Raw genomic sequence first — 57671 nt, 5'->3', positions numbered from 1 at the left:
AGGGAGTTCTGATGGAAAGAATAGACCTTGGTTACGTCCTAATCCTTGACGTACAGCCTGACCAAATGAAACCTGCTCTTGATGTTCTTTTAGATTATACAATTTCATTGTTATAGCTCACTTCCTGTTACTTTTGCGCCCAAGTTGTCTAATCGACAAACATGAACAAATCCTTCATCATTCTGAACATAATGTTCTTCGAGCCAACGTGCAAGTCGTTTAGCGACCTCTAAATCGGTGCAAACACTAAACATGGTTGGTCCAGAGCCTGAAATACCACTCGCAATCGCCCCTGCATCTAACGCATGCTGACGTGCTTGCGCAAAGCCAGGTAACAGCTTTTCACGGTAAGGTTCAGCCACAACATCTTTGATCATCTTCGCAGCTAACAGTGGTTGGTTTGAGTGACAGGCATGAATAAAACCACCTAAATGACGACCATGAGTGATCACATCTTGGCGACGATATTGTGCTGGCAAAATCGCACGCGCTTCAGCGGTTGGTACTTTAATCCCCGGGTAAGCCATTACCCAATACCAATCATCAAAACAAGGGACTTTCTGGCTTATGATCCCTAATTCTTCCACCATGAATTGCAATCCACCAAGAAAGCACGGTGCAACGTTATCATAGTGAAGGCTCCCTGAGATCTCGCCTTCCATTTCCCCCATGAGCGCCAATAGCTCTGTTTCATTAAGCGGTTGATCATGGAAACGGTTAAGTGCATCTAATGCTGCAACAATCGAACAAGCACTCGAACCTAAGCCAGATCCAATAGGCATATTTTTTTCTAATGTCACATCAACAGGGAGTAACGCGCCCCCTTTTTTATCCAGCTCTCGTGCAAACACTTGCCAGCAACGGTAGACAATATTCTCTTCAGCCTGTTGCGGCAGTTTATCAACAAACGCCCCAACGCATTGCAAACTAAAAGATGCTTGACCCGCAGCCACTTTTACTCGATCGCCCAATAACGTGCCATCAATTGGCGATACTGCCGCGCCTAAAACATCAAAACCAACACTCACATTACCAATCGATGCCGGAGCATAAACAACAACACTCATTTTATACCCCTCGCTTCCAGCCTAATGTACGCATTAGATCGGCAAAAACACCCGCCGCTGTCACTTCCGTACCGGCACCGTAACCACGAAGAACCAGTGGGATCGGTTGGTAATAGCGGCTGTAGAAGGCTAAGGCATTCTCACCATCTTTAATTTTAAACATTGGATCATCAGGGTTCACCGCGACAATTTTCACCGAGCAATGGCCATTATCGATTTCACCAACATAACGCAGGACTTTGTCCTCTTTTGCCGCTTCTTGAGCTAATTGAGTAAAGTATGCATCCGCTTGTGATAAACGCGCCATGAAATCATCTACAGAGCCTAAAGCATCAAAGCCTGGTGGTAGTGCTTGCTCAACATCAACGTCTGAAAGTTCTAATTCAAGCCCTGATTCACGAGCCAAAATAAGTAGCTTACGTGCCACATCCATACCTGATAAATCATCACGAGGATCGGGCTCAGTAAAACCATTATTACGCGCAACGGTTGTCGCTTCGCTAAAGCTCATGCCTTCATCTAGTTTACCGAAGATGTATGACATTGAGCCCGATAAAATACCTGAAAAACGCTGTAACTCATCACCTGCAGCCATCAGGTTCTGCAAGTTTTCAATAACCGGTAAACCCGCGCCAACAGTGGTGTCATACATAAACTTACGACGGCTTAAACGTGCCGCTTGGCGTAATTGTTGGTAATAAGCCATGCTAGCCGTGTTCGCTTTCTTATTCGGTGTAATAACGTGGAAACCCGCAGCAAGGTAATCGGCATATTGCTCTGCGATTGTTTGATCTGACGTACAATCAATGATCACTGGGTTGATAATGTGATTACGCTGAACAAGCTGGATCATACGAGCAAGATTGAGAGGCTCATTCACCGCCCCCATTTGATCGCGCCAGTTATCTAAATCAAAGCCATCACTGCTCAGGAGTAATCCTTTACTGTTTGCCATACCACAGACGCGAATCACGATACCGTCATCGGCAAGTTTACTTTGTTGACGCTGGATCTGATCGATCAACTCACCACCGACACCACCGACACCAATCACAAAAACATCTAAGAAATGCTGACTATTAAATAAGTTCTCATGACACGCCTTGACAGCTTCTGGCACTTTATTTTGTGGAATAACTGCTGAAATAGCACGCTCAGATGAACCTTGCGCGATCGCAACAATATTGACATCCACTTCTGCCAAAGAAGTAAAGAAACGCGATGCAACGCCGTGAGAAGTGCGCATACCATCGCCAACTAAAGTAACGATCGATACGTTATCTGAAAACTCAACCGGCTCCAGCAGGCCCTCTTTTAATTCCAGTTCAAAACTTTCGTTTAACGCTTTTTCAGCTTGAACATGATCTGCCGTTTCAATACAGAAACTGATACTGTATTCAGATGATGATTGAGTGATCAAAACAATAGAAACCCCCGCAGATGACATAGCGCCAAATACGCGTGCAGCCATACCGACCATCCCTTTCATACCAGGGCCAGACACGTTCACCATCGTAAGATCTTTTAAGGTGGTAATACCTTTAATCGCCAATTGATCTTCACCAGTATCTTGACCAATTAATGTCCCTGGCGCTTGTGGGCTAAAGCTATTTTTAATCAAGCATGGAATTTGAAATTGGGCGATAGGAGCAATAGTTTTAGGGTGAAGAACAGAAGCACCGAAATAAGACAATTCCATCGCTTCTTGATAACTTAAAGATTTCAGTAGGCGTGCATCAGGGACTAAACGAGGATCACAGCTATAGACACCATCAACATCCGTCCAAATTTCACAACAATCTGCGCGTAGGCATGCGGCAAGTACTGCAGCAGAATAATCAGAACCATTACGGCCCAGTGTCACTAACTCACCTTTGCTGTTACCTGCTGTAAAGCCAGGCATAATACAAACATGCCCTGCAGGTAACGGATCACGGCGGAAATTTTGCGTTGAAATTTCGATATCAACATGTGCCTCAAGGTAATCACCTTCAGCATAGAGATATTTAATCGGGTCAATCAGGCTAGCAGGTTGTCCTTTTGCTTCAAGTAAAGCTTTCATTGCCGCAATAGAAAGACGCTCACCTTTACTGATGATCGTCGCATACACATTATCAGGACATAAACCTAATAGCTTAATACCATGAACATACTCTTTTAACTGCCCTAGAGAGCTTACCAGCTTTGCATCTAAAGCCACTTTATCAAACTTAGGCTCCAAGGTTTTTAAACCACTGAACAATTCAGTAAATACTTGTTCAAGATCAGCTAACTGTAATGATGATTCACCTGTTTTCACAGTGTTATCAATTACTGAAACTAATTTATTTGTTACTTTCCCCGGTGCTGATAGCACAACAGAAACATCACCTTGCTGAGCATTACTCGCAATAATATCTGCCGCTCTTAAAAATCGCTCTGCATCGGCTAATGATGAACCGCCAAACTTAAATACTCGCATTCCCTACTCCCGAGTGACTATCCTGAACTACCTAGTTATCGCATCTAGATATACTCAAATATGTGAATTTAAAGTCGTTAAAAAAAAACCCGCAGCTCATTATGAGTTGCGGGCTTATTGTTAATCTTTGCGTATATCAGCCCGCACTAACACCGAAGATGTTAATGGTAATAATAATGCGTGTGATGGCGTGAGAGCTGAATACATTCTTCATTGGTCTACAAATTCTTTTTTGCTAATAGCTTACGTTTACAGCAATCATACATTAGAGTCAATAATATCTTTACAATTACACAACACAATAGCCAGCAAAATTGAATCAATTATCAGTCATTTTCATTAACAAAAATGGCTATTATATTTGCAGTCATGCGGACTACGTTGCATAGTTAAGTGTGAATATATTGCATCGGGAGGAGTACCGAATGAGCGCAGCCATGGAATCATTAATTGCCCATACTATTTTGCAAGGCTTTGATGCCATGTACGGTCGCTTTCTCGATGTTACAGCTGAAGCACAAGAGCGTTTTGAAAAACAGCATTGGGGGCTTGTGCATAATGCATTAAAGAAGCGGATCAGCTTTTATGATCATCATGTTGAGTTAGTTACAAACCAAATTCAAATCATGTTAGGTGAACGTTACGCCAACCATGATTTTTTAATGGCTGTCAAAATGGCCTACCAAGATTTACTCTTGGACTACCCTCGTTACGATATTGCTGAGAGTTTTTTTAATTCTGTATATTGCCGTATATTCAAACACCGAAATATTAATCGCGATAAATTGTTTGTTCATACTTCACAAGAAGATCGAGTCCCCCCCTACCCAACATCACTAACGCGCCACTATCGTGTTAAAACGACACTAAGTGCAATGTTTGAAAGAATGCTTGATGACACGCCCTTTACGTTAACTTGGCAAAATAAATCGAGAGATATACAACTATTACTTAAACACTTACAACGGGATCTGGGTAATAAGTTCGATCAAGGTACAACGCTAGAGCTTATTCGTGAGCCTTTTTATCGTAATAAAGCCGCCTATTTAATAGGAAAACTCACATTCTCTAATGGGAGCTTCTGTCCCTTTGTCGTTCCGATTTTAAACGATAATAATAATGAAATTTATCTTGATGCATGTATTTGTGATGTAAACGATGTCAGTATTATTTTTGGCTTTGCGCGCTCATATTTTATGGTTTATGCGCCAGCACCAGCAGCATTAGTACGTTTCCTTTCACAGTTAATTCCCAATAAAACCTTAGCTGAACTTTATACTGCGATTGGCTGCCAAAAACATGGAAAAACAGAGCTTTACCGTGAGTTTCTAGCCCACTTAGCCTCGACTAACGATCAATTCGTTATTGCTCCTGGCATCAAAGGCATGGTGATGTCGGTCTTTACTCTCCCATCTTATGACTTTGTATTTAAAATCATTAAAGATAAATTCGCACCTCAAAAGGATATAAGCCACAATACTGTCAAAGAAAAGTATCAGCTAGTAAAAGAACATGATCGCGTTGGTCGTATGGCTGATACACAGGAGTATCGTAATTTCTGTTTTCCTCGAGAGCGTTTTAGCGAAGCATTAATCCAAGAGCTACAGTCCATCGCTCCCTCAATTATTACAATCACAGATGATACGATTATGATTGAGCATTTATATATGGAGCGACGCATGGTGCCGTTTAACCTCTATATCGAAAAAGCAGACGATGATGATCTACGCTATGCCATTAATGAATACGGTCAAGCGATTAAACAGTTAGCAGCAGCCAACATTTTTCCAGGTGATATGCTATTTAAAAACTTTGGCGTGACTCGACATAAACGTGTGGTGTTTTACGATTATGACGAAATCACCTACATGACAGAGATGAATTTCCGTAAAATCCCACCACCTAGATACCCAGAAGATGAGCTGGCGGCAGAGCCTTGGTATAGCGTAGGAATCAATGATGTGTTTCCCGAAGAGTTTCGTACTTTTTTATTAATAAATCCTAAAGTACGCACGTTATTTGACGAGCTACATAGTGACTTATTTGAAGCAAGCTATTGGCAAAAGTTACAACAAAATATTACTGAGGAAAATTATCCCGATGTGATCCCTTATCCGTCGGAGTATCGATTCCAGCAGCATTAATTATCGCCACAAAAACGCCATAACATTGTAATAATAAAAGCACTATTTACATAAATTAAGCGCATTGGATCATACAATGTGAAACCGGATGTCTATTTCTCAAATCTGAAATGCCATTTTATCTACCAATGCCCTAAAGTTAGTAGCATAAAATAATAATTAGAGATAATGGTATGGCAAAATTGTTATTAGGGATGATTTTATTATTAGGGATTCAGCCTGTATTTGCTTCTGAATTCGATGACTTAGAACTTACTTATAGTGACAATAAAGAACAATCTTCAGGATGGTTTCTATCATCACAATCTCGTCATCAACAGGCATTTGATGTTTGGCAAATTGACAGCGGCTACGCATATACCATAACCAAAAACACTCAACTTTATTTAAGTACTCAATTAACATCAGGTACAGCAGTCAAGCGAGGTTCGAGAGGAATTGCATCAGGTGTTAAATACAATCTCACGCCGAAAGTCAGCCTACAAAGTGAAATAAATACAGCCACAACTCAAGAGAAAACAAAATTAGGAATAGAGGTCAGTAGTCAATATGATGTATCAGACCAACTAAACCTTAGAGCGACTGTTGATTATGAAGAGCTCGAACAAGTCATAGAATTTGGATTAGGGTTTAGCTTCTAAACGCCTCTCCCTAACGAATCTAATACAGATAAATCTAATGCGTGTTTAGAGAGAATGATTCCGTTTAAATCGGCATAAATATAATCACCAGGATACACCAACTTTTCACTGATATTTAATGTCACATCAAGCTCTCCCATTTGACGCTTGACGGTCTTAATAGGGCACCCTCCTAATGCTTTAACACCTAAATTTAATGTCGCTAATGTTGCTATATCACGAACCGCACCATTAACAATTATCCCTTGCCAATTATTCTTAATCGCCAACAAGGCTAATTGATCACCAAGTAACGCACGTCGACAACTACCATGACCATCAATAAATAACACTTTACCTGTGCCGTCTTGAGATAATATGTCGCGTACTAAACTATTATCTTCAAAACATCGGAGCGTGACACACTGTCCGTAAAAGATATTTTTTCCACCATAATCCTGACAAGCCATTGCCAAAAAATGGATATCTTGTTCATAGTGATCGCATAAATCAGGCAATAAATCTTTCATTATCACTCTCCTTGATATCAGTTAACGTCATCAATATTTACTTTGTCTAACATTAAAAAGCTGATTAACAATGCTATCTACCCATTAATGGTTAGCTGCAGAAAAACAGTACCACTCGAAATAAAGACTTCGTTATAAACAAAATAGTTATGAAGACGAGGCTTTAACGACTTTTAGCGCCAATCTAATAAAAAATCGGGTTTAAATTCATCACACATAAAACATGCAACACAACGACGTCAATGTTACAATTAAAAACATAACGTAAATAACATGTTGTCGATACTGTAAGTTATAGCTTGAAAAACACACAATCGGTATATTTTTCATGAACATTTAACGTGAGATTAATCTACAGACTTGAGTTTTGTCTATATTGTTAAAAATAAGAGTGAATAATCTATCTTTCTCATTCTGTTTGATATAAATCAACAAACATATAAATAGCTATACTAAACAAACACACAACATTGTTAGAGAGCTGTTAAGTGAATACAATCGCTGCATCAATTAGGGAGAGTGTAGCCAACACCTCAGTTTATGAGGTATTTCGATAGTTTTAACTATCGGGAAAAGGACGGTGTACCAACATAGGCAGCGATTTCGTAACAAATAAGTATTATTGTTAATACTTTGCCTATATGTGAATTTTTTTTATAGAATTTAACTTACTCTGTTCATCGCAGATTTGGTTTTTGATATTAGGTACTGCCAATGCAAACCCCTCACATTCTTATCGTAGAAGACGAGCACGTAACACGTAACACCCTAAAAAGTATTTTTGAAGCGGAAGGTTACACAGTTTTTGAAGCGAATGATGGCGCAGAAATGCACCAAATGCTTTCAGAGAACCCTGTTCACCTTGTGATCATGGATATTAATCTACCAGGTAAAAACGGTCTTCTACTTGCTCGTGAGCTTCGTGAACAAGGCGATATGGCGCTAATGTTCTTAACAGGTCGTGACAACGAAGTAGATAAGATCCTTGGTCTTGAAATTGGTGCTGATGATTACATCACAAAACCTTTCAACCCTCGTGAATTAACTATTCGTGCACGTAACTTACTGACTCGTGCTATGAACCAAGGTCTTCCTACTGAAGATAAGAAATTGGTTGAGCGTTACGAGTTCAACGGCTGGTCTCTTGAAATCAACAGTCGTTCACTAGTAAGCCCAAGCGGTGATCAATTCAAGCTTCCACGTTCTGAATTCCGCGCATTACTTCACTTCTGTGAAAACCCAGGCAAGATCCAAACTCGTGCAGATCTTCTTAAGAAGATGACGGGGCGTGAGCTTAAGCCACATGATCGTACAGTTGATGTAACTATTCGTCGTATCCGTAAACACTTCGAATCTGTTGCTGATACGCCAGAGATCATTGCAACAATTCACGGTGAAGGTTACCGTTTCTGTGGTGATCTTGGCGAAGAGTAATTCGTTAAGTTCAGACCATAATAAAAAAGGCTCCTAAGGAGCCTTTTTTATATTTAATGTAATACCACCACTCTATTTCTCGTACTGCTTTAACCATGTTTTCAGCACATCAATATCGTTTTGATAACCATTTTTAATTTCATCAACCCAGTCATTGATATTCTCCCACCAAGCAGGAAGTTCAGGAGACTGTGCTTTTTGTGCAACTTGCTGAATGTGCTTTAAGCCGATAGAGCCAGCTGCTCCTTTAATCTTATGTGCTTCAAACTTAATCCCATCTTGATCTTTTGCCACCATATTTGAATCTAAAATAGCAATATAATCTGGCATCATTTTTTCAAACATTTCGATGCTTGCATAAACAGGTTTAGTGCCGACGATATCGACATACGATGTCAACATTTCTAAATCAAGCAATTTATCAACCATGGTATCACTCGGCTTAGAAACGTTTGTTTCAGTTTCAACCTGAGCTGCAACTTCATCTTCTTCATAGCTACAACTTAATACTAAATTTTCAATCACACTGGTGATAGCTTTCACGCTCAATGGTTTACTCAGTGCTTCATCCATACCTTTATCGATGTACTCGGTTTTATCACTAATCACATTTGCTGTTAGCGCCACTAGCGCTGGAAGATCTTGGTATTTTTCTCGTAGTTTCTGCGCAATATCAAAGCCTGTCATATCGGGTAACTGAATATCTAATAAGACCAAATCATAATCTTCTGGTTTAAACATCGCTAAGGCTTCATCACCTCGCATTGCCACCGTGACTTCATGACCTAAACTTTCAAGCAAAGATTTAGCAACCGTAATATTTAACTCAATATCTTCAACCATAAAGATACTGAGTCCGGTAAGCTCTGGTTTTACTTCTGTCACGATTTCTTCTTCAATCACACCCTCAACCAGCGGTACGCGGATCTTCACAGTAAAGGTACTACCTGCACCAACCTCAGAATCAACGGTAATATCTCCCCCCATAAGTTGAACAAGTTGACGAGAGACAGCAAGACCAATACCAGTGCCTACCGCATGAATATTGTCATCACCTTGCTTAACTTGATAATACATGGCAAAGATATTATCGATTTCAGACTTAGGAATACCAACACCGCTATCTTCAACTTCAAAGATAATATCAGCATCGTGCTCATGAATTTCGCTGCTAACTGATAAAATCACGCCACCTTGTTTAGTAAACTTGGTCGCGTTACCAATTAAATTCCACAGCACTTGTCGCAAACGCGTACTATCCACTTCAATATTATTTGGTAGATCGGATAAGCATTCCAAATCAAAGCGTAAGCCTTTTTGTTCAGCCATCAATTGTGAAATATTACTCATTTCATCGATAAATTCATGGAAATCTAATGGCTTAGGCATTAATTCTAAGCGTCGACGATCTGATTTATCTAAGTCAATAATATCGTTGAAAATGTTACCTAAAGTGATCGCACTAACATGTACAGTACGTAAATAACCACGTTGTTCATCCGTTAAATCGGTTTCAAGTAACATTCGACTTAAACCAACAATACCATTAAGTGGGGTGCGTAACTCATGACTAATAGTTGAGATAAATGAGGTTTTATCGCTACTGGCTTTTTCTAACGCATCTTCATATTTTTTTCGTTCAGTAATATCACGTCCAAATCCCATCAATCCCAAACGACGTCCGTTACGGTTATAAAATGGCACTTTACGTAGTTCAAATAATGCACGCTTTCCGTTTGGGTACACCAACCATTGCTCATCAGTCATCGCATTATTTTCATTAAACAGCTCTTCATCTGTTTTAATGATTCGTTTAGCAACGTCTTCAGGATAAACATCCCACGGAGTTAACCCCACCAGCTCTTTTTCTGTTTTACCCACTAACTCCGACATTGCACGATTGCAGCCTGAAAATTGATTTTTTTCATTACGGTAGTAAATCAAATCAGGAGAAGCATCTAAAAAAGACTTTAATAACGCACTTTGTTCAGCCACTGCCACTTGAGCATTTTCACGCTGATACACCTCATTTTCGAGATCTTGCATCGCTTCTTCACGGGCTTCTTCCGCTTTTTCTCTTTCTTCTATCTCCAAATTTAGTTGCGCAATATTGTCTTGAAGTTGTTTGTTTAACTCCATATCTCGCGAACGCATCTCTTCTAGTTTTGTCACTAACTTAGATAAGCGTTGACGTGAATCTTCTAACTGATCAACCACAACAGATAGAAAATAAACCGCCCAAGGCGTAATCAATAAACCAAATGTCACTGATCGCACAATATCAATATCATTCACGGTGCCATGTAACACTAAAGTTACGCCAACCTGAACAACAACGGCTAGTGCAACTAAGGCTAACGCAAGAAGTAGGCTAAAACGAACGATCCCTAACTTAACCATAAGATCGACATAAAATTGAGCTAATATTTTGACTTGTTTCATCACTGAATACCAAAAGAAGAAAGATGCCGTCAACGCGACAAGTAAGCCTGTTAATCATAAGCGCTGATATCAATTGCGCAAAAATAAAAGGCTGAAACTGTAACCTTTATATACAAAAAAGCCCACATCACGTAGGCTTTGTTTTCTATTCTATTTTAATTGTGGTTGTTGATACACAAAAGCATCATTAATTAGGGTTCCTTGCCCACCGTAACTATCTAAATTACGCCCAATTTCCGTCATTGCTAACCAGCGATTTTCACACCACATCGGTGCCAGTAACGTTGGCCTGCGTGCTGCTGCTGAAACGCGATGATAAATCACATTTGCAGGGGTTAATCGAATCATTTCACTCGCAATGTCGGTGTATGCTTCAAGACTAATAGGATCTAAACGTTCCGCTTTAAATGCTTGTCCCATTTTACTGCCTTCAACAATATGTAGAGGGTGAAGTTTAATACCATCAACTCCTACCGCGACGACTTTATTTAAGGTATCGATATTATCTACTTTGGTATCACCCGGTAAACCCACAATTAAATGAGCGCAAACCTTGATCCCTAATGCTCGCGCACGTTGAGTGATCGCTGTATAACAGGCAAAGTCATGGCCTCGGTTAATCCGTTTTAATGTCTTGTCATTCGCAGTCTGCAGCCCAAGCTCTAGCCAGATTTCATAGCCTTGTTGTACATAAGAAGATAATAACTCCAATACGGCATCAGGCACGCAGTCAGGGCGAGTCCCCACACATAAACCTACAATATCAGCAGCTCTTAATGCTTCTTCATACATTTTCTTCAACGTTTGCACTTCAGCATAAGTACTGGTGTAAGCCTGAAAATAGGCTAAATAACGTTTTGCACGATGAATTTCACCAGCGCGCTCTGCTAATTGCTGTTGAATAGGCAAAAACTGGCTATTTTCATCCGCAAAAGAGGCAACATTACAAAAAGTACAACCGCCCCGACCGATCGTTCCATCGCGATTAGGGCAACTAAAACCACCATGCAGAGTTAACTTATGGACTTTTTCTCCATAACGACGTTGTAAGTCTTGACCAAATGTATTGACGAGTTCGTGCAGTTGCATTGCGTTACCTGATTGCAAATAAATAGCCGTAAACACCGCGATGAATAGCGAGCAATATTAAAAAAGAGCCGCAAGATAACATCAATTACAAGTAATAAATTTGTGCTAAAACAAACAAAGTCCTTTCCTTTCATCAACAAAAAAGACACTTAATCGTAAATAAAATACAAAAATGCTTCTCTTACAACACGATATTGTCTTCTTATGAATATCCACTCAACAAAATGTTTTTTGCATTTAAACGCAACTGCGAATAATTATCATCGTTAACTAGGCTTTTTTATGTTTAACAATGCAACAAAATAGCAATATTATGATAGCTAAGTGTTAATTTTTATTGGTAATTAATGTATCAAAATTGTAGGATAGTTACACTTGTGTGCAATTTCTGAACAATAAAAGCGACGCCATCACCCTACTTTAAAGTGATTTGTGTCGCCCTTTCTCAAGAAATACAGTGTATTCGTTCATAGCAAAGCGAAAACAGCAAAATTAAGTTTGCCAATAAAGGACGATTTCATCCTTGTGCAAACACTCAATCATGCAGGGTAGAACAGGATAGTTCATTTCAATACCGCATGATTGTGACAATAAATTAGGGATAACCAAGCCTTAGGAATATGGCTTGATGCAACTGGAAGGATGTATCTATGACAGATCAAGAGCTGAACGATCAGGGACTTTATGTACCTGAAATGGAGCACGATGCCTGTGGTATCGGCTTTGTCGCCCACCTAAAAAACCGTAAGTCTCACCAGATTGTTACTCAGGCTCTCGATATGCTAGCGCGTATGGAGCACCGTGGCGGTCAAGGTTGTGATCCATGCAGTGGTGATGGTGCAGGCATTTTGCTGCAAAAGCCCCACGAATTCTTATTAGAAGAAGCACTGACACTCGGTATTAAATTACCCGCCTTCGATAAATATGGCGTCGGTGTGGTGCTATTTCCAAAAGATGAGCATAAACGTCAGCAATGTCGTGAGATCTTAGAACGTAACGCTAAACGCCTTGATCTTGAAGTGATCGGCTACCGTGTGCTTCCAGTTGATAACTCAATGATCGGTGAAGATCCATTAAGCACAGAACCACAATTTGAGCATGTCTTCATCACTGGCGGCGCAAACTTAGATCCAGCCGTATTAGAACGTAAACTTTATGTATTACGTAACTATACTGTACGTGTTTGTCTGGAAAGCGTCTCGAATATTGGCGATGACTTCTACATCAACTCTCTGTCATACAAAACTTTGGTTTACAAAGGCCAGTTAACCACAGAGCAAGTACCTCAGTACTTCCTTGATCTACAAAATCCAACGATGGTGACCGCACTTGCATTGGTTCACTCTCGTTTCTCAACCAATACATTCCCACGTTGGCGCTTAGCACAGCCTTTCCGTTACATTGCTCACAACGGTGAAATCAATACCGTTCGTGGTAACTTGAACTGGATGAAAGCCCGTGAAGCGATCCTTGAGTCTGATTTATTTAGTCAGCAAGAAATCGATATGCTACTACCGATTTGTCAGGAAGGTAGCTCAGATTCATCTAACTTCGATATGGCACTAGAGCTGCTAGTGCTTTCTGGTCGTAGTTTGCCACATGCATTAATGATGCTTATCCCTGAAGCGTGGCAAGAAAACAAAAACATGGATCCTAAGCGTCGTGCTTTCTATCAGTACCACGCCAATATCATGGAACCATGGGATGGCCCAGCCTCTGTTTGTTTCACCGATGGTGTTCAAGTAGGTGCAACGCTTGACCGTAACGGTCTACGTCCATCACGTTATACCGTGACTAAAGATGATTTCCTTGTCATGGCATCTGAATCAGGCGTGGTTGAAATTGAGCCTGAGAATGTCCAATTCCGTGGTCGTCTGCAACCGGGTCGTATCTTCGTTGCTGATCTAGAGCAAGGTCGTATTATTTCTGATGAAGAAGTAAAAGACAGCATTGCGACAGCACAACCGTATGAGCAATGGGTTAAAGACAATCTATTAAGCCTAAAAACGCTACCTGAAGCTGATAATATGCATCATCAGCCAACACCTGAGCGTTTATTACATCATCAACAAGCGTTTGGTGTGAGCTCAGAAGAAGTGAACGACATTATCGTTCCCTTAGCGAAAACAGCTTATGAGCCACTAAGTGCAATGGGTGCAGACTGGCCGCTAGCCGTGCTTTCTCATCAATCCCAGCACTTATCAAACTACTTTAAACAGCTATTTGCACAGGTGACTAACCCGCCAATCGATCCAATTCGTGAGCGTATGGTAATGTCATTGAATACTTACCTCGGTAAAGATCAAAACCTGCTGGCTGAGACACCTGCGCATTGCCAAAAAGTTGAACTTGAATCTCCTGTTCTTTCTAATGCTGAACTTGAGAAAATCCGTGCGATTGATAATGAACATCTACAGTCGAAAACATTGGATATCGTATTTAGTGCAAGTGGCGAACCAGGCAAGCTAGAGCGTGCACTGAAACGTATTTGTCAGTATTCAGAAGATGCAGTCATTGATGGTTATTCAATCATTATTCTAACTGACCGTGCGGTTAACTCTAACCATGCCGCTATTCCTGCAATGCTGGCTGTTGGTGCGGTTCACCACCACCTGATCCGCAAAGGTCTTCGTGCGAAGTGTGACATCGTAGTTGAAACCGGTGATGCACGTGAAACACACCATTTTGCAACCCTAGTTGGTTACGGTGCTAACGCAGTTAACCCATATCTAGTCACTGAAACACTGGTTGATTTACAACGCAAGCGTAAACTGGATCCTGAATTACCGACAGACACTTTATTTGATAACTACCGTAAAGGGGTTAACGGTGGTCTGCTGAAAATCTTCTCTAAGATGGGGATTTCAACGCTACAGTCATACCACGGCGCACAAATTTTTGAAGCTCTTGGTATCAGTAAATCTGTGGTTGATAAGTACTTCACCGGCACTGTAACGCGTATTCAAGGTCTAACGATTGATGATATCGCGCAAGAAGTCTTAGTCCGTCATCGTGTTGGTTACCCTACTCGTGAAATCCCAGTACAAGTTCTTGATGTAGGTGGTGTATATCAGTGGAAGCAACGTGGTGAGAAACACTTGTTTAACCCTGAAACCATTTCACTGCTGCAACAATCAACCCGTGAAAAAGATTACGCGCAATTTAAGCAATATGCGAAAGCTGTTGATGATCAAGGTGATAACGCTGCAACACTTCGTAGCCAACTTGATTTCATCAAAAATCCTGCAGGCTCTATTCCACTAGAAGAAGTAGAACCAATCGAGAATATCCTTAAGCGTTTTGCGACAGGTGCAATGAGCTTTGGTTCGATTTCTTACGAAGCACACTCAACACTGGCTGTTGCGATGAACCGCATCGGTGCAAAATCTAACTCAGGTGAAGGTGGTGAAGATCCAATTCGCTTTGAGAAGAAAGACAACGGTGATTGGGAACGTTCTGCTATCAAGCAGGTGGCATCAGGTCGTTTTGGTGTAACCTCTTATTACCTAACTAACGCTGATGAGCTGCAAATCAAAATGGCTCAAGGTGCGAAACCGGGTGAAGGTGGTCAGCTTCCAGGTGATAAAGTCGATGACTGGATTGGTGCAACACGCCACTCAACACCAGGGGTTGGCTTAATTTCTCCGCCACCTCACCATGATATTTACTCAATCGAAGATTTAGCCCAGCTGATCTACGATTTGAAAAATGCCAACCGTGCGGGTCGTGTCAACGTTAAACTAGTATCAGAAGCAGGTGTAGGTACGATTGCATCAGGCGTTGCTAAAGCCAAAGCCGATGTTGTTCTTATTGCAGGTTTTGATGGCGGTACAGGTGCATCACCAATGTCATCGATTCGCCACACAGGTTTACCGTGGGAACTAGGTCTTGCTGAAACGCACCAAACGCTACTGAAGAACGGCTTACGTAACCGTATCGTAGTTCAATCTGACGGTCAGATGAAAACACCACGTGACCTTGCCATCGCCACTCTTCTGGGAGCCGAGGAATGGGGCGTAGCAACCGCAGCACTGGTTGTTGAAGGTTGTATCATGATGCGTAAGTGTCACAAGAATACTTGTCCTGTTGGTATCGCAACACAGAACAAAACATTACGTGAGCGCTTTGATGGCCGTGTAGAAGACGTTGTGACTTTCTTCCAATACATGGCAGAAGGTTTACGTGAAGTAATGGCAGAGCTTGGCTTCCGCACTATTGAAGAAATGGTAGGACAATCTCACAAGCTGAAAGTCCGTGATAATGTCAGTCACTGGAAATACAAGAATCTCGATCTTAGCCCTGTACTTTACGTTGAAAAGCCACGTGCTGAAGATGGTATTTACAACCAGCGTCCTCAAGATCATGGTTTGGATAACGTACTAGACCGTCAATTGATTGAACTTGCACAGCCAGCACTGACAGAAGGTAAAGCAGTCAACGCTGAATTGCCTATCATCAATACCGATCGAAGTGCAGGTACTATGCTGTCGAATGAAATTTCGAAAGTATACAAAGACAGCGGCTTACCACAGCCGATGAACGTGAAGTTCTTTGGTTCAGCAGGTCAAAGCTTCGGGGCATTCCTTGCTAAAGGCGTGAAATTTGAAGTTGAAGGCGATGCGAACGATTACTGGGGTAAAGGTCTATCAGGCGGTACGCTAGTACTCTACCCTGATGCGAAATCTGACATCGTTGCTGAAGATAACATCGTTGTGGGTAACGTTTGTTTCTACGGCGCAACATCAGGTGAATCTTACATTCGCGGTCTTGCTGGCGAGCGTTTCTGTGTTCGTAACTCAGGCGCACAAGTTGTGGTTGAAGGTGTCGGTGATCACGGTTGTGAGTACATGACAGGTGGTGTTGCCGTTATCCTTGGTCAAACAGGTCGTAACTTTGCTGCTGGTATGAGTGGTGGTGTTGCTTATGTTTGGGATCAGTTCGATGACTTTGAAACCAAATTAAACCCTGAGTTAGTCGATTTAGATCCAATCGAAAAAGAAGATCAAGCACTGCTACTGAACATGCTAACTAAACATGTTGCATTAACAGGTAGTACGGTTGCAGAGCTTTTCCTATCTAACTTCGAAGATAACTTGAAGAAGATGGTGAAAGTTATGCCAAGGGATTACAAAGCCGTATTACTAAAGCGTAAAGCTGAAGCTCAAGACAAGGAAGCGTTGGAGGCAATCAATGGGTAAGCCAACTGGATTTTTAGAATTTGGCCGTGAATTGCCAAAAAAATTGGATCCGAGTGTTCGTATTCAAGATAACAAAGAATTCGTTTTAAACGATGAATTTGGTGACAAGATCAATGAACAGTCATCACGCTGCATGGATTGTGGTGTACCGTTCTGCCATAACTCTTGTCCAATTGGGAATATTATTCCTGAATTTAATGATGCGGTTTACCGCGATAGCTGGGAAGAAGCGTGGAACATCCTAAGTTCAACGAATAACTTCCCAGAATTTACTGGTCGTGTGTGTCCTGCCCCTTGTGAAAGTGGCTGTGTATTAGGTATCAACCAAGATCCCATCACGATTTGTAATATCGAGAAAACAATTGTTGAAACAGCTTACCGTGAAGGTTATGCCAAGCCTAAAACACCACGTTCTCGAACAGGTAAAACCATTGCAATTATCGGTTCAGGCCCTGCTGGCTTATCTGCCGCAGAGCAGCTAAACAGCGCAGGTCACACTGTGACAGTGTTTGAGCGTGATGAAAAAGTCGGTGGCCTTCTTCGTTTTGGTATTCCTGACTTTAAGCTAGGTATGGATATCATTGATCGCAAGATCAACCTAATGGCTGAAGCTGGCGTTAAATTTGAAGTTAACGCGCATATTGGTGTAGATATCAATGCTAAGCAATTACGTCAAGACTTTGATGTCGTATTACTTACAGGCGGCTCAACCGTTCCTCGTAACCTGCCAATCCCTGGTCGTGAACTAAATGGCGTACACTTTGCGATGGAATTTCTTGCGCAAAATAACCGTCGTGCCAACGATATGGATTTAAAAACCGAAGAAATCCATGCCAAAGGTAAACATGTTGTGGTTATTGGTGGCGGTGATACAGGTTCTGACTGTGTAGGTACATCAAATCGTCACGGTGCAGCAAGTATTACTCAAGTTGAGATCATGCCTGTTCCACCTGAAAAGCGTCCAGCTAATCAGCCATGGCCGTCATACCCAATGATCATGAAAACATCAACTTCACATGAAGAAGGTTGTGATCGTTACTGGAACATCTTAACCAAAGAGTTTATCTCTGATGATAACGGTAATGTGAAAGGCTTACGTATTGCTGATATCGTTTGGCAAGAAGCAAAACCAGGCGAGCGCCCAGGATTTGATGAAGTTGAAGGTTCAGAGCGTGTGATTGCCTGTGATCTTGCTTTCTTAGCTATGGGCTTCTTACACCCAGAACCAACAGGTGTTCTCGCTCAACTTGATATCGCATTAGATGAGCGTGGTAATGTTGCAACTGAAGATTTCGCGACTAACCAAGCCGGTGTATTTGCCGCTGGTGATATGCGTACAGGTCAATCATTGGTTGTACGTTGTATTAACGAAGGTCGAGAGTCGGCTCGTGCAGTTGATGCTTACCTTATGGGTAATACAAACCTTGAAGCAAAAGCTGATTCATTAATGCTTTCTTAACTTCTACGTAAAGTTAATCTTTAATATAAAGCCAGCTCAAATGAGCTGGCTTTTTTACTGTTATAACTCTCAATATTCAATGTTAGCCTCAACATTTCCCCATACTTCCCTGAAAACCTATACTTAATTATTAATATTAAGACTTTAATCACGCCCTTCCAATCAGGATAAACACTTGCCATTCACTATATTTAATTGAAGTTTAAGATGTTATTACTATTTTAATGTACATCATAATATTTAGCGCTAGTTGTTATGTCTATTTGACCTTTTTGTAAATTATGGGTACTTTGATGAATCGCAGGAAGCATACTGATGATCAGGATGATTATCATATTGATGCAGTAAACCTGTTTATGCCAAACAGGTGCAAGGGAGAGTTGCAATGTCACTGTATGACCCATCACTGGAAAAAGATAACTGTGGTTTTGGTCTGATTGCCCATATTGAAGGCCAAACCAGCCACAAACTTGTTCGTACCGCTATATCCGCACTAGATCGCATGACTCACCGTGGCGGTATCGCCGCTGACGGTAAAACAGGTGATGGCTGTGGCCTATTGATTAAAAAACCAGATAATTTCTACCGCATTATTGCTGATGAAAAAAACTGGAATTTATCCCGTGAATTTGCCGTAGGACAAATTTTCTTAAGCCAAGATCCGGTACTCGCCGAGCAAGCTCGAACCATAATTAATGAAGAGTTGGCAACAGAAACATTATCGATAGTAGGTTGGCGTGAAGTGCCTGTAAACCCTGCCGTTCTCGGTCCTATTGCTCAAGAATCCCTACCTAATATTGAGCAAGTCTTTATCAATGCCCCTGCAGGTTGGAAGCCTCGCGATATTGATCGCCGCCTCTACATCGCTCGTCGTCGCATTGAAAAACGTATTACCGAAGATAGTGACTTCTACATTTGTAGCCTTTCTACTCAAGTGATTGTCTACAAAGGCTTATTCATGCCTTCTGATCTACCTAAATTCTATTTAGATTTGGGTGATATTCGATTAGAGTCGTCGATTTGTCTATTCCACCAGCGCTTCTCAACCAATACTCAGCCGCGCTGGCCGTTAGCACAGCCTTTCCGTTATTTAGCCCATAATGGTGAAATCAATACCATCACCGGTAACCGCCAATGGGCACGAGCACGAGGCTATAAATTTAACTCCCCATTGCTGCCTGATTTAAAAACAGCAGCGCCATTTGTTAACGAAACAGGCTCTGATTCCTCTAGCCTTGATAACATGCTAGAGCTATTTTTATCTGGTGGTATGGATCTATTCCGTGCCATGCGCATGCTTGTTCCACCCGCTTGGCAAAACCACCCTGATATGGATCCAGCACTGCGTGCTTTCTACGATTTTAACTCGATGCACATGGAACCATGGGATGGCCCTGCTGGTATCGTAATGTCTGATGGACGTTATGCTGCTTGTAACCTTGACCGAAATGGTCTTCGTCCTGCCCGTTATGTGATCACCAAAGATAAATTGATCACCCTAGCATCTGAAGTCGGCATTTGGGATTACACCCCAGATGAAGTCGCTGAAAAAGGCCGTGTTGGTCCCGGTGAATTATTAGTTATTGATACAAAGTTTGGCAAAATTTGGCATTCATCCGATATCGATAACGAACTAATGGGGCGTCATCCTTATAAAGCATGGATGGATAGTCACGTTAAACGCTTAACTCCCTTTGAACAATTAGGTGATGAGCAAGTAGGTTGCCGATCGCTCACTGATGACGAACTGTCGGTTTATCACAAGCAATTTGGGGTCAGCAGTGAAGAGTTAGATCAGGTACTGCGTGTTGTAGGTGAAAATGGTCAAGAAGCCACTGGTTCGATGGGTGATGATGCGCCAATGGCAGTATTATCCTCAAAAGAACGACCGATCACCGATTACTTCCGTCAAATGTTTGCACAGGTCACTAACCCACCTATCGATCCACTACGTGAAAAGCATGTCATGTCGCTCGCTACCTGTATTGGTCGCGAAATTAACGTGTTTTGTGAAACCGATAGCCATGCACAACGTGTAGCGTTTGGATCGCCAGTGTTAGTGTATTCTGATCTTGTTCAATTACTTGAGTTAGATGATCAATATTATGCCAACAGCATTATTGATATTAACTACAATCCAAATGAAAAAGATCTCAAGCAAGCACTAATAGATCTATGCGATGAAGCTGAACGTGTCGTAAGAGATGGCGCAGTGCTGGTTGTTTTATCAGATCGCGGGATCAATAAAGATAAGTTGCCAATTCCAGCAGCAATGGCTGTGGGTGCGGTTCAAAAACGTTTGGTTGATAATAACCTACGCTGTGATACTAACATCGTGGTTGAAACAGCAACCGCCCGCGATCCTCACCAATTTGCAGTACTTCTAGGCTTTGGTGCCACAGCTATCTACCCTTACCTTGCTTATGAATCACTCGGTAAGTTGATCGATGCAGGAGCAATTAAGAAGTCTTACCGTGAAGTGATGAGTAATTACCAAAACGGCATGAATAAAGGTCTATTTAAGATCATGTCGAAGATGGGGATCTCGACCATTGCTTCATACCGCTGCTCAATGCTATTTGAAGCTGTCGGTTTAAGTGATGAAGTCGTTGAGCTTTGCTTTAAAGGTGTTTCGAGCCGTATTGCAGGCGCTGACTTTAGTGACTTCCAACAAGATCTATTTAACTTATCGCGTAAAGCATGGTTGAAACGTAAACCCATTGAACATGGTGGTTTACTGAAATACGTGCACGGCGGTGAATTCCATGCTTATAACCCTGATGTTGTCGGTACACTGCAAAAAGCCGTAAAATCAGGCGACTATCAAGATTACTTAGCCTTTGCTAAAGAAGTGAATGAGCGTCCTGTGGCTGCTATTCGTGACTTATTTAAGCTAAAAGATGGCACAACATCGATTCCGGTTGAACAGGTTGAAGCTGCAACTGAGCTTTATAAGCGTTTTGACTCAGCCGCAATGTCGATTGGTGCATTAAGCCCCGAAGCGCACGAAGCGTTAGCTATCGCCATGAACCGTTTAGGCGGTTGTTCAAACTCAGGTGAAGGCGGTGAAGATCCTCGTCGCTTTGGTAACGAACGTAACTCACGCATTAAGCAGGTCGCATCAGGTCGATTTGGCGTAACTCCACACTACCTTGTGAATGCTGATGTTATTCAAATCAAAGTAGCACAAGGAGCTAAACCAGGGGAAGGTGGTCAACTACCCGGCCATAAAGTGACAACTGAAATCGCGAAACTGCGTTATGCGGTACCGGGTGTTACCCTGATCTCACCACCGCCTCACCATGATATTTATTCGATTGAAGATTTAGCTCAGCTGATCTTCGATTTAAAACAAGTTAACCCAAGTGCCATGGTATCGGTCAAACTGGTATCTGAACCTGGGGTTGGCACCATCGCAACGGGTGTAGCTAAGGCCTATGCTGATTTGATCACCATTTCAGGTTATGACGGCGGTACAGGTGCAAGTCCATTAACATCGGTTAAATATGCCGGTAGCCCATGGGAGCTTGGTCTTGCTGAAACTCAACAGGCACTCGTGAGTAATGGCTTGCGTCACAAGATCCGTCTGCAAGTCGATGGTGGCTTGAAAACCGGCCTTGATGTTGTAAAAGCAGCAATTTTAGGTGCGGAAAGCTTCGGTTTTGGTACCGCGCCAATGGTTGCTCTAGGTTGTAAATACCTGCGTATTTGTCACCTTAATAACTGTGCGACAGGTGTTGCGACCCAAGATGAAAAACTACGTCGTGATTTCTTTAAAGGCTTGCCTGAACAAGTTATGAATTACTTCATCGGCGTTGGGCAAGAAGTACGTGAACTATTAGCGCAATTAGGTGTAGAAAAGCTCACTGATCTGATTGGTCGTACCGATCTTCTTGAAACATTGGAAGGCTTTACAGCGAAACAAGCCAAGCTTGATTTAAGCCCAATTTTGGTTGCTCCAACACCGAAAGAAGGTAAAACACTATACTGCAGCGAGCCTAACACACCATTTGATAACGCAGAGCTAAGCCAGACTTTAGTCGATCAAATCTTACCTGCGATTGAAAGTCGTAGTGGTGGTGATTTCTACTTTGATATCTGTAATACCGACCGCTCTATTGGCGCACGTTTATCTGGTGAAATCGCCCTGCGTTATGGCAACCAAGGTATGTCTGCAAGTCCAGTAACACTGCACTTAACCGGTACTGCGGGTCAGTCTTTCGGGGTGTGGAATGCAGGTGGTCTAAACCTGAAATTAACAGGTGATGCAAACGACTATGTCGGTAAAGGCATGACGGGCGGTATTATTACTATTCGTCCACCACAAGGTTCTGCATTTAAATCAAGTGAGGCGACCATCATTGGTAACACCTGTTTGTATGGCGCAACGGGCGGTAAGTTATTTGCTGCAGGTAAAGCGGGTGAGCGTTTTGCTGTGCGTAACTCAGGCACCATTACCGTTGTAGAAGGTGCTGGTGATAACGCATGTGAATATATGACCGGCGGTATCGTTGCTATTTTAGGTAAAACAGGCGTTAACTTTGGTGCCGGTATGACAGGCGGTTTTGCTTATATTCTTGACGAAGATGGCGATTTCGCAGGACGCGTAAACCCAGAGCTAGTTGAAACATTACCTCTTGACGAGCTACAGATCCATCAAGAACATCTACGTGGTTTAATCGACCGTCACCTACAAGAAACAGGTTCAAGTCGAGCACAAGAAATTTTGGCGAACTTTGATCAATGGATCCCGAAATTCTATCTTGCGAAGCCGAAGTCAGCAGACATTAATACCCTGCTGGGTCACCAAAGTCGTTCAGCTTCTGAACTACGTCTTCAGGCGCAATAAGGGAGGGAAACCGAATGAGCCAGAATGTTTACCAATTTATTGACGTCGAACGTATCGACCCACCAAAGAAACCGCTAAATGTACGTAAAATAGAGTTCGTTGAAATATACGAACCGTTTACCAAACAGCAGGCAGGTGCACAGGCTGATCGTTGTTTAGATTGTGGTAACCCTTATTGTGAATGGAAATGTCCTGTTCATAACTATATTCCTCAATGGCTAAAATTGGCCAATGAGGGGCGTATTATTGAAGCGGTTGAGCTATCTCACCAAACCAACACCTTACCGGAAGTATGTGGACGTGTTTGTCCTCAGGACAGGCTATGCGAAGGTTCTTGTACCTTAAACGAAGATTTTGGTGCGGTGACAATTGGTAATGTTGAAAAATACATTACCGATAAAGCCTTTGAGATGGGCTGGAAACCAGACATGTCAGGGGTCGAGTGGACAGATAAAAAAGTTGCGATCATCGGCGCAGGCCCTGCCGGATTATCTTGTGCTGATATTCTTGTGCGTAACGGGGTAAAACCTGTGGTGTTTGACCGCTACCCTGAAATTGGTGGCTTGCTGACCTTTGGTATTCCATCATTCAAGCTTGAAAAAGATGTAATGGTTAACCGTCGTAAAATCTTTACTGAAATGGGGGTTGAGTTTCAGCTCAATACTGAAATCGGTAAAGACGTCACGATGGAATCGCTACTGGCTGACTACGATGCGGTGTTCTTAGGTGTTGGCACTTATAAAAACATGCGCGCAGGATTGGAAAATGAAGACGCAACTGGCGTCTATGACGCACTGCCATTTTTAATTTCTAATACCTACAAAGTCATGGAACTAGAAAGTCCATCGACATTCTTAGATATGAAAGATCAACGCGTGGTCGTACTCGGTGGTGGTGATACCGCGATGGACTGTGTCCGTACTTCTATCCGCCAAGGTGCAAAAGATGTGGTGTGTGCTTATCGTCGTGATGAAGCCAATATGCCAGGTTCAAAACGTGAGGTAAAAAATGCCCGCGAGGAAGGCGTAAACTTTATGTTTAACCTTCAGCCATTAGGTATTGAAGTGGATAATTCAGGCAAAGTAACTGGCGTTAAAGTTGTGAAAACAGCGTTAGGTGAACCAGACAGCGCTGGACGTCGTCGCCCTGAACCTGTCTCTGGTAGTGAGCACGTATTAGGTGCAGACGCTGTGATCATGGCGTTTGGTTTCCAACCTCACGCGATGCCATGGCTGACACCATATGATGTTGAACTGGATCAATGGGGACGGATCAAAACTTCATTCGATGCACACTTTGCCTATCAAACCACAAATCCGAAAATCTTTGCCGGCGGTGATGCGGTTCGTGGTTCAGATTTAGTGGTAACAGCCATTGATGAAGGCCGTAAAGCAGCTGATGGCATACTAGATTATCTCAACGTCTAAATACGTTAATTAAACAGACAAAAGCGGATGGGTAACCTTCCGCTTTTTTATTGATTAAAAATTAGCGCTCGATAACTTTTGGTATAAATTCTATCGCTCATGGTACACTAATTACACGACAGCACCTTCGGTGCACCGCTTGAACAACAAGAGAACGAATCAATGAAAATCGGCATTATTGGCGCAATGGAGCAAGAAGTTGCGATCCTAAAAGCACAACTAGAAAACTGCGAAACACACAACAAAGCAGGTTGTACTCTCTACACCGGTACGCTAAATGGTGCTGATGTTGTTTTGTTACAATCTGGTATTGGTAAAGTTGCAGCAGCAGTAGGCACAGCCGTATTACTTGAAACGTTCCAACCTGATGTTGTGATCAATACAGGCTCTGCTGGCGGTTTTGAATCAAGCCTTAACGTTGGTGATGTTGTGATCTCAACGGAAGTTCGCTACCACGACGCAGACGTAACGGCATTTGGTTATGAGATCGGTCAAATGGCACAACAACCAGCCGCTTTCCTATCTGACGAAAAACTAATGGATGTAGCAGAGCAAGCACTGGCTGCTTTACCTGAAAAGCCACACGCTGTTCGCGGTCTAATTTGTACTGGTGATGCATTTGTATGTAGCGCTGAAAAACAAAACTTCATTCGTACTAACTTCCCATCAGTAGTTGCAGTTGAAATGGAAGCGGCAGCAATTGCTCAAGCTTGTCACCAATTCAAAGTACCATTTGTTGTGGTTCGTGCTATTTCTGATGTTGCAGATAAAGAATCGCCAATGAGCTTTGATGAGTTCCTGCCACTTGCAGCAAAAAGCTCATCAATCATGGTTGAGAAAATGGTTGAGTTACTTAAGTAATCTCCTTGTAGTAACTAATTTAAGTGGCCTTGCTTAGCATCTAGCCTAAAACGAGAATAGCTGTCACGGATGATGGAATCACTTGTTGCGTTACTCACAACTAATAGCTCCCTACTCGCTTTGTGGGGAGCGTTATTATTGCACTGGGTTTTACCCATTCCCTACCCACTTCATCCCATTGTTATTTGGCAACGTCTCGCACTGCTCATTGCAGAGCGTGTTAATCACCCGAAAGAAAATCCTTCTCAACGTATTCTTGCAGGCTCACTTGCTTGGTTTTTAATGTCAGGCACGGTACTGATCTTATTGTTCGCTTTTAGCCAACTGGTTTGGTATCAAACAATTTTCCAAATGACCCTGTTGTGGATGGCAATAGACTGGCAAACATCAGCTAAATTAGGCAAACAATTTAACCAAGCCTATAACCTTGAACACAAAGGCAGGTGTCGTGAGTTATTAGCCGATCACATTAATCGTAATACTGAAAATTTATCACTACTTGGACTAGGTAAAGCGGGTGCTGAAACCCTATTACTTGGTTACGGACGTAATGTCATTGGCGTCTTATTCTGGTATGCCATTGGTGGTGGTATTGCGGCGATTATGTATCGTTTAGCCATTAGCCTTGCGCGATCTTGGTCACCAAGCCGTGAACAGTTCCGCTTTTTTGGTTTACCCGCGATTCGCATCGCACTTATTTTAGATATTGTGCCGCTGCGCCTGTTTGCTCTATTAATTACCCTTGGCCAAAATGCCAAAAATGCTTTTCATGGTTTAATGCAGCAAGGTGAAAATTGGCAGCTACCAGGGCCGGGTTGGTTATTAGCCGCAACCGGACACAAACTGTCTTTATCCCTTGGCGGCCCTGCAATGTACAACCAAGTGAAAATGGAACGACCGCGTATCGGAGGGAAAATTGCCCCCGCATCGTTACACCTTGCACAAATTCAGCAATTAATGACAAGTCGTTTATGGTGTTGGATCATTATCGAAAGCGGCTTACTGATCATTTTTCACGGACTAGCTTAATGCGCTTCCTACTTCTCATTGCGGTTATATTCCCATTCACCTCAGCCTTTGCAGAACAATCACTGTCTGTTCAACGCATTATTAGCTTATCGCCACACATGACGGAGCTGGCTTACAGTGCGGGCTTGGGGGATAAACTGATTGCCGCCAGTGATTACAGTGACTACCCAGATCAGGCGAAAAAATTAGAACGTGTTGCAAATTATCGCGGCATTAAAATGGAACGAATTCTTACTTTAAAGCCTGATTTAATTTTGGCGTGGAAAGGAGGGAACCCTAGTCGTGAAATGGCTCGCTTACAACAACTTGGGATTAAGATCTTTTATTCAAATCCAACGCAATTAACCGATATTGCAGATACGATTATCAAACTGGGTAAATTTGCTGATGATCCAAGTCAATCGATTACTGCAGCTACAACATTTAGAACACAACTCGCCAAAATTAAAGCACGCTATCAGAACAAGTCTCCTGTACGTTACTTTTATCAATTAAGTGATAGCCCAATGTTGACGATTTCAGATGGCAACTGGCCGACTCCTGTCTTTAATATTTGTGGAGGAGAAAATATTTTTGCCACCAGCAGTGCTGCTTATCCACAAGTCAACCAAGAGCAAGTTGTTGTGCGCCAACCCAATGTCATTTTCGGCTCAAGTCATGCAACGTCAAAAGAAAATAGCCCATGGTTAAATTGGCAAGGAAAGCTGCCTGCAGTCGATAATCATCATCTTTATCAACTCAATAGCGATTGGTTAAACCGTCCTACACTACGTACGATTAAGGCCATAGAACAAGTGTGTCAACGACTGGATAATGTGCGAAAGTCTTGATCTTTGCTGTGAATAATCTCACTAAAGATGGAATTTATAGTTGTACCTCACCATTTAGACAGTACAATCGCCTGCCTACTTTCCCCCCTTTTCCATTAAAATAGGGATAAACATGCTCATCTATATTCTCGATATGTTTGGTACTGCAATCTTTGCAGCCTCGGGAGTACTCATGGCGGGGCGATTACGCATGGATCCTTTTGGCGTTGTCGTGCTAGCCAGCGTCACAGCGATTGGTGGCGGTACTATTCGTGATATGGCGTTAGGTGCGACCCCTGTATTTTGGATCACTGATACCAATTACTTATGGGTAATTTTTATTACCTGTATTATCACTATGCTCGCCACCCAACGTCCCAAGCGTATGCCATGGTATTTTCTTCCTGTCGCTGATGCGATTGGATTAGCGGTCTTTGTCGCTATCGGGGTTGAAAAGTCATTACGTTATGGCGCATCACCAATGGTCGCTGTGATCATGGGGGTGATAACAGGTTGTGGTGGCGGTGTGATCCGAGATGTACTCGGCCGTGAGATCCCAATGGTTTTACGTACCGAGGTTTATGCAACAGCCTGTATTCTAGGCGGTATGGTACATACCATTGGATTATCTTTAGGTGTACTGCCTTCTGTTGCTGCAGTGATCGGTATCTTTACCACACTCACAATAAGGCTCGCAGCCATTAAGTGGAATCTGTCTCTGCCTGTTTTTGCACTGCGTAATTAACAAAAAACCGCCAACACTGGCGGTTTTTTTAACGCTATACAAACAAGGCGAACTTATTCTTCAATCGAGGGTTGGCGACGTTTAAATCGACGAACAAGCCACCATCCAAGTATACAAACAAGTACTGCAACGACAGACCAACATTGCATTTGATATTTATGGTAGAAAGCTAAAATAGGCCCTAATTCATCATGTAAATAAGCAGGCGCAACACCAAATACCAAGAGCCAAATCGTTACCGCTAAGAAGTTACCTAATAGGAAAAGTTGTACAGGCATTTGTGCAATACCACAACCAATACACATGAACTGTTTAATGCCTTCAACAAAACGACTGATCACAAGTCCTAACATGCCATAGTGATCAATAAACTGATGCAACTTCGTCAGCGTTCGCGGTTTAATCCATTCTTTCTTCGTTAAAATATGACCAAACTGGCGCCCAATAAAATAACCAATGCAGTTACCAATAAAGCTGCTTGCCCAAGCAACAGATAACACCATAGGTAATGACATTTTACCGGTAGATGCTAATAGACTTGCAACAATCAATAACGACTGACCAGGAGCTGGAATCCCCATACCTTCAACAGCAATTGCCAATGCCAAAATGTAGTACCCATATTGCTGCAGCAGTGGGGTAAGTTCAGTAATAATATGTTGAATCGATTCCATAGCCAGTCGATATAAAAAGAAGAGTAATTTTTTATAGTAGCTTGTCTATTGTCGTCGGCATAATGATCAAAGCTAGAAAGTAAGCTTTCACAAACCATTCAACATTAAGATTTAAAGCCAAGTTGTTATTTATAAAGACTATTTGTTCGATAATAAAAAAGGACGCAAATACGTCCTTTTTTATTTAGATAACGCTGCGAGATAAATGTGATTATTTAATCGTCACACGAGCAAACTTTCGTTTACCCACTTGGAAAACATAGTTGCCAGCAGTTGGTACTAGTTTCGTGTCTTCTACTTTTTCTCCATCTTGCTTTACAGCACCTTGGCGGATCATACGCATTGCATCAGAGGTTGAATTAACCAGTGCTGCTTCTTTTAATAAGTTCGCAATAGGAAGACCGGCTTCGAATTCAAACTCCGGCATTTCATCAGGTAGGTTACCTTTTTGGAAGCGACTGATGAATTCTTGCAATGCCGCTTCTGCCGCTTCTTCTGAATGGAAACGTGCAATGATCTCTTTTGCTAGTAGGAACTTCACATCACGTGGGTTTTTACCTGCATCGACATCAGCTTTAAACTGAGCAATTTCATCCATTGGACGGAATGAAAGCAATTCAAAGTAGCTCCACATCAGATCGTCAGAAATAGACATGATCTTACCAAACATCTCACTTGGCGCATCGGCAATACCAATGTAATTATGTGCCGATTTAGACATTTTCTTCACGCCGTCTAAACCCACCAGCAATGGCATCGTCAGTACGACCTGCGGCTTTTGGCCATGTGATTTTTGTAACTCACGACCCATTAACAAGTTGAACTTCTGATCAGTACCGCCTAACTCTACATCTGTTTCCATTGCTACTGAATCGTAACCTTGTAGTAATGGGTACATGAATTCATGGATCGCGATTGGACGATTCTCGCCGTAACGCTTTTTAAAATCGTCACGCTCTAGCATACGAGCAACGGTTTGATTAGACGCTAAACGGATCATTCCCTCTGCACCTAACTCTGATAACCATGTCGAGTTAAACGCAATCGTAGTTTTAGCTGGATCAAGGATCTTAAATACTTGTTCTTTATACGTTTCCGCATTACGTAATACATCTTCACGCGTTAATGGCGGACGTGTTGCGTTCTTACCCGTAGGATCGCCAACCATACCGGTAAAATCACCAATCAAGAAAGTGACTTCGTGGCCTAATTCCTGAAAAGTACGCAACTTATTAAGAATAACCGTGTGTCCAAGGTGAATATCAGGGGCTGTAGGATCGGCACCTAATTTAATCCGTAATGGACGGTTTTCTTTTAGCTTTGCAATCAGCTCAGCTTCTGGGATAAGTTCTTCTACCCCACGTTTTATCTCAACAAGTGCTTGTTCAATGCTGGCCATTCTTGTTCGCTCCCACAAAATTGGCAAAAATAATAAGCCGACCATCTTACTTGAATAGCACGCTTTTTTGAAACCAGTTAGACTGAAGGTCGTTTATTTTTTCGGAATATATGTGAAAAATTTAGTATGAAAGGAACTTCATCATCTCGTTTTCCACGGAAGAATCTCTTTTTTATCATAGTGATCAGCATTGCAATGCTAGGACTTGCGATAATGCCGAGTTCTCAACAAGAAACCGTTTCTCATGTTGAGCGTAAATTTAAAATAGGCAAACCTTACCCTATTGCTATTTCAACCACTTCGACTACACCTCTTTCGGATAAAAACCAAACAGCAGAATTAACGTGGAAAAAACATGTTATTGAAAGTGGTGAGAGTTTAGCGATCGCATTTGATAATATTGGCCTAGATAGCAAGACTCTGCATACACTGATCAATACTGATGACAATACCAAGCAATTAGAAAGACTCCGTCCAGGTAATCTCCTTAAATTTGGCTTTAATAACAAAGGGGCGTTAGTTGAGCTTCGCCAACCTCGTAATCATTTAGAAACCTTGATTGTGCGCCATGATGGCAATACCTTCACCAGTGAGATGGATAAAAAAGAAATAGAAACACAGACTAATTTCTCTCATGCCACCATTGAAACCAGTTTTTGGAGTGCGGCAGATAAAGCTGGATTAACCGCTAATCAAATTATGGAAATTGCCGCACTGTTTGGTTGGGATATTGATTTTGCACTCGATATTCGTGAGGGTGATAAATTTGAAGTGTTATTTGAACAGCATTATTTAGAAGGCAATCCAATCGATCGCGGTGAAATTTTAGCGGCAACCTTTACCAATATGGGACAAACTTTTACCGCTGTCCGTCATCAAAATGGCAAGTATTACGACAAAAACGGTCAAGCGATGCGTAAAGCTTTTCTTCGCTCTCCGGTTAACTTCCGTTATGTAAGTTCCAACTTCAACCCTCGCCGTTTACACCCAGTAACAGGAAAAGTAAAAGCACATCGAGGCACTGATTATGTCGCTCCTGTAGGTACACCTATTTGGGCTGCTGGTGATGGTGTAGTTTTAAAATCTGCCTATAACAAATACAACGGTAACTACGTATTTATTAAACACAGCTCAAAATATGTTACCAAATACCTCCACTTAACTAAGCGTATGGTAAAAACAGGGCAGCGAGTAAAACAAGGTGATACTGTCGGTACTTTAGGAAGTACAGGTCGTGTTACAGGGCCTCATCTACACTATGAATTTTTGGTTAATGGCCAGCATAAAAATCCACGTACAGTAGATTTACCGCAAGCCAACTCCTTATCAGGTAACGAACAAATAACGTTCAAAAAGAAAGCAAAACAACAACTTGAGCATATTCAACAATTGAGCACATTAGTTGCTAACAATGACATATTATTAAACTAACCCTTTGTTTAGATACAAAAAAGCCGACAATTCATATTTGTCGGCTTTTATTTGACCCAATGATTATAAAGTCACAATTTAAACACTAAATGATGCGCCACAACCACACGTTGTTGTTGCATTTGGATTGTTAACGAAGAAACGCGAACCTTCTAAACCTTCAGTGTAATCAACAGTACCACCAATCAAGTACTGTAGGCTCATCGGATCAACCACTAACGTTACACCGCTATTTTCAATGGTCATGTCACCGTCATTAACTTTTTCATCAAAAGTAAAGCCGTATTGAAAGCCACTACAGCCACCACCAGTGATATACACACGTAGCTTTAGATTCGGGTTTTCTTCTTCAGCGATCAGTGTTTTTACTTTATTCGCTGCAACATCAGAAAAAGTTAGCGGCAAATTAGCATCGCTCATTACAAAACCTCTCACACACTTCTGTTAATTACGCTGATTATCTAATACCTGACTATGTTGTTCAAGTATTAGGCTCACTTGTTGGAGAATCATGGCGTAAACGCTCTTTTTTAATTGTTCGGTGTAGCAACTGCGAATAAATCGGTTGACCGCCTAACATCTGAGCAAGCATAGTCGCACCGAGAGTCGTAACAATCAATGGTAAAATAAGGTGATAGTTATTAGTCATCTCAATAACCAACAAAATCCCCGTAATCGGAGCGCGTACCGTTGCCGCAAAAAGTGCCCCCATTCCAGCAATAGCAAACAGTCCAGGATCAATCCCTAAATCAGGATAAATGCCTTGTGTGATCATGCCATAAAAGGTACCAAATAAGGTGCCTAAGGCTAACATTGGAGCGAAAATACCACCTGGAGCCCCAGAACCAAAACAGAGTAATGTGGTTGCAATACGTGCAAAGAACAACAGCATTAACATCCCCAAACCGTAATCGCCGTTAGTCGCATGAGGAATAAGGAAAATACCGCCGCCAGTTAACTCAGGGAAATACAACAGAAGTAAACCAAAGCAACCACCAATTAATGCACCGGTAATTAAGTAACGCTTATGCTCATTACGATGGATTTTAATAAAACCATCTAACGCAAAAATAATCATACGGTTAAATAGGACACCAAAGCCACCAAATAGCATCCCTAAGACTAAAAATAGCCATAATGACTTCAATGCTGGTGCATCATATTGTGGCATAGAGATAACCGCTTCTTGGCCACGTAAAAGGCGAAAGACAATATTCGACATTACTGCAGAGATCATCACACATTTCACAGAAATCAAACTATAGCGAAACTGCGGGCGCATCTCTTCAAGCACAAACATGATCCCTGCCATCGGCGCATTAAATGCCGCCGCTAAGCCACCTGCAGCACCCGCCGCGAGTAAAGAATGGCGACCTTCTTTATCTTTTAATCGGAAAATATCAGAGATCATTCGTCCAATATTACCACCCATTTGCACGGTTGGACCTTCACGACCCAATACCATACCGGAGCCTAACGCACCTAAACCGCCAAAGAATTTAACAGGAATCACACGCCACCAGCGAACCGGACGCATCTCTTCCATTGCACCTTCAATTTCAGGAATACCAGAACCGCCGGCTTCAGGCGCAAAACGACTGACAAGGTAATATCCAACAAACGCAAGTGATGCGCTGACAATAAACGCGGCGAGCCAAAGAGGAAGTACACTGGTTATTTCATTACGTAACCAGTCTGTACGTTGATCCGTTACCCAATTGACACCAATTTCAAACATAGTGCCGACTAAACCCGCAAGAGTACCGACAAGTGCTGATAAAAATAGAACAGAAACAGGCGTTTTATCACGGGTAAGCAACTGTCTTACCAAAACGCGAGGTTGAAGATGAGGAGGCATGTGAATACCATGCGTTTTATCAGTCATTTTTCGGCCGTATTGTCAAAAGATTGCATATAGAATGCAGGAAGGATAAATGAAACTATGGATTTAGAAGGGTAATCTAAGATGGATGTTTATTATACTGCTAATGTTGAAAAATAGCTTTGCAGCTGTGACTTGTATAACAAAATAACAGTAATAAATTATTCAATTCGCGCAAGTAACCACCGTAATTCGTTCTCCCTAAATTACATCCTTTTAGGTACAATAGGCTAATAACAATCTACACACTTCTCTGGCCTCAATCCCTAGGACAGAAAACTATGTGGATTGGATTTACGCCTGATTATTTTATATAGGATCTAACAATGAGCAGAACAAGCAAATCGGCTGATTTATTTGCCAAAGCACAACAAAAAATTCCTGGTGGCGTTAACTCTCCAGTGAGAGCATTCGCAGGGGTTGGTGGCACACCACTCTTTATCGAGCGTGCTGATGGCGCTTATATTTTTGATGCTGATGGTAATGCATACATCGATTTTGTTGGCTCTTGGGGTCCAATGATCTTAGGCCATAACCATGCAGCTATTCGTGATGCGGTGATCGATGCTGCACAACAAGGATTAAGTTTCGGTGCACCAACAGCAATGGAAATCACCATGGCTGATCTTGTATCGAAACTTGTGCCATCGATGGAAATGGTACGTATGGTAAGCTCTGGCACTGAAGCAACCATGAGCGCTATTCGTCTTGCACGTGGTTTTACTGGTCGCGATAAGATCTTAAAATTTGAAGGTTGTTACCACGGTCACGCAGATTGTCTACTCGTTAAAGCAGGCTCTGGCGCATTAACTCTTGGTCAACCAAGCTCACCAGGCGTACCCGCAGATTTTGCAAAACATACTCTAACAGCAACCTACAACAACCTTGATTCTGTCCGTGAAGCGTTTGCAGCTCACCCAGAGGAAATTGCTTGTATTATCGTTGAGCCTGTTGCGGGTAACATGAACTGCATTCCACCTGTACCTGGCTTCCTTGAAGGGCTACGCGACATCTGTGATGAATTTGGCGCGCTATTAATTCTTGATGAAGTAATGACAGGCTTCCGCGTGTCAGAAGGTGGTGCTCAAGGGTATTACAACATCAAGCCGGACCTAACAACACTAGGAAAAATCATCGGTGGCGGTATGCCAGTTGGTGCATTCGGCGGTCGTCGTGAAGTGATGGAATTTGTTGCTCCAACAGGTCCAGTATACCAAGCCGGTACACTATCAGGTAACCCTGTTGCAATGGCGGCAGGTCATGCTTGTTTAACAGTATTAACTGAAGACGGTAATGAAAAACGTCTTGCTAATACCACTAAACGTCTTGCTGATGGCTTTAAAGCACTTGCAGATAAACACGGTATTCCACTTGCTATTAATCAAGTTGGCGCAATGTTTGGCTTCTTCTTTACTGATCAAGAAAACGTAACCTGCTACGAAGATGTAACGAAATGCGATGTAGAACGTTTCAAACGCTTCTTCAATTTAATGCTAGAAAAAGGGGTATACCTAGCGCCTTCAGCGTATGAAGCTTGCTTTACCTCGCTAGCACATACAGATCAAGTGATTGATGCAACACTTGAAGCGGCTGACTTTGCTTTTGCAACGCTTGCTAGTGAAAAAAGCCCTGAATAATTCAGAAGCCTCAAATAAATAAAAATAAAAAAGGTCACAATCTGTGACCTTTTTTTATGACATTATTTTAGTATCTAAAATACAGAAACTGCGTTTAACTACAACCATAGATACGGCTAAGTTATTGCCAAAAATACAATGCAAGCAGTACCATGATAACTAAAATAATTAGTGCAATCGGTGGTTTGCGCTTTTTTTTGTCATCACAGCCACAATTACAACATCCCATAAGCCATCTCCACGATAAAGGGTATAATCGATAAGTTATAGCGATGATGATTATAATGATAATCTTTATCAATAACAGCAGTAATGATGATGCTTATTAATTAAAGGATATATACCGTGCCACAGCCATTTAAAATAGAGCCTCGCCATTGGCTCCTTATTATTGCTTTATTTGTAGCGGCATTTGCCAGTTACAAGCTCATCGAACCTTACCTAGGGCCAATTGTTCTCGCCTTTATTATTTCATTACTGTTTGCGCCACTACATAAACGCCTACTTGCGTTGATGCCAACCCGCGCCAATACCGCTGCAATGCTGTCATGTTTTACACTTACCGTGATCATTGTGATTCCGTTACTTGTGGTGTTTTCGTCCATTGTTCATCAAGGCACAACCGTTTCTAAAGAAAGCTATGAATGGATCACATCCGGTGGCCCGAAAGAACTCTTTGCCCATCCTTACGCTCAAAAAGCGCTGTTCTATATTGATAAGTACTCGCCATTCCATGATTTTGATCCACAAGTCATTATCCAGAAAATTGCCACAACGGCCTCTCAAGTGGGCTCTCAAGCACTAAATATCAGCGCACGCATTCTAGGCGATGCAACCAGTATTTTAGTGAACTTTATGATGATGCTATTTGTACTTTTCTTCCTTTTACGCGATAACGACAAAATGATTGCCGCAATCCGTCATGTGATCCCACTATCTCGTAGTCAAGAAGATGAAATCATGAATGAGGTTGAGCAAGTGGCAAAATCTGCCGTACTTGGATCATTTTTAACCGCCATAGCACAAGGCTTAGCCGGTGGTTTCGCCATGTGGCTATGTGGATTTCCAGGACTTTTCTGGGGCTCGATGATGGCATTTGCTTCATTGATCCCAGTTGTAGGTACCGCACTTATCTGGCTACCAGCATCTCTATACTTACTGTTAATCGGTCAATGGGAGTGGGCATTATTCTTAGCGGGCTGGGGCATTATTGTGGTTGGTTCAATCGATAACGTTGTTCGTCCACTATTGATGCAAGGCAGTTCAAGCATGAATACCTTGCTGATCTTCTTCTCTATCATTGGTGGTATCCAATTATTTGGTTTGATCGGTATGATTTACGGTCCAATCATTTTTGGCGTAACATTAGTGTTATTTAAAATGTATGAAGTTGAATTTAAAGACTTCTTAGAACAACAAGATACTCACTAACCCTTCATTACAATGCCGCCTTTATTCTAAGGCGGCATTTTTCTTCTATTCAATCTTCCTCTCTACTGCTGATTTCTTTTCAACGGCACATAATTATGGAACAATTCGCTCCCAAATTTATGATGTCTACATTGAGGCCAGTTACATGTCTTATTGCGCCGCGAGCCAGGTTGTTGCTCGTCAATCTGAGTTTTTTGAAAACCGTAAAGTCCTTATCGCTGGCGAATTAAGTGATACCTTCGCATCAGAGCTATGTCAAACCGCTCAAACGGTATCGGTATTTACCACAAACTATGGCTTCTACTCAGATATCGAACGTTTTAATAATGTAAGTAGTTACTTCGGGGCTGAGTTAACAGAAACATTAGATATCGATATGATCCTGCTTTACTGGCCTAAAGCAAAAGCAGAAGCTGATTACTTGTTAACTATGTTACTGAGTAAATTCGGTACTGGTGTTGAAATTTGTATCGTCGGTGAAAACCGCTCAGGGGTACGTAGTGCAGAAAAACTTTTTGCAGAATATGGCCCACTGACTAAATATGATTCAGCACGTCGCTGCAGTTTTTACTGGGGCCGTTGTGATAACACACCAAAAGCTTTTAATTTATCAGATTGGTTCCGCAGCTACCCTATCGATATTGCAGGTGTACAACTCACCGTTCGCTCATTACCTGGGGTATTTAGCCATGGCGAATTTGATAAAGGCTCAGAATTACTGCTAAACAATCTGCCAAAATTACACGGTAAAGTATTAGATTTTGGTTGTGGTGCCGGTGTGATTGGCGCAGTGATGAAAGCCAAATACCCAGCCATTGATTTAGAACTATGTGATATTAGTGCGCTAGCCATTGAATCGGCAAAAGAAACATTTAAGGTCAATAACCTTGAAGCGATCAAGTTCACTGCTACCGATGTCTATAAGACGTTAACGGGCCCTTACCAGTTCTTGATCAGTAACCCACCGTTTCATGCGGGGTTAAAAACGTTTTATGCCGCAACAGAGCTATTTATCAACGATGCACCACGATACCTTAGCCATAACGGTCAACTCGTCATTGTAGCCAACAGTTTCTTACAATATCCGCCGTTAATTGAAGCAAGCCTTGGTGAGTGCAACATTACGGCTAAGACCAACAAATTTAATATTTACGCTGCAACCAAATAACCGTTAATTTATTTCAACGGAACGTTTATCTAAAGAGGGGCATTGTTGTCCCTTTTTTATAATTAAAACTCCGTCAAAACCGTTAATTTTGTGTTTTACGACACGCTTCATTATCGCTGTACTTGATCGCTTTAAATAAGTCCGTATAAGCAGTATCATATTAAGATATATGGACTTAGTGATTTCTAACGAACGGAAAAATTGTCAAAAACGTCATTTTTAAAACGTTTTATAATTCAACGTTAGTCTCTAATCCTCAATCCAAGTCGAATTACAATCATATTATTCAGGCACCGGAATGCAGAATACTAAACGATTTAAACGTCTCCAACATACGTTAATGTTGGCCTTTATTGTGCTTAGCATCACTCCTTTGGTTTTATCTGCCTTATATTTTCTTAACTCTCATACCAAAGATCTTGCTGAACAAAGCATCAATCACTTAGCTTCTTTACGTGATAATAAGCAAAAGCAGCTTTACAGTTTTTTTGCCGCAAAAGAATCAGAGGTGAAGAGCTTCGCTCGCTCAGAATTATCGAATAACAGTGGCGGTCGCTTTTATGGTTTAGTCGGTGCCTACCATCAACTTGGTGATATAGAACAGCAACTTGCTTCTCAAGGGCATGCCAATTATTTCTCGCAAACTCTCACCAAAAAAAATGACACTCATAACAAAACAACTTATGTGGGACATGAGCGCTATCGTTTAATGTACAAGCGCTACAATGCTGTTTATAAAGAGTATTTAAAGCGGTCTGACTTCAAAGACATCATGCTAGTTGATCGTTCTGGTAACGTGGTTTACTCCGTTCATAATCACCAGTTATTTGGTGTCAATCTACTCACGAATACACAAGCATCACCAGCATTAAAGCAAACCTTTGAAACGATAACCGAAAAAACCAAGCAAAGTCAGGCGAAACCAGATCAAGTACCGGTGACATTTACCGACTTTAGTCAAACAGCCAACACTAGTGATACTACTGCATGGTTTGCTGCACCAATCATCCAACAAGGTTACTTGCATAGCTATGTCTTTATGGAGCTAAGCAATAAGGCCATCTCTGAACTTATTCAAGATCTTGGTAATAATGCAAACTACGTTCAAACCTTATTGATTGGTCAAGATCATAAACTCCGTTTTTCAGCAGAAACTGGGGTTCCCACCACACTAAAAAGTGAGAGTATCAGTGAAGCACTCGCTGGTAAATCTGGTGTAGGTAGCTTTCAAAACTACGATAACATACCTGTACTTAGTGCCTTTTCACCACTCGATATCCTTAACAATAAATGGGCATTAGTGGTTGAATTACCAGAAAAAGAAGCCTTTGCTCGAATTACTGAACTAGAGAAAATATTCGGTGTGGCAATGGTCACCGCTATTATTTTGGTGATTTTTGCTTCTCATTTATTATCGAATTCAATTACAGCACCATTACTACGATTAACTTGGGCAGCAGAGAAAGCCTCTGGGGGCGATTTAGATCAAGTCATCGAAGGTACTGAACGTAGTGATGAAATTGGTCGTCTTGCGATAAGCTTTTCACGTATGCAACGATCTATTCGCGAAAAAATAGGTTTAATTAAAACTCAGAATGACGAATTAGAGCAAAGCCTTAAGATTATCAAGCAAAAAAACGATGAGCTACAAACCGCAGATAAACTTAAAGACGAATTCCTTGCAACCACATCCCATGAATTACGTACCCCACTCCATGGCATGGTGGGTATTGCTGAATCTTTACTTGCAGGAGCAAATGGACCAGTAAAAGATTCTCAACGTCGTCAATTAGAGATGCTCATCAACAGTGGACAACGTTTAACTAACCTTGTGGATGATCTACTGGATTACCACAAAATGCGTTATGGTGATTTAGATATTCATCGCCATGCGATTGATCTGTCTGCTGCGGTGAGATTGGTTCTGGAGCTTTCTAGTCATTTACTTGGCAATAAACCAGTAAGGATCATCAATCAAATCCCAGCAGATTTACCACTCGTTGATGCAGATGAACAACGTTTAGAACAAGTGCTCTATAACCTTGTCGGTAATGCGATTAAATATACCTCTGAAGGTAAGATCATTATTTCAGCGACTGTATTAGAACAGCAATTACGAGTACAAGTCGTCGATACCGGACAAGGTATTCCCAGTGAGCAACTGGAGCATATCTTTGAACCACTCATTCAAGCAAACTCAAACTCGGCAAACTATCGCCAAGGGGCTGGTCTTGGTTTATCGATTAGTCGACAACTCATTGAGTTAATGGGAGGCCGCTTATATGTCAGCAGTCAACCAATGATTGGTACCACCTTTAGTTTCACTTTAAACCTTGCAACTGATGAACAAATTAATGCGATATCTCATGATTCAATGCTTCAGCATTTTCAAGCGCCATCATTAGATCAACGTTACTATGATGGTACCAATTTACCTGAAAATCCTAACGGTGATCTTATTCTTGTTGTTGATGATGAGCCCGTAAACCTTCAAATTTTAAATAATTTTTTACGTCTTGCTGGCTATCGAGTCAAAACGGCTGATAGTGGTCATCAAGCATTAGAAATGGTGCACCAACAACGCCCAGATCTAATCTTACTCGACATTATGATGCCAGAAATGAGCGGTTACGAAGTCTGTTCTACGTTAAGGAAGCAATATTCAATCTTTGAATTGCCAATAATGATGCTGTCAGCCTTAGGACAGATCCAAGATCGTATTAAAGGTTTTGAGTGTGGTGCCAATGACTATTTAACCAAACCCTTTAATAAAGAAGAATTAATTGCACGCATCCAAGCTTACTTGCAAGCCAGAAAAACCGAACAAGAAAAGCAGAAAAACCTGACTCTTCAGCAAGAGATTCATCGTCGAGAGCAAGTAGAAGTCAGTTTAATTGAGGCACAAAGCCGCTTGCTTGGGCTCCTTGATTCAACCAGCGAAGCAATTATCTGTGTTCAAAATGAAGGTCGTATTCGTTACGTTAACAGTGCTGCAGGTAAGTTATTTAAACGATCACCAGAACAACTAGAGCGACATACAATCTCGGATATTATCGCTGCAGATCTACCGAGTAGTATTAATGACAGCCATCATTACAATGGCAAATTAAGCTTTTTTATTAATGATGAGATCCAAACATTATCAACCGATATCATTAATCTTCCTGAAGAATCAGGTCTTAAACAAATGTTTGTATTTGATAGCCAAGGCCCTTCAGCAGACCATCGTATTGGCTTACTCGAAAATGCTGTTGATATGTTGTCAGAATTTGCCTTTAACGGGGATAAAAATAACTTGCAGCAACTCAGAGAGCTTGGTGGCGAATTCACGCGTCTGGCTGATAAACTTGATGGTAGTGGACAAAATAAAGGGGATCTTATTCGCCAACTCTTGGTTGAGTCGATGAGTATGACTCTTTCACTATGGGAAAATGATACCAAGAAAACCAAATTTGAATTAGCAGAAGAAAGTGGGTTATGGCGAGTATACCTTGATCGTAGCACCTTACAAACACGTACTCTTGATAAGTATCTACATATCGATACGTTACCCAAAACACCGCGTTGGCGAACTGTTATCCATACGATGGATTACGTACTAGAACGCTGCCCTCAAACAACAATAGAGCGTCAAAATGTGGTAGCTATGCGAGACAAACTACACCACACCATTAGTACTAGCTGATTGAATGCTTTACACCAAATATAAAGGCTCTCTCGTGAGCCTTTTTTATATCCATAATATTCAAACTCAAAACATCACGCCTCACTACAAATACAATAATAACGCCATAACAAGCTCTTCTTTTTCGGGTTAAATCTTTATCACACCATCGAATAAATCTGTTTTTTTAAATAAGAAAATATCTCATTAAAAAGCATAAAAATGACATGAGTCACACTCTATTTTTTGACTATTTTTAAAGCAATTACCGCTATTTAAGGCCCATAACGCTAGACTAACGAATTAGTTTTTGTTTATGAGAAGCGAATCACAACAAACCTTGGTGATAAATTTTACGCACAGAAATAACCACAATAAAAAGCGTCTGTTACATATATAGATACAGGAACAAAAGAAAATTAACCATAAAAAACAATGACTTATTTAACACCAATTTTATTACCTACTAACTAAAACTGAAACAACAAGTGTGATGTAACACACAGTTAACATGTTTTAATTTACTACTAAAAAAACCAAAATTAACGTTTTTAACGTTGTTTTGCTTTATTTTAACGTTTTTGACGAGAAGCTCGATTGACGATTTATCGATTACAGCGAATATTTAACCCACTGAGAGCTTACAAGGCCATTCACCGGTTCAGCGTTACTCAGTTCCGATGAAGTAAGTTCAAGGGCTCCAATGATGGAGCAACTTTAATTTCCATTAAGTGAAACAGAGCTAAGAGTAAGGAACAGCTATGCTTGCCAATATTAACAAAACTAAGTTAGCACTTGCCGTTGTTGCAGCAGCAACCGCTTTTACAGCACCAGTAGTATCTGCAGCAGAAAAAAGTGAACTAACAGTCGTACCTGATTTCTACCCTACAATGGTACGTAACTTTAACCCTTTCCTAGCAACAAACCTACGTACTACAACTGAGTTTGTTTACGAGCCATTGGTTGTTTTCAACCAAATGAAAGGTAACGAGCCAGTAATGCGTTTGGCGAAAGACTACTACATGTCTGACGACCTAATGCAAGTGACGTTTGAAATCCGCGATGGCGTTAAGTGGTCTGACGGTAAAACGTTCTCTGCTGATGACGTAGTTTATTCTTTTGATCTACTTAAGAAGAACCCTGAACTAGACCAACGTGGTATCAACAAGTGGGTTAAATCAGTTAAGCAAGACGGTAACAAAGTTATCTTCGATTTAACTGAAGCGAACTCGAACGTACCTTTCGAAATTTCTTTCGTACCAGTAGTGCCTAAGCACATCTGGAGTAAAGTTGAAAATCCAACAACTTTCACCAACGAAAACCCAGTAGGTACAGGTCCGTTTACTGAGATTGATACATTTACTCCTCAGCTTTACGTTCAATGTCGTAACCCTAACTACTGGGATAACGACAACCTAGAAGTTGACTGTCTACGTGTACCTCAGATCGCGAACAACGATCAGTTGCTAACAAAAATCATCAACTCAGAGTTAGATTGGACTTCATCGTTCATTCCTGACATCGACAGCACTTACGCTGCAGCGAACCCAAATCACAAATACTGGTACCCAGCAGCGGGCACTCAGTCATTCATGTTGAACTTCAAGTCGCCAAAAGATGGCAACAAAGAAGCAATCAACAATGTTGACTTCCGTCGTGCCTTCTCAATGGCTATCGACCGTCAAACAATCATCGATATCGCATTCTACGGTGCGGGTACTCCAAACGATTACGCGTCTGGTCTAGGTGATGGTTTTAAAACTTGGTCTGATGAAGCTGTACATAACAAGTACAAAGCATTCAACACATACAATGTGAAAGGTGCTAAAGAGCTTCTAGCGAAAGCTGGCTTTAAAGATACTGACGGTGATGGTTTTGTAGAATCACCAACAGGTAAGAAGATCGAACTTACAGTTCAATCTCCTAACGGTTGGACTGACTTCAACAACACAGTACAGCTAGGTGTAGAGCAGCTTCAAGAAGCGGGTATTAACGCGAAAGCAAGTACACCTGACTTCGCTGTTTACAACGAAGCAATGCTAAACGGTACTTACGATGTAGCTTACACAAACTACTTCCACGGTGCTGATCCACACCTATACTGGGATAGCGCGTACAACTCACGCCTACAATCAGGTGAAGGTATGCCTCGTTTTGCTATGCATTACTTCAAGAATGCAGAGCTAGACACGCTACTAGATAGCTTCTATAAGACAGCTAACAAAGATGAGCAGTTGAAGATTGCTCATGGCATTCAGAAAATCATCGCTGAAAATCAAATTACGATTCCAGTAATGTCTGGTGCGAACAACTTCCAATACAACGAAACTCGCTTCACTGGTTGGTGGAATGAGAAGAACCCTCAAGGCCGTCCAATGGTATGGGCAGGTGTTCCTGAGCGTCTACTTCAAGTACTGGATCTAAAACCAAAAGCATAATATCTGCTTAATATTTGCGGTGCACGCCTTGTGCACCGCCTCTTCCCCTCAATCCTTTCTTCTATAAAAGGTATGGCGCCGTGCGTCAGGGGGTTTTACGTCCTGAATTCAGCTCAGGAAGGCAAGCTGGATGTGTAAGGTGTGAGTTATGGGATTTTTTCTACGTCGTTTATCGTTTTATTTTATCGCGCTAATTTTCGCGGCAACGCTAAACTTTATTCTTCCGCGTGCGATGCCAGGTGACCCAGTTACCATGATGTTCGCAAACGCAACTGCACAGGTAACCCCTGAGCGTATTGAAGCCATGAAAAAGCTGTTAGGCTTTGTTGATGGTCCATTATATGAACAATACTTTTCTTACCTAGCTAACGTATTTACGTGGAACCTAGGTACTTCAATCAAATTTTATCCTCTATCAGTTAATGAACTGCTAGGTGGTGCTGTAGGCTGGTCACTATTTTTAGCGGGCTCTGCAGTAATCCTTTCTTTCTGTATTGGTTCTGTCTTAGGTATTTTCGCGGCATGGAAACGCGGCAGTACTTATGATGCATTCATCTCACCAGGTATGTTGGTTATTCAAGCGGTACCACCGGTTGTAATCGCAATGCTTGTTATGTTCACTTTTGCTATTGGTTTACGTTGGTTCCCAACGGGCAACGCATTTACCCCAGGTGTTGTTCCTGACTGGTCAAGTTGGGCTTTCTATAAAGACGTAATGTACCACGCTGCATTACCACTATTTTGTGCCACAGTAATTCAAATCGGCGGCTTCTTGATCAACATGCGTAACAACATGATCAACCTGCTAAACGAAGATTACATCACAATGGCAAAAGGTAAGGGCTTAAGCGAAAACCGTGTTGTCTTTAACTATGCGGCTCGTAACGCAATGCTGCCAAGTGTAACTGCACTTTCTATGGCATTGGGTATGGCTATCGGTGGTCAGTTGATTGTTGAAATTATCTTTAACTACCCAGGTCTTGGTACTGTAATGCTTAATGCTATTCACTCACGTGATTACCAAGTTCTTCAGGGACAATTACTGATTATGACCATGTTCATGCTGTTCTTTAACTTCATGGCCGACATCCTGATCGTTGTGCTAGACCCTCGCCTACGTAAAGGAGGCAAATAATATGAAAGCCTTATTTAAATTATTATCTGGTAACCCTAAGGCTATGTTTGGCCTTAGCATCATCACTATTTTTATTCTAGGTGCTATTTTTGCTCCTCTTATTACACAGTTTTCACCAGACAAACGGACAGGAAAACCTCACGAGTACCCTTCGTTTGTAGTAAAAGCGGCACAAGATAATCCAGACGGTTGGATCGCTGAAAACTTAGCAGATAACAAGCGTCGTATGTTGATGTCAAAAGATGCAGAGCACCTATTAGGCACATCTCGTATGGGTCGTGATATCTGGTCTCAGCTAGTATATGGCGCACGTACATCACTAGCAGTAGGCTTTGGTGCTGGATTCATGGTGTGTTTCTTAGCGACCATCATTGGTATCTCAGCAGGTTACTTCGGCGGTAAAGTCGATGAAATCTTAACTGCGGCCATGAACATCATGTTAGTTCTACCGCAGCTCCCCTTACTATTTGTTATCGCAGCCTTTATTGGTCAAGCAGGTCCTCTAACTATTGCGGTGGTTATTGCCATGACCTCCTGGGCATGGGGGGCACGTGTTGTTCGAGCACAAACCTTATCACTACGTGAAAAAGAATTTGTAAAAGCAGCAGAAGTACTAGGTGAATCTTCATGGCGTATTATCTTCATTGAAATTTTGCCTAACCTAATCTCTATCGTTGGTGCAAGTTTCATTGGCTCGGTAATGCTTGCCATCATGACCGAAGCTACACTGTCATTCTTAGGCTTAGGCGACCCGAACTCAGTAAGCTGGGGCGTGATGCTGTACAACGTACAAACATCATCTTCAATGCTGGTTGGCGCTTGGTGGGAATTATTAGCTCCATGTATTGCACTAACACTGATTGCTGTCGGCCTTGCAATGCTTAACTTTGCTGTCGATGAAATTGCCAACCCGCAGTTACGTTCACATAAAGGCATGCGCCGCTGGAAAAACTTAGCAAAAGAAAATGCTAAGAACGCAAAAGAAGAAAAAGAAGCAAACGCTGTGGACGCTCCTCAGCCAGCCCTACAAGGGGGAGATAAATAATGACCAATCCACAAATCTCAATTCGTAACTTGTGTGTTGATTACATTACAGATGCAGGTGATGTTCGCGCAGTAAATAATGTCAGCTTTGACATTGGTAAAGGTGAAATATTCGGTCTTGCTGGTGAATCAGGCTGTGGTAAATCCACTGTTGCCTTCTCACTGATGCGCCTGCATAAGCCGCCAGCATTCATTACCGGTGGTGAAGTGATTTTTGAAGGCCACGGTGACATTTTGAAAAAATCGGATGCGGCAATGTCAGCCTTCCGTTGGAGCGAAATGTCGATGGTGTTTCAAAGTGCGATGAATGCCTTGAACCCTGTTTTAACCATGGAAGAACAATTTTGTGACGTAATCATGCGTCACACTAATATGTCTCGTCAGCAAGCGGTTCGCCGTGCTGAAGGCCTATTAGAAATAGTTGATATCCACCCAAGCCGTTTACGTGATTACCCTCACCAGTTCTCTGGTGGTATGCGTCAACGTTTGGTTATCGCGATTGCTCTTGCGCTAAATCCTAAGATGATCATCATGGATGAGCCAACAACAGCACTTGATGTTGTAGTTCAACGTGAAATTCTACAAAAGATTTATGCCTTAAAAGAAGAGTTTGGTTTCTCAATTCTATTCATCACTCATGACTTGTCATTAATGGTCGAGTTCTCTGACCGTATCGGCATCATGTACTCCGGTGAGTTAATTGAAGTTGCCCCTTCTAAGCAAATTCTAGAAACACCGTTCCACCCATATACTGAGGGCTTGGGTAGCTCATTCCCTCCTCTGACTGGTCCAAAAACAAAGTTAACAGGTATTCCTGGTAACCCATTGAACTTACTAGAAGTACCACAAGGTTGTCGTTTCCAGGCACGTTGTAGCAAAACAACCGATGCTTGTTTTAAAACACCAACCCAACTGACGCAAATTGAACCAGGTCGTTTATCAAACTGCCACCTATTCACTAAACGTGGTTAATAAAATAATAGGCAGTATTTAGGAGGCATTATGAGCAAACCTGTCGGAAATCCAATTATTGAAGGTAAAAATCTAATTAAAGATTTTTCCGTTAACAGTAATTCATTAAAGAAATCAAAGATGCGTGCAATCAACGACGTGTCTTTCAAAATGTACAAAAGTCGTGGTCTTTCCGTTGTTGGTGAATCAGGTTCTGGTAAATCAACAACAGCGAAAATGATTGCAAAAATGTACGCGCCAACAGATGGCACAATTGAATATTTTGGTCGTGATATCCAGTCAATCACTAAACATGATGACTTAATGAAGTATCGCCAAGGTGTACAAATGGTATGGCAAGACCCATTCGGTTCTTTAAACCCTACTCATACTATTTTCCACCACATTGCACGCCCATTGCTGATTCACAACAAAGTGAAATCAGGCAATAAAAAAGAGTTAGAAGAGACGGTTTACAATTTACTTGAACAAGTTGGCTTGATCCCGCCAAAAGAGACTGCTGCGAAGTTCCCCCACCAGCTGTCTGGCGGTCAACGTCAACGTGTTAACCTAGCACGTAACATTGCCGTAGGGGCTGAAGTCGTTCTAGCTGATGAACCAACCTCAATGCTCGACGTTTCTATTCGTGCAGGTGTACTAAACCTGATGGAAGAAATGAAATTTGAGCGTGAAATGGCACTACTTTACATCACGCATGATATCGCAACAGCACGTTACATTGCTGAAGACCTAGCGGTAATGTACGTTGGCCACATGGTTGAGTGGGGTGATACGGAAGAAATCATTCACGATCCACAACACCCGTATACCCAACTACTTGTATCTGCGGTTCCTGATCCAAGTAAGTCGATCCATGAAAAGCTAAAAGGTAATAAAGGTGAAATCCCGCTATGGACACCAGAAAGTGCTGGCTGCCCATTTGCAGGCCGCTGTACTCACGTTACCGATAAGTGCCGTGAAAAACTACCAGGTGTAACTCAGCTATCTAATAACCACTTTGTACGTTGTTACTTATACGAAAATTAATAATAGCTCGTTACTAAATACGACTTATCTGCGTTATTGGTCGCCTTAGCTGTTAAATGGTGGTTTCACAATGCTGAAACCACCTTTATTTGGCGACACTAGGAGGATCCATGCAGCTGTTAACTAACCATCTGGGCTATGAGCGTTTCAACGTTAAACACGCTCTATTACAAACTAACTCTCAAACTTTAACCGGTACTGCAGAGCTTGTTTGTAACCAGACGAATACAACTATCATGCAGCTGCCATTACATGCCTATGACAACATAGCACAATGGCATACTGGTAATATTTACCTTATTGACTTCTCTTCTTGCCAACAAGTTGGTGAGTTCCGTATTCGCTATGCAAACAGTGAATCAACTATTTTTACCATAGCTGAAGGCGTGTTAATGCAACAAACCTTCAGTGATGTTCTGCACTACTTTAAATCTCAACGTTGCGGCGGTATTTTTGATCAAGCGGATAAAAATGCTGTTGTACTCAATTCAGATCAAACCGTCGATGTTCATGGTGGTTGGTACGATGCATCAGGCGATGTGAGTAAGTACCTAAGCCACTTATCTTTTAGTAATTTCTTAAACCCGCAACAGACTCCAATGATTGTGTGGAACATGCTAAAAGCCTATGACGAATTAGATCATCAAGACGATATCGCAGATTTTACTCGTGTACGTCTCCTTGAAGAAGCCACTTTCGGTGCCGATTTCTTACTGCGCATGCAACACGCGCAGGGCTATTTCTATATGACGGTATTCGACAAGTGGAGCAAATCTCCACAACAACGTGAGATTTGTGCTTATGCAACTCAAGAAGGTATTAAATCAGACGATTACCAAGCCGGTTTCCGTCAAGGTGGCGGAGTAACCATCGCTGCCCTTGCAAGTTTATCGCGTATTGCTCAACTGAATTCAAGTAAGCGTCTTGGTGCATTTTCAAGTATCGATATTGAGCGCTACCTTCAAGCGGCAGAGCTGGGCTATTGGCATTTAAAACAACACAACACTGAATACTTAAACGATGGTACGGAAAATATTATTGATGAGTATTGTGCATTGTTGGCAGCCGTTGAGTTATTCCGCAGTACTCACCAAGATCGTTATTTAGTAGAAATGCGAGAGTGGGCTACACGTTTAGCTAAGCGTCAAATGTCAGATGAGAATATTAAATATTTCTGGTCTGCGACTGAAAACGGTGAACGTCCTTATTTCCATGCCGCAGAAGCAGGCCTTCCTGCCATTGCTCTGATGCAATATTTAAGTGCGGAAACTGATGCAGAAGCAAAACAAGCGATTGAGCAAGTCTTAGTTAATGCATTGAACTTTGAATTAACGATTACAAATGAAGTAACTAACCCATTTAACTATCCTCGCCAATACACCAAAGCGGTAGATGGTGAAAAGAAAACGGCTTTCTTTGTTGCTCATAACAATGAGTCAGGCTACTGGTGGCAAGGTGAAAATGCGCGTCTTGCTTCATTAGCAACCATGGCTTTCATGGCACAAGACTATATTCAAGACCTAACTCTGCGCCAAGGTTTAATGCAGTTTGGTCAACATGCACTTGACTGGATCGTCGGCTTAAACCCGTATGACATGTGTATGTTAGACGGTCACGGTCATAACAACCCTGATTATTTGCCTCACTTAGGGTTCAGTAATGCTAAGGGTGGTGTGTGTAATGGCATCACCTCAGGCTTTGAAAACGAGGACGACATCGCATTCAATCCAAAAGACCAAAAAGACGATATGCTGCAAAACTGGCGTTGGGGTGAACAATGGATCCCTCATGGTGGTTGGTACTTACTAGCAATAACCATGCAGTTTAAGGAGCGTCACCATGGCTGATATTCGTTACTTAGTCGGCGTTGATGGTGGTGGCACTTCTTGCCGCGCACGTATTTGCGATATCAACGGACATATTTTAGGTGAAGCAAAAACGGGTAGTGCCAATATTCTATTAGGCAGTAGCGTTGCTATGGCATCAATCAATGATGCAATAGCAACTGCAGCCAGCCAAGCGAGTCTTAATAAGAGCCATTTTGGTTATATGTCAGTAGGCCTAGCACTCGCAGGTGCTGAACAACAAGACGCATGGTACGCCTTTATGAAACAGCCTCATTCTTATGCCGCAATGACATTAAATACCGATGCCTATGGTGCATGTTTAGGAGCTTGGGGGGGGAAAGATGGTGCGATCTTAATTGCCGGTACTGGCTCTTGCGGGATCTTATTAAAAGATGGTCAACAACATGTGGTTGGCGGTCGTGAATTCCCTATATCAGATCAAGGTGGTGGCGCTGTGATGGGGCTACGTCTTATCCAACAAGTGCTATTAAGCGTTGATGGTATTGTTGAACAAACGCCCCTTGCACGTTCAGTTCTCGAATACTTTAACCATGATGTCGACAGTATCGTGTCATGGTCTAAGGCTGCTCGTCCTTGTGATTATGGGCAATTCTCACCAAGTATATTTGCTCACGCAGCACAAGGCGACAAACTAGCGGTAGAGATGCTATCGCAAACAGCAGCCGATATTGAAATGTGGATGAACGCACTTATCCAACGTGGCGCAGACAAGATTTGTTTGATGGGAAGCATTGCAGAACGCATTCATGCTTGGCTTGTACCGCCAATGCAACAACGTATCGCGACACCTCAAGGTGACGCAATGGATGGTGCTATCGCTATGGCGCGTAGCAATCATGATTTATATCAGCTTTAAGGGGGAAGTATGAGTTACCGCCTTGATTTTACTGTTATAGAAAAAACTGAAAGTGAATCTCGTTTTGCCTTAAGTTTACATAACTTAACTGATAAACCGTTACATGATTGGTCACTGCATTTCCTCTTTAACCGTTACGTGAAAGCAGATACCTTATCTAACGGTGTAGTGAGTCAAACTGGCAGCTATTGCACACTTTCAGAAACGGATTTTTTACCTGCAAATGGGTTGTTCTATACCGAATTTTCTGTTGGTACTGCGCCGTTCACACTGTATGACGATGGTATTTTAGATGCCTTTATCTCATTAGCATCGACCGATGAATACATTAAACCATTAAAAGTCGATATCAGTACCATTAATCTCGACCAACCTGCACTGGAGCGTTATAACACATCTCTCCCAGTGAAAGCTGCTGATATTGCCTTGATCCCTAAACCTAACAAAATGTTGCCGTTGCAGGGCGCTTTTCATATTAACCAACAGACTGCAATTTCAACACCACCAACATTGGCACAAGGTGCTGTTAATTGGCTACAGACAGAGCTCAATAATTTACTAAATGAGCCTGTCGCGGTTAATCAACAAGGCAATATTCATTACGCTTTGAATAAAGACATCGTGGATGAAGGCTATCGTTTATTAGTCGAAAACGATAACGTCTGGATCCATGCAAATTCAGCATCTGGTTTTGTTTACGCTACTTCAAGCTTGCTTCAATTGATACCAAGCACACCGTCGCATCAGGCTGATTGTGCCTATCCGATCCCAATGGTAGATATTAATGATCAACCACATTTTGGTTATCGCGGTATGATGCTTGATTGTGGTCGTCATTTTCATCCCGTTGAACGCATTAAGCACCTTATTAATCAACTTGCGCGCTACAAATTTAATACCTTTCATTGGCACTTAACCGATGATGAAGGCTGGCGAATCGAAATAGATGCCTATCCAGAGTTAACCCGTATTGGTGCTTGGCGAGGTCCTAATGAAGTGATCGCTCCGCAATTTACAAATATCGCTAACCGTTATGGTGGTTTTTATTCAAAACAAGATATTCGTGATGTTATCGACTACGCTGCTGATCGTGGGATCATGATCATTCCTGAAATTGATATCCCAGGCCACTGTCGTGCCGCTATTTTATCACTTCCGGATCTGTTAATTGATCCAGAAGATATGTCTACCTATCGCAGTATTCAAAATTACAACGATAATATTTTATCGCCTGCAATAAAAGGTACTTACAGTTTTATTAGTAATGTATTGAATGAAGTCTGTGATTTGTTTCCAGCACCTTTTGTTCATATTGGTGCGGATGAAGTTCCAGCCGGCGTATGGACAGATAGCCCAGCTTGTCAAAAACTGATGGCTGATCATGGTTACGACGATCCAAAAGAGCTACAAGGTCACCTACTTCGCTTTGCTGAAGAAATTATTGGAAGTAAAGGCAAACGCATGATGGGTTGGGAAGAAGCAACCCATGGTGAAAAGGTAAGTAAAAATACCATCATCTTCTCATGGCAAAATGAGCAAGCAGGTTTAGAGTGCATTCAAAAAGGCTACGACATTGTGATGCAGCCAGCACAAGAGACTTACTTAGATTTAGCTCAAGGCTATTCAGCTGACGAAGCTGGTGTTGATTGGGCTGGAAAATTACCACTCGATAAAGTTTACAATTATTACCCACTCAGTGATCTATCCGAGGAAAACTCTGAGCGGCAGCACATTTTAGGCATTCAAACCGCCCTTTGGTCAGAATTAGTAAATAACCAAAGCCGATTTGAATATATGATTTACCCCCGCTTACTGGCAGTCTCGGAGATTTGCTGGAGCGACCCTAAACATCGTAACTGGGATGACTTCAAAGCACGTTTAAAAGGTCAACTTAGCTACCTGGACAAGGCGGGTATTAATTACCGCCACTGTGAATAACCACGCACAGTAGAGTGAAATTTTTTAAGGATTAAAAAGCAATGAAATACGGTTATTTTGACAACGACAACAGAGAATATGTTATCACTCGTCCTGATGTCCCAGCACCATGGACAAATTACTTAGGTACAGAGAAGTTCTGTACAGTAATTTCACAAAACGCAGGTGGTTACTCATTCTACAAATCTCCAGAGTACAATCGCGTAACGAAATTCCGTCCAAATGCGACATTTGATCGCCCTGGACACTACGTATACCTTCGTGATGATGCGACAGGTGATTACTGGTCAATCTCATGGCAACCAGTAGCAAAAAGCCTAGACGAAGCAACATACGAAGTGCGTCACGGTTTGTCTTACTCTAAGTTTAAGTGTGACTACAACGGCATCGAAGCAACTAAAACATTATTCGTACCAAAAGGCGAAGATGCTGAAGTTTGGGATGTTGTAATTAAAAACACGACAGATGAAGTGCGCACTATTAGTGCATTCTCATTTGTTGAGTTCTCTTTCAGCCATATTCAATCTGATAACCAAAACCACCAGATGAGCCTGTACTCAGCAGGTACGTCTTATGAAGCTGGCGTGATTGAATATGATCTTTACTACAACACAAATGAGAAAGAAGGTTTCTACTACCTAGCTTCTACATTTGATCCTGATAGCTATGATGGTCAACGTGACACTTTCCTTGGTGCTTACCGTGATGAAGCTAACCCTATTGCGGTTGAAAAAGGACGTTGTTCTAACCACGTACAAACCTGTTACAACCATTGTGGCTCACTACACAAGCAATTCACTATCCAACCAGGTGAAGAAGTACGCTTTAGCTACATCCTAGGTGTCGGTAAAAACGAAGGTCAACGCCTACGTCAAAAATACCAAGATATTGCTGCCGTCGATGCTGCATTTGCTGAAATTAAAGAACACTGGAACAGCCGTTGTAACAAGTTCAAGGTGACATCACCGAACGAAGGTCTAGATACCATGATCAACGCATGGACTCTATACCAAGCTGAAACATGTGTGGTTTGGTCACGCTTCGCATCATTTATCGAAGTGGGCGGTCGTACAGGCCTTGGTTACCGTGATACCGCACAAGATGCAATCTCGGTTCCTCACTCAAACCCAGAGATGACACGTAAGCGTCTTGTTGACTTACTACGTGGACAAGTTAAAGCAGGTTACGGCCTACACCTATTTGATCCAGATTGGTTCGATCCAGACATGGCTGATGTTGAGCCATCAAAATCACCAACAGTTGTTCCAACTCCTAGTGATGCAGATAAGATCCACGGTATCGAAGATACCTGTTCTGATGACCACCTATGGATCGTACCAACAATCTGTAAGTACGTAACAGAAACCGGTGAAGAGAGCTTCATTGACGAAGTGATCCCATACGCTGACGGCGGTGATGCATCTGTTTATGATCACATGAAAGCCGCACTCGATTTCTCAGCGGAATACGTAGGCCGTACAGGTATCTGTAAAGGTCTTCGTGCAGACTGGAATGACTGTCTAAACCTTGGTGGCGGTGAGTCAGCAATGGTGTCATTCCTTCACTTCTGGGCACTACAAGAATTCATCGAGCTTGCTAAGCATCAAGGTAAAGATGCCGATGTTGCTAAATACACTGAAATGGCAGCAAACGTACGTGAAGCGTGTGAAAAACACCTATGGGATGACGAAGGTGGCTGGTACATCCGTGGTCTAACAAAAGACGGTGACAAGATCGGTACAGCGCAACAAACTGAAGGTCGTATTCACTTAGAGTCAAATACCCTAGCAGTGCTTTCTGGTATGGCATCACAAGATCGTGGTGAGAAAGCAATGGATGCCGTTGATGAAAACCTATTCTCTGAATACGGTCTACACCTAAATGCACCATCATTCGCAACCCCTAACGATGATATCGGTTTCGTTACGCGTGTATATCAAGGCGTGAAAGAAAACGGTGCAATCTTCTCGCATCCAAACCCATGGGCATGGGTGGCTGAAGCGAAACTAGGTCGTGGTGATCGTGCAATGAAGTTCTACGATGCACTTAACCCATACAACCAAAACGACATCATTGAAAAACGTATTGCAGAACCTTACTCATACGTTCAGTTCATCATGGGACGTGATCACCAAGATCACGGTCGTGCAAACCACCCATGGTTAACAGGTACATCTGGTTGGGCATATTTTGCCGTGACTAACTTTATCCTAGGTGTACAAACAGGCTTTGCAGGTCTAACTGTTAATCCTTGTATTCCTACAAGCTGGCCTGGTTTTGAAGTGACTCGTGAATGGCGTGGCGCGACATACAACATTAAAGTTGAAAACCCAAATGGTGTAAGTAAAGGCGTTAAATCTATAACGCTAAACGGTGAAACAGTCGAAGGCGCAATCGCCCCTCAAGCTGAAGGCACAACCAATACTGTTACAGTAGTAATGGGCTAAAACGGTTAGGGAGGTGAATTCACCTCCCTCTTTTTATTTGAGAGAGAAATAGGAGTTCCTCCATGATTCAGTTTGGAACAGGTGGATGGCGTGCCTTCATTGGTGAAGAGTTTACTCAAGCAAATGTACGCTTAGTGGCTCAAGCCCTTGCTAACATCATGATCAAAGAGTCAGTAACTGAAAATGGTTTCATTATTGGTTACGACCGTCGTTTTCTATCCGATAAAGCCGCAACGTGGTTTGCTGAAGTTTTAGCGGGTAACAACATTAAATGTAGCTTCATCGATAAGTTCGTACCAACCCCTGTTGTGATGTTTAAAGCCAAGCAAACAGGTGCAACCTATTCAGCTTGTATTACTGCGTCTCACAATCCAGCAGATTACAACGGCATAAAAGTCTTCATTGAAGGCGGTCGTGATGCTGATGAAATCATTACTCAAAAGATTGAACAACAAATCGCAGTATTAACCGATGCGGATGTAAAACGTGTCGACTTTGAACAAGCACAAAACGATAAGTTAGTTGAAATAATCAATCCAATGAACGAGTTCGTTGATTCAATTATTGATTTCATCGATATGGAAGCGATTAAAAAAGCTAATCTTCGCGTTCTTATCGATCCTATGTTTGGGGTGGCAAAAAATGCACTACAAACGGTACTGATCAGTGCTCGCTGTGATGTGGACGTGATCAACGATAGTGAAAACCCAGGCTTTGGTGGTTTAATGCCATCTCCAAGTGCAGCAACGCTTTACCGTTTAAAGCATCTTGTCGCTCACGAGGGCTACGATATCGGTATTGGTACTGATGGTGATGCCGATCGTTTAGGTATTATTGATGAGAAAGGTAACTTTATTCACCCGAACGAAGTACTACTACTGCTATATTACTACATGCTTGAATATAAAGGCTGGAAAGGCTCGGTAGTGCGTAATATCGCAACCACCCACCTTTTAGATAAGGTCGCAGAAGCTTATGGTGAGAAATCATTTGAAGTGCCGGTAGGCTTTAAGCACATTAGTTCACAAATGGAAGCTGATGACTCTTTAATCGGTGGTGAAAGCTCTGGTGGTCTAACGATCCGTGGTCATATCAAAGGTAAAGATGGTGTATTTGCATCAAGTCTATTAGTTGAAATGATCAGCTCTACAGGTAAGAAATTGTCTGAATTACTTGATGAGATCTACGGACGCTTTGGCTATGCCTACACAGCAGAAGGCGATTGTACCTTTAAACCAGCTGATCGTGACCGTCTGTACAACAAGATCTATGTAGAAAAAGCATTGCCGGATTTTGACTATGAAATCGAAAAAGTAAGCTATGCCGATGGCGCTAAAGTTTACTTTAAGAATGGCGGTTGGGCGATTGCACGTTTCTCAGGTACTGAACCATTACTCCGTATCTTTGTTGAAATGGAAGATCAAGCGCAAGCAGAAGCAGTACTTGCTCAATTAAAAGCATTCCTTTCTGTTTAAAAAACATAGCTGTTGTTTTAGCAGATCACACCGCTGATCTTTGCTAGAGGGTAACTTTTCAGTTACCCTTTTCTTTTATCTTTTGTCACTCTCTTTACCTCCATATGAAAATTTGATACCCAGCCCATTTACAGTAATAACCCCATCTAAAAATAAAAATAGATAGCCCAATCACATAAAAATATCGATTTTGGGTCCATGATTATTAGGCGTTAAATTTATCGCAATCAAGGAAATCGGTATGAAAAAGATTATCTTTAGTATCATCGCTATTGTTTTAGCCATACTTTTCACCGAACATTTCCACTCATTTACAGTGGGTTTTAGCCTGGCCATTATCGCGGTTGGAATAAGCTATTTCATTGCTTATCAAGCAATTCGCCAACCTCAATATGTCATGAGCTACCTTGTACTTGCTGTACTCACAAAATTAGCTATCACTATTAGTGGCGTTATTTGGATCTTTTCTAACAACGTTATTCATTCACCAATCACTTTCTTAGTAGCTTATACTGTTTTTTCAGCTCTCATTACCTACCTAGCATCACGTTACCGTGCGTACTGTCGTGATCGTAGTGATAGTCAACAAAAGGAGATATTACATACAGGTCTCTATGAACAAATTTAAGGTATAACATTGAAATAAGAGCAAGGAGGTAAATATAACTAACAACGATAGTATTACCAAAGCTCAGAGCTTCACTTATTAAAGCTCAGATAAAGTAGGAAAGGAGGTCTCACATCATCTTAACTATTTTCAATAACAACTAAAGAAAAACCCAAGCCCTGTGACTTCAAACAGGGCTTCTTAAGAAATGGCAGATCGGACGGGATTCGAACCCGCAACCTTCAATCTGACAGGCCGCTAAGCTCTACAATAAAGAGGCTAACCAACTGAACTACTAACTCACTCAAATATATTTAACTCATTTAGTCAAAATGCAAAAAAGCCCTAGTCTTTCGACTAGGGCTTAATATAAGTGGCGGAGCGGACGGGACTCGAACCCGCGACCCCCGGCGTG

37 protein-coding genes (1 of these 37 running past the window's edge) are annotated in these 57671 nt (G+C 41.9%); 27 read left to right on the top strand and 10 right to left on the bottom strand.

The features are described 5' to 3' along the window. The 3 genes in view from thrC to thrA are tightly spaced (at most 2 nt apart) and all read right to left on the bottom strand, a layout consistent with a single transcriptional unit that may run on beyond the window. A protein-coding gene (gene thrC / locus I3259_RS07315; protein WP_238029024.1) for a threonine synthase crosses the window boundary here: on the bottom strand, positions 1-108 show its beginning. Its footprint begins 1179 nt before the window's first position; 108 of the gene's 1287 nt are visible here — the first part of the coding sequence; the start codon lies at positions 106-108; the stop codon falls past the left edge of the window. A 2-nt stretch (positions 109-110) separates the two neighbouring features. Next, complete coding sequence (gene thrB, locus I3259_RS07310) at positions 111-1067, bottom strand: homoserine kinase (protein ID WP_238029023.1); 957 nt, start codon at positions 1065-1067, stop codon at positions 111-113. A 1-nt stretch (position 1068) separates the two neighbouring features. Further along, positions 1069-3528: a bifunctional aspartate kinase/homoserine dehydrogenase I gene (gene thrA / locus I3259_RS07305; protein ID WP_238029022.1), complete on the bottom strand. Its 2460-nt coding sequence runs from the start codon at positions 3526-3528 to the stop codon at positions 1069-1071. Between the two features lie 425 nt (positions 3529-3953). Between thrA and aceK the strand changes: the two genes are divergently transcribed. Next, positions 3954-5672, top strand: a complete 1719-nt coding sequence (gene aceK, locus I3259_RS07300; RefSeq protein ID WP_238029021.1) for a bifunctional isocitrate dehydrogenase kinase/phosphatase — start codon at positions 3954-3956, stop codon at positions 5670-5672. Positions 5673-5845: 173 nt separating this feature from the next. Beyond that, positions 5846-6313: a hypothetical protein gene (locus I3259_RS07295; protein ID WP_238029020.1), complete on the top strand. Its 468-nt coding sequence runs from the start codon at positions 5846-5848 to the stop codon at positions 6311-6313. Here the strand turns inward: I3259_RS07295 and I3259_RS07290 are convergent. Further along, a complete protein-coding gene (locus tag I3259_RS07290) occupies positions 6310-6822 on the bottom strand; it encodes a putative 4-hydroxy-4-methyl-2-oxoglutarate aldolase (RefSeq protein ID WP_238029019.1) in 513 nt (170 codons plus the stop codon). The two genes, I3259_RS07295 and I3259_RS07290, sit on opposite strands and share 4 nt — an antisense overlap. Positions 6823-7536: 714 nt before the next feature. On the opposite strand from I3259_RS07290, the gene arcA reads away from it, so the two are divergent. Continuing rightward, entirely contained in the window at positions 7537-8256 is a 720-nt protein-coding gene (arcA, locus tag I3259_RS07285; RefSeq protein WP_008988472.1) for a two-component system response regulator ArcA, read from the top strand. Between the two features lie 72 nt (positions 8257-8328). Here arcA and arcB read toward each other — a convergent pair whose 3' ends face one another. Beyond that, positions 8329-10698: an aerobic respiration two-component sensor histidine kinase ArcB gene (gene arcB, locus I3259_RS07280; RefSeq protein ID WP_238029018.1), complete on the bottom strand. Its 2370-nt coding sequence runs from the start codon at positions 10696-10698 to the stop codon at positions 8329-8331. Between the two features lie 150 nt (positions 10699-10848). Further along, positions 10849-11787, bottom strand: coding sequence for a TIGR01212 family radical SAM protein (locus tag I3259_RS07275; RefSeq protein WP_238029017.1), 939 nt, complete (start codon positions 11785-11787; stop codon positions 10849-10851). Positions 11788-12437: 650 nt separating this feature from the next. On the opposite strand from I3259_RS07275, the gene gltB (I3259_RS07270) reads away from it, so the two are divergent. The 8 genes from gltB (I3259_RS07270) to I3259_RS07235 all read left to right on the top strand — a co-directional run bounded on the left by gltB (I3259_RS07270) (position 12438) and on the right by I3259_RS07235 (position 28164). After that, positions 12438-16985, top strand: a complete 4548-nt coding sequence (gltB, locus tag I3259_RS07270; protein ID WP_238029016.1) for a glutamate synthase large subunit — start codon at positions 12438-12440, stop codon at positions 16983-16985. Next, positions 16978-18444, top strand: coding sequence for a glutamate synthase subunit beta (locus I3259_RS07265; RefSeq protein ID WP_045083715.1), 1467 nt, complete (start codon positions 16978-16980; stop codon positions 18442-18444). The genes gltB (I3259_RS07270) and I3259_RS07265 overlap by 8 nt, the downstream gene beginning before the upstream one ends. Positions 18445-18829: 385 nt before the next feature. Then, a complete protein-coding gene (gltB, locus tag I3259_RS07260; protein ID WP_238029015.1) occupies positions 18830-23293 on the top strand; it encodes a glutamate synthase large subunit in 4464 nt (1487 codons plus the stop codon). 14 nt (positions 23294-23307) lie between these two features. Continuing rightward, on the top strand, positions 23308-24720 hold the full coding sequence (locus I3259_RS07255; protein WP_107260540.1) for an FAD-dependent oxidoreductase: 1413 nt from the start codon (positions 23308-23310) through the stop codon (positions 24718-24720). Positions 24721-24882: 162 nt separating this feature from the next. Beyond that, entirely contained in the window at positions 24883-25581 is a 699-nt protein-coding gene (gene mtnN / locus I3259_RS07250; protein ID WP_107290882.1) for a 5'-methylthioadenosine/S-adenosylhomocysteine nucleosidase, read from the top strand. Positions 25582-25653: 72 nt separating this feature from the next. After that, positions 25654-26610 (top strand): cobalamin biosynthesis family protein, encoded by a 957-nt coding sequence (locus I3259_RS07245; RefSeq protein ID WP_238029044.1) that lies wholly within the window; start codon positions 25654-25656, stop codon positions 26608-26610. Further along, positions 26610-27440 carry a vitamin B12 ABC transporter substrate-binding protein BtuF gene (gene btuF, locus I3259_RS07240; protein WP_238029014.1) on the top strand — a complete coding sequence of 277 codons (831 nt, stop codon included), beginning with the start codon at positions 26610-26612 and terminating at the stop codon, positions 27438-27440. Before I3259_RS07245 ends, btuF begins: the two co-directional genes overlap by 1 nt. A gap of 112 nt (positions 27441-27552) precedes the next feature. Beyond that, complete coding sequence (locus I3259_RS07235) at positions 27553-28164, top strand: TRIC cation channel family protein (protein WP_238029013.1); 612 nt, start codon at positions 27553-27555, stop codon at positions 28162-28164. A 53-nt stretch (positions 28165-28217) separates the two neighbouring features. Here I3259_RS07235 and I3259_RS07230 read toward each other — a convergent pair whose 3' ends face one another. Both I3259_RS07230 and tyrS read right to left on the bottom strand, forming a co-directional pair. Beyond that, positions 28218-28838, bottom strand: a complete 621-nt coding sequence (locus I3259_RS07230; RefSeq protein WP_238029012.1) for a DedA family protein — start codon at positions 28836-28838, stop codon at positions 28218-28220. 211 nt (positions 28839-29049) lie between these two features. Then, positions 29050-30237, bottom strand: coding sequence for a tyrosine--tRNA ligase (tyrS, locus tag I3259_RS07225; protein WP_238029011.1), 1188 nt, complete (start codon positions 30235-30237; stop codon positions 29050-29052). Between the two features lie 213 nt (positions 30238-30450). Between tyrS and I3259_RS07220 the strand changes: the two genes are divergently transcribed. Then, a complete protein-coding gene (locus tag I3259_RS07220; RefSeq protein ID WP_238029010.1) occupies positions 30451-31668 on the top strand; it encodes a peptidoglycan DD-metalloendopeptidase family protein in 1218 nt (405 codons plus the stop codon). Positions 31669-31746: 78 nt separating this feature from the next. Here the strand turns inward: I3259_RS07220 and erpA are convergent, their stop codons facing one another. Next, positions 31747-32088 (bottom strand): iron-sulfur cluster insertion protein ErpA, encoded by a 342-nt coding sequence (erpA, locus tag I3259_RS07215; RefSeq protein WP_238029009.1) that lies wholly within the window; start codon positions 32086-32088, stop codon positions 31747-31749. Positions 32089-32149: 61 nt separating this feature from the next. Then, on the bottom strand, positions 32150-33553 hold the full coding sequence (gene clcA / locus I3259_RS07210; protein WP_238029008.1) for a H(+)/Cl(-) exchange transporter ClcA: 1404 nt from the start codon (positions 33551-33553) through the stop codon (positions 32150-32152). A 323-nt stretch (positions 33554-33876) separates the two neighbouring features. On the opposite strand from clcA, the gene hemL reads away from it, so the two are divergent. From hemL to I3259_RS07135, 15 genes are all read left to right on the top strand, one after another. Then, entirely contained in the window at positions 33877-35187 is a 1311-nt protein-coding gene (hemL, locus tag I3259_RS07205) for a glutamate-1-semialdehyde 2,1-aminomutase (RefSeq protein WP_238029007.1), read from the top strand. A gap of 345 nt (positions 35188-35532) precedes the next feature. After that, positions 35533-36618, top strand: coding sequence for an AI-2E family transporter (locus I3259_RS07200; RefSeq protein WP_238029006.1), 1086 nt, complete (start codon positions 35533-35535; stop codon positions 36616-36618). A gap of 145 nt (positions 36619-36763) precedes the next feature. After that, entirely contained in the window at positions 36764-37786 is a 1023-nt protein-coding gene (gene rsmC, locus I3259_RS07195) for a 16S rRNA (guanine(1207)-N(2))-methyltransferase RsmC (protein WP_238029005.1), read from the top strand. Positions 37787-38084: 298 nt separating this feature from the next. After that, the gene (locus tag I3259_RS07190) at positions 38085-41471 is read left to right on the top strand and encodes a response regulator (RefSeq protein WP_238029004.1); all 3387 of its coding nucleotides are present in this window, start codon (positions 38085-38087) and stop codon (positions 41469-41471) included. A gap of 740 nt (positions 41472-42211) precedes the next feature. Then, positions 42212-43888 carry an ABC transporter substrate-binding protein gene (locus tag I3259_RS07185; RefSeq protein ID WP_238029003.1) on the top strand — a complete coding sequence of 559 codons (1677 nt, stop codon included), beginning with the start codon at positions 42212-42214 and terminating at the stop codon, positions 43886-43888. A 148-nt stretch (positions 43889-44036) separates the two neighbouring features. Continuing rightward, positions 44037-45023, top strand: a complete 987-nt coding sequence (locus I3259_RS07180; protein WP_105059479.1) for an ABC transporter permease — start codon at positions 44037-44039, stop codon at positions 45021-45023. Between the two features lies 1 nt (position 45024). After that, a complete protein-coding gene (locus tag I3259_RS07175) occupies positions 45025-46068 on the top strand; it encodes an ABC transporter permease (RefSeq protein WP_238029002.1) in 1044 nt (347 codons plus the stop codon). Further along, entirely contained in the window at positions 46068-47039 is a 972-nt protein-coding gene (locus I3259_RS07170; protein WP_105059477.1) for an ABC transporter ATP-binding protein, read from the top strand. Before I3259_RS07175 ends, I3259_RS07170 begins: the two co-directional genes overlap by 1 nt. 30 nt (positions 47040-47069) lie before the next feature. Next, positions 47070-48065 carry an ABC transporter ATP-binding protein gene (locus I3259_RS07165; protein WP_238029001.1) on the top strand — a complete coding sequence of 332 codons (996 nt, stop codon included), beginning with the start codon at positions 47070-47072 and terminating at the stop codon, positions 48063-48065. A gap of 110 nt (positions 48066-48175) precedes the next feature. Beyond that, the gene (locus I3259_RS07160; RefSeq protein WP_238029000.1) at positions 48176-49912 is read left to right on the top strand and encodes a glycoside hydrolase family 9 protein; all 1737 of its coding nucleotides are present in this window, start codon (positions 48176-48178) and stop codon (positions 49910-49912) included. Then, positions 49905-50789: an N-acetylglucosamine kinase gene (locus I3259_RS07155; protein ID WP_238028999.1), complete on the top strand. Its 885-nt coding sequence runs from the start codon at positions 49905-49907 to the stop codon at positions 50787-50789. Before I3259_RS07160 ends, I3259_RS07155 begins: the two co-directional genes overlap by 8 nt. A 9-nt stretch (positions 50790-50798) precedes the next feature. Next, on the top strand, positions 50799-52727 hold the full coding sequence (locus I3259_RS07150) for a beta-N-acetylhexosaminidase (protein ID WP_238028998.1): 1929 nt from the start codon (positions 50799-50801) through the stop codon (positions 52725-52727). A 41-nt stretch (positions 52728-52768) separates the two neighbouring features. Continuing rightward, positions 52769-55174 carry a N,N'-diacetylchitobiose phosphorylase gene (locus tag I3259_RS07145; protein WP_238028997.1) on the top strand — a complete coding sequence of 802 codons (2406 nt, stop codon included), beginning with the start codon at positions 52769-52771 and terminating at the stop codon, positions 55172-55174. 62 nt (positions 55175-55236) lie between these two features. Further along, positions 55237-56649 carry a phosphoglucomutase/phosphomannomutase family protein gene (locus tag I3259_RS07140; RefSeq protein WP_238028996.1) on the top strand — a complete coding sequence of 471 codons (1413 nt, stop codon included), beginning with the start codon at positions 55237-55239 and terminating at the stop codon, positions 56647-56649. Between the two features lie 241 nt (positions 56650-56890). Then, the gene (locus tag I3259_RS07135; RefSeq protein WP_238028995.1) at positions 56891-57277 is read left to right on the top strand and encodes a hypothetical protein; all 387 of its coding nucleotides are present in this window, start codon (positions 56891-56893) and stop codon (positions 57275-57277) included. The last annotated feature ends 394 nt before the right edge of the window (positions 57278-57671 follow it).

The sequence above is a fragment of the Photobacterium sp. Ph5 genome (assembly GCF_022129445.1).
Taxonomy (GTDB): Bacteria; Pseudomonadota; Gammaproteobacteria; order Enterobacterales; family Vibrionaceae; genus Photobacterium.
This window is presented reverse-complemented; position numbering and strand designations above follow the sequence as displayed.

What these genes read in the sequence shown, in the direction of transcription:
- thrB (WP_238029023.1), bottom strand. Translation starts at nt 1,067, where the DNA reads ATGAGTGTTGTTGTTTATGCTCCGGCATCGATTGGTAATGTGAGTGTT.
- thrA (WP_238029022.1), bottom strand. Translation starts at nt 3,528, where the DNA reads ATGCGAGTATTTAAGTTTGGCGGTTCATCATTAGCCGATGCAGAGCGA.
- aceK (WP_238029021.1), top strand. Translation starts at nt 3,954, where the DNA reads ATGAGCGCAGCCATGGAATCATTAATTGCCCATACTATTTTGCAAGGC.
- I3259_RS07295 (WP_238029020.1), top strand. Translation starts at nt 5,846, where the DNA reads ATGGCAAAATTGTTATTAGGGATGATTTTATTATTAGGGATTCAGCCT.
- I3259_RS07290 (WP_238029019.1), bottom strand. Translation starts at nt 6,822, where the DNA reads ATGAAAGATTTATTGCCTGATTTATGCGATCACTATGAACAAGATATC.
- arcA (WP_008988472.1), top strand. Translation starts at nt 7,537, where the DNA reads ATGCAAACCCCTCACATTCTTATCGTAGAAGACGAGCACGTAACACGT.
- arcB (WP_238029018.1), bottom strand. Translation starts at nt 10,698, where the DNA reads ATGAAACAAGTCAAAATATTAGCTCAATTTTATGTCGATCTTATGGTT.
- I3259_RS07275 (WP_238029017.1), bottom strand. Translation starts at nt 11,787, where the DNA reads ATGCAACTGCACGAACTCGTCAATACATTTGGTCAAGACTTACAACGT.
- gltB (WP_238029016.1), top strand. Translation starts at nt 12,438, where the DNA reads ATGACAGATCAAGAGCTGAACGATCAGGGACTTTATGTACCTGAAATG.
- I3259_RS07265 (WP_045083715.1), top strand. Translation starts at nt 16,978, where the DNA reads ATGGGTAAGCCAACTGGATTTTTAGAATTTGGCCGTGAATTGCCAAAA.
- gltB (WP_238029015.1), top strand. Translation starts at nt 18,830, where the DNA reads ATGTCACTGTATGACCCATCACTGGAAAAAGATAACTGTGGTTTTGGT.
- I3259_RS07255 (WP_107260540.1), top strand. Translation starts at nt 23,308, where the DNA reads ATGAGCCAGAATGTTTACCAATTTATTGACGTCGAACGTATCGACCCA.
- mtnN (WP_107290882.1), top strand. Translation starts at nt 24,883, where the DNA reads ATGAAAATCGGCATTATTGGCGCAATGGAGCAAGAAGTTGCGATCCTA.
- I3259_RS07245 (WP_238029044.1), top strand. Translation starts at nt 25,654, where the DNA reads ATGGAATCACTTGTTGCGTTACTCACAACTAATAGCTCCCTACTCGCT.
- btuF (WP_238029014.1), top strand. Translation starts at nt 26,610, where the DNA reads ATGCGCTTCCTACTTCTCATTGCGGTTATATTCCCATTCACCTCAGCC.
- I3259_RS07235 (WP_238029013.1), top strand. Translation starts at nt 27,553, where the DNA reads ATGCTCATCTATATTCTCGATATGTTTGGTACTGCAATCTTTGCAGCC.
- I3259_RS07230 (WP_238029012.1), bottom strand. Translation starts at nt 28,838, where the DNA reads ATGGAATCGATTCAACATATTATTACTGAACTTACCCCACTGCTGCAG.
- tyrS (WP_238029011.1), bottom strand. Translation starts at nt 30,237, where the DNA reads ATGGCCAGCATTGAACAAGCACTTGTTGAGATAAAACGTGGGGTAGAA.
- I3259_RS07220 (WP_238029010.1), top strand. Translation starts at nt 30,451, where the DNA reads ATGCCGAGTTCTCAACAAGAAACCGTTTCTCATGTTGAGCGTAAATTT.
- erpA (WP_238029009.1), bottom strand. Translation starts at nt 32,088, where the DNA reads ATGAGCGATGCTAATTTGCCGCTAACTTTTTCTGATGTTGCAGCGAAT.
- clcA (WP_238029008.1), bottom strand. Translation starts at nt 33,553, where the DNA reads ATGACTGATAAAACGCATGGTATTCACATGCCTCCTCATCTTCAACCT.
- hemL (WP_238029007.1), top strand. Translation starts at nt 33,877, where the DNA reads ATGAGCAGAACAAGCAAATCGGCTGATTTATTTGCCAAAGCACAACAA.
- rsmC (WP_238029005.1), top strand. Translation starts at nt 36,764, where the DNA reads ATGTCTTATTGCGCCGCGAGCCAGGTTGTTGCTCGTCAATCTGAGTTT.
- I3259_RS07190 (WP_238029004.1), top strand. Translation starts at nt 38,085, where the DNA reads ATGCAGAATACTAAACGATTTAAACGTCTCCAACATACGTTAATGTTG.
- I3259_RS07185 (WP_238029003.1), top strand. Translation starts at nt 42,212, where the DNA reads ATGCTTGCCAATATTAACAAAACTAAGTTAGCACTTGCCGTTGTTGCA.
- I3259_RS07180 (WP_105059479.1), top strand. Translation starts at nt 44,037, where the DNA reads ATGGGATTTTTTCTACGTCGTTTATCGTTTTATTTTATCGCGCTAATT.
- I3259_RS07175 (WP_238029002.1), top strand. Translation starts at nt 45,025, where the DNA reads ATGAAAGCCTTATTTAAATTATTATCTGGTAACCCTAAGGCTATGTTT.
- I3259_RS07170 (WP_105059477.1), top strand. Translation starts at nt 46,068, where the DNA reads ATGACCAATCCACAAATCTCAATTCGTAACTTGTGTGTTGATTACATT.
- I3259_RS07165 (WP_238029001.1), top strand. Translation starts at nt 47,070, where the DNA reads ATGAGCAAACCTGTCGGAAATCCAATTATTGAAGGTAAAAATCTAATT.
- I3259_RS07160 (WP_238029000.1), top strand. Translation starts at nt 48,176, where the DNA reads ATGCAGCTGTTAACTAACCATCTGGGCTATGAGCGTTTCAACGTTAAA.
- I3259_RS07155 (WP_238028999.1), top strand. Translation starts at nt 49,905, where the DNA reads ATGGCTGATATTCGTTACTTAGTCGGCGTTGATGGTGGTGGCACTTCT.
- I3259_RS07150 (WP_238028998.1), top strand. Translation starts at nt 50,799, where the DNA reads ATGAGTTACCGCCTTGATTTTACTGTTATAGAAAAAACTGAAAGTGAA.
- I3259_RS07145 (WP_238028997.1), top strand. Translation starts at nt 52,769, where the DNA reads ATGAAATACGGTTATTTTGACAACGACAACAGAGAATATGTTATCACT.
- I3259_RS07140 (WP_238028996.1), top strand. Translation starts at nt 55,237, where the DNA reads ATGATTCAGTTTGGAACAGGTGGATGGCGTGCCTTCATTGGTGAAGAG.
- I3259_RS07135 (WP_238028995.1), top strand. Translation starts at nt 56,891, where the DNA reads ATGAAAAAGATTATCTTTAGTATCATCGCTATTGTTTTAGCCATACTT.